The 56699-nt window shown below is 73.2% G+C and carries 52 protein-coding genes and 1 pseudogene (1 of these 53 only partly in view); 33 read left to right on the top strand and 20 right to left on the bottom strand.

Annotated elements, in window-relative coordinates; genetic code table 11:
• The 5 genes from ABD332_RS16855 to ABD332_RS16835 all read right to left on the bottom strand — a co-directional run.
• Nucleotides 1-916: the 5' end (the start) of a transglutaminase TgpA family protein gene (locus ABD332_RS16855; RefSeq protein ID WP_344502870.1), read on the bottom strand. Its footprint begins 1298 nt before the window's first position; only the first 916 of its 2214 coding nucleotides appear in the window; it begins with the start codon at nt 914-916; its stop codon lies off the left edge, out of view.
• Entirely contained in the window at nt 910-2064 is a 1155-nt protein-coding gene (locus ABD332_RS16850) for a DUF58 domain-containing protein (protein WP_344502869.1), read from the bottom strand. Before ABD332_RS16850 ends, ABD332_RS16855 begins: the two co-directional genes overlap by 7 nt.
• A gap of 2 nt (nt 2065-2066) precedes the next feature.
• Nucleotides 2067-3086: an AAA family ATPase gene (locus ABD332_RS16845; RefSeq protein ID WP_344502868.1), complete on the bottom strand. Its 1020-nt coding sequence runs from the start codon at nt 3084-3086 to the stop codon at nt 2067-2069.
• A gap of 13 nt (nt 3087-3099) precedes the next feature.
• On the bottom strand, nt 3100-5676 hold the full coding sequence (locus tag ABD332_RS16840) for a fibronectin type III domain-containing protein (protein WP_344502867.1): 2577 nt from the start codon (nt 5674-5676) through the stop codon (nt 3100-3102).
• Between the two features lie 84 nt (nt 5677-5760).
• Complete coding sequence (locus ABD332_RS16835; protein ID WP_344502866.1) at nt 5761-7101, bottom strand: fibronectin type III domain-containing protein; 1341 nt, start codon at nt 7099-7101, stop codon at nt 5761-5763.
• An 83-nt stretch (nt 7102-7184) separates the two neighbouring features.
• Between ABD332_RS16835 and ABD332_RS16830 the strand changes: the two genes are divergently transcribed.
• Nucleotides 7185-7913, top strand: coding sequence for a TetR/AcrR family transcriptional regulator (locus ABD332_RS16830; protein ID WP_344502865.1), 729 nt, complete (start codon nt 7185-7187; stop codon nt 7911-7913).
• On the opposite strand, the gene ABD332_RS16825 is transcribed toward ABD332_RS16830, so the two are convergent.
• A complete protein-coding gene (locus tag ABD332_RS16825) occupies nt 7910-8797 on the bottom strand; it encodes a helix-turn-helix domain-containing protein (RefSeq protein WP_344502864.1) in 888 nt (295 codons plus the stop codon). The two genes, ABD332_RS16830 and ABD332_RS16825, sit on opposite strands and share 4 nt — an antisense overlap.
• A gap of 110 nt (nt 8798-8907) precedes the next feature.
• Nucleotides 8908-9348: a hemerythrin domain-containing protein gene (locus ABD332_RS16820; RefSeq protein WP_344502863.1), complete on the bottom strand. Its 441-nt coding sequence runs from the start codon at nt 9346-9348 to the stop codon at nt 8908-8910.
• A 122-nt stretch (nt 9349-9470) separates the two neighbouring features.
• Here ABD332_RS16820 and ABD332_RS16815 point away from each other — a divergent pair, with 122 nt between their 5' ends.
• The 19 genes and pseudogenes from ABD332_RS16815 to ABD332_RS16725 all read left to right on the top strand — a co-directional run bounded on the left by ABD332_RS16815 (nt 9471) and on the right by ABD332_RS16725 (nt 25360).
• Nucleotides 9471-10124, top strand: coding sequence for an aldolase/citrate lyase family protein (locus tag ABD332_RS16815; protein WP_344502862.1), 654 nt, complete (start codon nt 9471-9473; stop codon nt 10122-10124).
• A gap of 338 nt (nt 10125-10462) precedes the next feature.
• Nucleotides 10463-13276: a sensor histidine kinase gene (locus ABD332_RS16810; RefSeq protein WP_344502861.1), complete on the top strand. Its 2814-nt coding sequence runs from the start codon at nt 10463-10465 to the stop codon at nt 13274-13276.
• Nucleotides 13277-13326: 50 nt separating this feature from the next.
• On the top strand, nt 13327-13722 hold the full coding sequence (locus ABD332_RS16805) for a roadblock/LC7 domain-containing protein (RefSeq protein ID WP_344502860.1): 396 nt from the start codon (nt 13327-13329) through the stop codon (nt 13720-13722).
• An 85-nt stretch (nt 13723-13807) separates the two neighbouring features.
• Nucleotides 13808-14383, top strand: coding sequence for a GTP-binding protein (locus ABD332_RS16800; RefSeq protein ID WP_344502859.1), 576 nt, complete (start codon nt 13808-13810; stop codon nt 14381-14383).
• A gap of 142 nt (nt 14384-14525) precedes the next feature.
• Nucleotides 14526-15716, top strand: a complete 1191-nt coding sequence (locus ABD332_RS16795) for an ABC transporter substrate-binding protein (protein WP_344502858.1) — start codon at nt 14526-14528, stop codon at nt 15714-15716.
• Between the two features lie 5 nt (nt 15717-15721).
• A complete protein-coding gene (locus tag ABD332_RS16790; RefSeq protein WP_344502857.1) occupies nt 15722-16597 on the top strand; it encodes a branched-chain amino acid ABC transporter permease in 876 nt (291 codons plus the stop codon).
• Entirely contained in the window at nt 16594-17559 is a 966-nt protein-coding gene (locus ABD332_RS16785; RefSeq protein WP_344502856.1) for a branched-chain amino acid ABC transporter permease, read from the top strand. Before ABD332_RS16790 ends, ABD332_RS16785 begins: the two co-directional genes overlap by 4 nt.
• Nucleotides 17552-18283, top strand: coding sequence for an ABC transporter ATP-binding protein (locus tag ABD332_RS16780; RefSeq protein WP_344502854.1), 732 nt, complete (start codon nt 17552-17554; stop codon nt 18281-18283). Before ABD332_RS16785 ends, ABD332_RS16780 begins: the two co-directional genes overlap by 8 nt.
• Entirely contained in the window at nt 18280-18966 is a 687-nt protein-coding gene (locus tag ABD332_RS16775; protein WP_344502853.1) for an ABC transporter ATP-binding protein, read from the top strand. Before ABD332_RS16780 ends, ABD332_RS16775 begins: the two co-directional genes overlap by 4 nt.
• A gap of 37 nt (nt 18967-19003) precedes the next feature.
• Entirely contained in the window at nt 19004-20212 is a 1209-nt protein-coding gene (locus ABD332_RS16770; RefSeq protein ID WP_344502852.1) for a cytochrome P450, read from the top strand.
• 70 nt (nt 20213-20282) lie between these two features.
• Entirely contained in the window at nt 20283-20462 is a 180-nt protein-coding gene (locus ABD332_RS16765; protein ID WP_344502851.1) for a hypothetical protein, read from the top strand.
• 5 nt (nt 20463-20467) lie between these two features.
• Nucleotides 20468-20659: pseudogene (locus tag ABD332_RS16760) on the top strand (GGDEF domain-containing protein); the annotation flags it as partial.
• Nucleotides 20660-20810: 151 nt separating this feature from the next.
• Nucleotides 20811-20939, top strand: a complete 129-nt coding sequence (locus tag ABD332_RS16755) for a hypothetical protein (RefSeq protein ID WP_344503256.1) — start codon at nt 20811-20813, stop codon at nt 20937-20939.
• A 64-nt stretch (nt 20940-21003) separates the two neighbouring features.
• Nucleotides 21004-21705 carry an energy-coupling factor ABC transporter permease gene (locus ABD332_RS16750; protein ID WP_344502850.1) on the top strand — a complete coding sequence of 234 codons (702 nt, stop codon included), beginning with the start codon at nt 21004-21006 and terminating at the stop codon, nt 21703-21705.
• Nucleotides 21702-22061 carry a PDGLE domain-containing protein gene (locus ABD332_RS16745; protein WP_344502849.1) on the top strand — a complete coding sequence of 120 codons (360 nt, stop codon included), beginning with the start codon at nt 21702-21704 and terminating at the stop codon, nt 22059-22061. The genes ABD332_RS16750 and ABD332_RS16745 overlap by 4 nt, the downstream gene beginning before the upstream one ends.
• 1 nt (nt 22062) lies before the next feature.
• Nucleotides 22063-22827: a cobalt ECF transporter T component CbiQ gene (gene cbiQ, locus ABD332_RS16740; RefSeq protein ID WP_344502848.1), complete on the top strand. Its 765-nt coding sequence runs from the start codon at nt 22063-22065 to the stop codon at nt 22825-22827.
• On the top strand, nt 22824-23567 hold the full coding sequence (locus ABD332_RS16735; RefSeq protein ID WP_344502847.1) for an energy-coupling factor ABC transporter ATP-binding protein: 744 nt from the start codon (nt 22824-22826) through the stop codon (nt 23565-23567). Before cbiQ ends, ABD332_RS16735 begins: the two co-directional genes overlap by 4 nt.
• A gap of 61 nt (nt 23568-23628) precedes the next feature.
• Nucleotides 23629-24465 (top strand): AraC family transcriptional regulator, encoded by an 837-nt coding sequence (locus tag ABD332_RS16730; protein ID WP_344502846.1) that lies wholly within the window; start codon nt 23629-23631, stop codon nt 24463-24465.
• A gap of 10 nt (nt 24466-24475) precedes the next feature.
• On the top strand, nt 24476-25360 hold the full coding sequence (locus ABD332_RS16725) for a DMT family transporter (RefSeq protein WP_344502845.1): 885 nt from the start codon (nt 24476-24478) through the stop codon (nt 25358-25360).
• A 950-nt stretch (nt 25361-26310) separates the two neighbouring features.
• Here ABD332_RS16725 and ABD332_RS16720 read toward each other — a convergent pair.
• Both ABD332_RS16720 and ABD332_RS16715 read right to left on the bottom strand, forming a co-directional pair.
• Nucleotides 26311-26898, bottom strand: coding sequence for a PadR family transcriptional regulator (locus ABD332_RS16720; protein WP_344502844.1), 588 nt, complete (start codon nt 26896-26898; stop codon nt 26311-26313).
• A gap of 138 nt (nt 26899-27036) precedes the next feature.
• Nucleotides 27037-28122 carry an S-(hydroxymethyl)mycothiol dehydrogenase gene (locus ABD332_RS16715; protein WP_344502843.1) on the bottom strand — a complete coding sequence of 362 codons (1086 nt, stop codon included), beginning with the start codon at nt 28120-28122 and terminating at the stop codon, nt 27037-27039.
• 29 nt (nt 28123-28151) lie between these two features.
• Between ABD332_RS16715 and ABD332_RS16710 the strand changes: the two genes are divergently transcribed.
• Complete coding sequence (locus tag ABD332_RS16710) at nt 28152-29783, top strand: RecQ family ATP-dependent DNA helicase (protein ID WP_344502842.1); 1632 nt, start codon at nt 28152-28154, stop codon at nt 29781-29783.
• Here ABD332_RS16710 and ABD332_RS16705 read toward each other — a convergent pair.
• Entirely contained in the window at nt 29739-32684 is a 2946-nt protein-coding gene (locus tag ABD332_RS16705) for an AfsR/SARP family transcriptional regulator (protein ID WP_344502841.1), read from the bottom strand. The genes ABD332_RS16710 and ABD332_RS16705 overlap by 45 nt on opposite strands.
• 64 nt (nt 32685-32748) lie before the next feature.
• On the bottom strand, nt 32749-32982 hold the full coding sequence (locus ABD332_RS16700) for a DUF2795 domain-containing protein (protein WP_363408096.1): 234 nt from the start codon (nt 32980-32982) through the stop codon (nt 32749-32751).
• Nucleotides 32983-33132: 150 nt separating this feature from the next.
• On the opposite strand from ABD332_RS16700, the gene ABD332_RS16695 reads away from it, so the two are divergent.
• Nucleotides 33133-33948, top strand: a complete 816-nt coding sequence (locus ABD332_RS16695) for a hypothetical protein (protein WP_344502840.1) — start codon at nt 33133-33135, stop codon at nt 33946-33948.
• A 95-nt stretch (nt 33949-34043) separates the two neighbouring features.
• Here ABD332_RS16695 and ABD332_RS16690 read toward each other — a convergent pair whose 3' ends face one another.
• Complete coding sequence (locus tag ABD332_RS16690) at nt 34044-36371, bottom strand: putative bifunctional diguanylate cyclase/phosphodiesterase (RefSeq protein WP_344502839.1); 2328 nt, start codon at nt 36369-36371, stop codon at nt 34044-34046.
• Nucleotides 36372-36482: 111 nt separating this feature from the next.
• Between ABD332_RS16690 and ABD332_RS16685 the strand changes: the two genes are divergently transcribed.
• The 3 genes from ABD332_RS16685 (at nt 36483) to ABD332_RS16675 (ending at nt 39830) form a co-directional block, all read left to right on the top strand.
• Nucleotides 36483-37484, top strand: a complete 1002-nt coding sequence (locus ABD332_RS16685; protein WP_344502838.1) for a glycosyltransferase family 4 protein — start codon at nt 36483-36485, stop codon at nt 37482-37484.
• Between the two features lie 220 nt (nt 37485-37704).
• On the top strand, nt 37705-39192 hold the full coding sequence (locus ABD332_RS16680) for a tetratricopeptide repeat protein (protein ID WP_344502837.1): 1488 nt from the start codon (nt 37705-37707) through the stop codon (nt 39190-39192).
• A gap of 68 nt (nt 39193-39260) precedes the next feature.
• Nucleotides 39261-39830 carry a GtrA family protein gene (locus ABD332_RS16675; protein WP_344502836.1) on the top strand — a complete coding sequence of 190 codons (570 nt, stop codon included), beginning with the start codon at nt 39261-39263 and terminating at the stop codon, nt 39828-39830.
• A gap of 57 nt (nt 39831-39887) precedes the next feature.
• Here ABD332_RS16675 and ABD332_RS16670 read toward each other — a convergent pair whose 3' ends face one another.
• Together ABD332_RS16670 and ABD332_RS16665 are read right to left on the bottom strand one after the other, a co-directional pair.
• Nucleotides 39888-40226 carry an STAS domain-containing protein gene (locus tag ABD332_RS16670; protein ID WP_344503237.1) on the bottom strand — a complete coding sequence of 113 codons (339 nt, stop codon included), beginning with the start codon at nt 40224-40226 and terminating at the stop codon, nt 39888-39890.
• 79 nt (nt 40227-40305) lie between these two features.
• A complete protein-coding gene (locus ABD332_RS16665) occupies nt 40306-40914 on the bottom strand; it encodes a hypothetical protein (RefSeq protein ID WP_344502835.1) in 609 nt (202 codons plus the stop codon).
• 385 nt (nt 40915-41299) lie between these two features.
• Here ABD332_RS16665 and ABD332_RS16660 point away from each other — a divergent pair, with 385 nt between their 5' ends.
• The gene (locus ABD332_RS16660) at nt 41300-41710 is read left to right on the top strand and encodes a subtilase-type protease inhibitor (RefSeq protein ID WP_344502834.1); all 411 of its coding nucleotides are present in this window, start codon (nt 41300-41302) and stop codon (nt 41708-41710) included.
• 3 nt (nt 41711-41713) lie between these two features.
• On the opposite strand, the gene ABD332_RS16655 is transcribed toward ABD332_RS16660, so the two are convergent.
• A complete protein-coding gene (locus tag ABD332_RS16655; RefSeq protein ID WP_344502832.1) occupies nt 41714-43072 on the bottom strand; it encodes a DUF1501 domain-containing protein in 1359 nt (452 codons plus the stop codon).
• A 7-nt stretch (nt 43073-43079) separates the two neighbouring features.
• Nucleotides 43080-44999, bottom strand: a complete 1920-nt coding sequence (locus ABD332_RS16650; RefSeq protein ID WP_344502831.1) for a DUF1800 domain-containing protein — start codon at nt 44997-44999, stop codon at nt 43080-43082.
• Nucleotides 45000-45199: 200 nt separating this feature from the next.
• Here ABD332_RS16650 and ABD332_RS16645 point away from each other — a divergent pair, with 200 nt between their 5' ends.
• Together ABD332_RS16645 and ABD332_RS16640 are read left to right on the top strand one after the other, a co-directional pair.
• Nucleotides 45200-47524: a sensor histidine kinase gene (locus tag ABD332_RS16645; RefSeq protein ID WP_344502830.1), complete on the top strand. Its 2325-nt coding sequence runs from the start codon at nt 45200-45202 to the stop codon at nt 47522-47524.
• Complete coding sequence (locus tag ABD332_RS16640) at nt 47521-47913, top strand: roadblock/LC7 domain-containing protein (protein WP_344502829.1); 393 nt, start codon at nt 47521-47523, stop codon at nt 47911-47913. The genes ABD332_RS16645 and ABD332_RS16640 overlap by 4 nt, the downstream gene beginning before the upstream one ends.
• Here ABD332_RS16640 and ABD332_RS16635 read toward each other — a convergent pair.
• The 3 genes from ABD332_RS16635 to ABD332_RS16625 form a co-directional block, all read right to left on the bottom strand.
• Nucleotides 47910-48893 (bottom strand): YihY/virulence factor BrkB family protein, encoded by a 984-nt coding sequence (locus ABD332_RS16635; RefSeq protein WP_344502828.1) that lies wholly within the window; start codon nt 48891-48893, stop codon nt 47910-47912. The two genes, ABD332_RS16640 and ABD332_RS16635, sit on opposite strands and share 4 nt — an antisense overlap.
• Nucleotides 48894-48955: 62 nt before the next feature.
• The gene (locus ABD332_RS16630) at nt 48956-49345 is read right to left on the bottom strand and encodes a response regulator (RefSeq protein ID WP_344502827.1); all 390 of its coding nucleotides are present in this window, start codon (nt 49343-49345) and stop codon (nt 48956-48958) included.
• A 36-nt stretch (nt 49346-49381) separates the two neighbouring features.
• Entirely contained in the window at nt 49382-49996 is a 615-nt protein-coding gene (locus ABD332_RS16625; protein WP_344503236.1) for a copper resistance CopC family protein, read from the bottom strand.
• Nucleotides 49997-50134: 138 nt separating this feature from the next.
• On the opposite strand from ABD332_RS16625, the gene ABD332_RS16620 reads away from it, so the two are divergent.
• On the top strand, nt 50135-50950 hold the full coding sequence (locus ABD332_RS16620) for a hypothetical protein (protein WP_344502825.1): 816 nt from the start codon (nt 50135-50137) through the stop codon (nt 50948-50950).
• Here ABD332_RS16620 and ABD332_RS16615 read toward each other — a convergent pair.
• Nucleotides 50905-51288, bottom strand: coding sequence for a MerR family transcriptional regulator (locus tag ABD332_RS16615; protein ID WP_344502824.1), 384 nt, complete (start codon nt 51286-51288; stop codon nt 50905-50907). The genes ABD332_RS16620 and ABD332_RS16615 overlap by 46 nt on opposite strands.
• Nucleotides 51289-51338: 50 nt before the next feature.
• Here ABD332_RS16615 and ABD332_RS16610 point away from each other — a divergent pair, with 50 nt between their 5' ends.
• The 4 genes from ABD332_RS16610 (at nt 51339) to ABD332_RS16595 (ending at nt 56555) form a co-directional block, all read left to right on the top strand.
• Nucleotides 51339-52313, top strand: a complete 975-nt coding sequence (locus tag ABD332_RS16610; RefSeq protein WP_344502823.1) for an aldo/keto reductase — start codon at nt 51339-51341, stop codon at nt 52311-52313.
• A gap of 236 nt (nt 52314-52549) precedes the next feature.
• Nucleotides 52550-54391 (top strand): anthranilate synthase family protein, encoded by a 1842-nt coding sequence (locus ABD332_RS16605; RefSeq protein ID WP_344502822.1) that lies wholly within the window; start codon nt 52550-52552, stop codon nt 54389-54391.
• Nucleotides 54392-54534: 143 nt separating this feature from the next.
• The gene (locus ABD332_RS16600) at nt 54535-55338 is read left to right on the top strand and encodes a YhjD/YihY/BrkB family envelope integrity protein (protein ID WP_354903132.1); all 804 of its coding nucleotides are present in this window, start codon (nt 54535-54537) and stop codon (nt 55336-55338) included.
• A gap of 38 nt (nt 55339-55376) precedes the next feature.
• The gene (locus tag ABD332_RS16595; RefSeq protein WP_344502819.1) at nt 55377-56555 is read left to right on the top strand and encodes an MFS transporter; all 1179 of its coding nucleotides are present in this window, start codon (nt 55377-55379) and stop codon (nt 56553-56555) included.
• The last annotated feature ends 144 nt before the right edge of the window (nt 56556-56699 follow it).

Below are 56699 nucleotides of genomic sequence, written 5' to 3'. Positions count from 1 at the left end.
CCCGGCCGGCATTGCGGTAGGTGGCGCCGACCCGCCAGGTGACGCCGTCGTAGTCGTTGAGGACGGCGAGGCGGATCGGCGGCGGCGCGTCGGTGCCGGTGACCTCCACGTCGAACAGGTGCTGGTCGTGGTTGAGCGCCCAGCCCGACAGCCGGACCAGCGGGCTCTCGTCGAGCGAGTCGAGCTGTGGCGGGGTCACCATGTTGCGCGGCTCGACGGGGCTGGTGCCGACCTTCGCCGCGACGCTCGGCCCGAGCAGCTGCGACAGCGCGACGATGGCGGCCAGGCCCGCGACGGCCCCGGCGCCCACCCGGAGCCTCAGCGTGCGCAGCTGGTCCGCGCTGACCCGCTGGTCCTCCGACGGCGGCCGGTTCGACACGATCAGGCCCAGCACGGCGAACCCGGAGTAGGCGAGGGGCACCCAGCCGGCTGCGGAGCCGTTCGGGCCGACGAGGTACAGCGCGCCGCCGAACAGCACCGTCGGCGGCGCGTAGGACAGCAGGACCCGGTGGTAGCGGATCCCGAGCTCACCGGCGGCCAGCCCGGCGAGCCAGGTCAGGATCACCGGCAGCAGCACCGTGTCGGGCTGCGGCTCGATCGGGATCAGGGCGAGCAGCAGCCGGGGGATGCTGTTGCGCAGCGCCTCGCGCATGGCGGGGACGCTGCCGTCGACGCCGGCCGCCGCGGCGGAGACCCGCATGGCGAGCAGGGCGGCGCCGGTCAGGCCGAGGACGCTCAGCGGCGCCGCGCTCCAGGCCGGCAGGCGCCGGGCGGCGAAGCTGATGCCGACGGAGCCCGCGGCGGCGCCGGCCATCAGCTGCAGCAGCAGCGGCCCGTGGTAGATCGGCGCCAGGGCGAACGCGGCCATGACCAGCATGCCGAGCAGCGCCACGGCGATGAGGAGGCGCCTCACCATGCGCCGACCCCGTCCCACGCGGCGGCGAAGTCGGCGCCGTCGGCCGGCGACAGCACCCGCAGGCCTTCCAGCGCCGTCGGGACCTCGCCGTCCTCGGTGCCGAACGCGCCGGCGACCAGCGACGGGTACGCGGCGCGCAACGTCCCCACCCGGCCGAGGTCGGCGACGCCGCCCGGCCCGGTCAGGTAGACGAGCGTGTCGCCGGCGCGGCGGGTCCGCAGCTGCGCGACCGTCGCCGGCAGCTCGTCGGTCTTCTGCAGGGTCGCCTCGGCGAGCAGGTCCAGGTAGGCGCGGGTGTCCTTGCCCGCCGCGAACCCGCCGCCGGCCAGGCGCAGCGCCACCGGCAGCTCCTCCCGGAACGCGGCCATCACGATCGACGCCGCAGCCTCGCACGCGGACTCGAAGAGCGCGCTCAGGTGGGCGCGGTCGGCGTCGGGGTAGGCGGACAGCCGGTCGTCGAGCAGCACGACCAGGCGCGGCAGGCTGGTGTCCAGGTGCTCGCGGACCATCAGCTCGCCGACCCGCGCGGTCGTGCGCCAGTGCACGTGCCGCAGCTCGTCGCCGACCACGTACTCGCGCAGGGTGTCGAACGTGATGCTGCCGTGCGGCACCTTGTCGACCCGCCCGTCCAGGGACCGCATGATCCCGGTCGGCACCGCGGTCAGGTGGTGCACGGTCGGGTACACCCACACCTTGCTGACCCCGCCGTAGCCGCGGGCCAGGGTGAGCAGCCCGAGCGGGTCGCGCCGCACCACCCGCAGCGGCCCGACCTCGACGACGCCGCGCCGGTCCGTCGGCACCGGGTAGGTTGCGGTGGTCGTGCCGCCCGCCTTGAGGCGCAGCAGCGGCACCGGCACGGTCGCCGGTCCGCACCGGTCGTGGGCGATCAGGGTCGCGCCGCGCAGGCGGCTGCTGTTGCCGACGGTGAGCGTCACCGTGCTCGACTCGCCGCGCATGACCCGGTCCGGGTCGACGGCGCGGGTCACGGTCAGCCGCGGCCGCCACCACACGTACGCGAAGCCGAACAGCACGGCCGCGACGGCGGCGGTGCCGACGACGGTGAGCTGCGCGTACTGGAACACGAACCCCACGGCGAGCAGCACCGGCGCGGCCACGGACAGACCGGCCCCGCGGGAGGTGAGCCGCATCGTCAGACCGTGGCGGGCGTGGCGGGCCCGGCGGCCGGCACGGGCACCGGCACCGCGTCGAGCACCTCACGGACGACGTCGCCGGGCGCGACGCCGCGGACCTGCGCGTCGGGCGACAGCAGCAGCCGGTGCGCGAACACCGCCTCCGCCAGGGCCTTGAGGTCCTCCGGTACGACGTACCCGCGGCCGTCGATGAGCGCGTACGCCGACGCGGCCCGGGTCAGCGCGATGACGCCACGCGGGCTGACGCCGACCCGCACCCGTGGGTGGCCGCGGGTCGCGTTGCCCAGGCGGACGGCATAGGCCAGCAGCGGCTCCGCGATGTGGACCCGCCGGGCCAGCCGGACCAGCTGCGCCACCACCGGCGTGTCGGTGATGGCGTCCAGAGCCTCGGGTGAGCGGGTCACGGCGCCGCGCAGCACCTCGATCTCGACCGCCTCGCTCGGGTAGCCGACGGCGAGCTTCATGAGGAACCGGTCGAGCTGCGCCTCGGGCAGCCGGTAGGTGCCGTCCATCTCGATCGGGTTCTGCGTGGCGACGACGAGGAACGGCCTCGGCACCGCGTGCCGGACGCCGTCGACGGTGACGTACCGCTCCTCCATGACCTCCAGGAGCGCCGACTGCGTCTTCGGCGAGGCCCGGTTGATCTCGTCAGCGATGACGATGTTGGCGAACACCGGGCCGGGGTGGAACTCGAAGCCGCGGGTCGCCTGGTTGAAGATCGTGACGCCGGTGACGTCGGACGGCAGCAGGTCGGGCGTGAACTGGATGCGCCGCCACTGCCCCTGCACGCTCGCCGCGACCGCCCGGGCGAGGGTGGTCTTGCCGACACCGGGCACGTCCTCGAGCAGGACGTGCCCCTCGGCGAGCAGCGCGGTCATCGTCAGCCGGATCACCTGCTGCTTGCCGAGCACGATCGACTCGACGTTGCGGGCGAGCCGGCCGACGAGGTCGGCCGCCGCCGCGACCTCCTCGGGGCTCGGTGGGCCTGCCTCAGGGGACGGTGCTTCGGGTGTGCTCACTGTGCTCCTGCGCTCAACACGGCTTCAGCGGTCCGGTGCCGTTCGGCAGGTCGAACCACGCGTACGGGATGTAGTTCTCGCCCTTGAAGTTGATTTTGATCCATACGGCGGTCTGCTTGCCGCCCCACGGCTTCGCGTTGACGCTCGCCCCGTTGGTCTGACAGATCGCGGTGTAGCTGTCGGGAGCGTAGACGTCGCCGACGGACGAGCCGTTCTGGGTCGGGGTCCTGTACACCCAGATGCCGCCGTTGGGCGCGCCGTGGCCGCAGTAGCTGGTGTCGCCGCAGACCACGGTGCCGCGGTAGACGGGCGTGGAGAGCGAGCCGGTCGCGTTGGCCGTCATGTTCGCCGCGTTGGTGACCGTGACCGTGTAGTTGTAGGCCGTGTTGGGCCACAGGCCGCCCATGGTCAGCGAGCCGGCGCACGCGTTCTCCACCGCGCCGACGCCCGCGACGTCGAGCCGGCACTTCGCGGGCGCGCCGCCGCCGTCGGTCGCGGTGAACGCCACCGTGATCGACTGCAGCGCGGCCCGGCTGTTGGCGGTGTCGACCCGCATGGTCGGCGCGGCGAGGGTGCTGGCCGCGCCGTTCGCGGCGGCGCTCTCGCCGGCCTTGTTGACCGCCTTGATCTGCAGCGTGACCCGCTCGTTGTCGCCGAACCCGCCGAACTCCTTCGACAGGGCGGTGCCCAGGTCCTGCTTCACGCCGTTGACGGTGGCCTGGTAGCCGGTGATCGGCGCGCCGTTGTCCTCCGCGGCGCGCCACGCGGCGACGATCGTGCCCCGCTTCGTGGTCACGGCGCGGACCGTCAGCCCGCCCGGCGCGCCGGGCTTGGCGAACGGCACCACCGACGGGCTCAGCGGCGACTGGCCGGAGCTCGCGCCGATGTCGTTGATCGAGGCGACGCGGAACGCGACCTGCGTGCCGTAGGGCAGCTCGCCGGCCGGCACCTTGAACGTCGGCTGCGCCGACTCGAACGTCTTGGACTCGTCGCCGGACACGGTCGTGATCGTGTACTTGACGATCTTGTGCCCCTGCCCGTTGGCGGCCGGCCACGTGACGGTGACGGTGCCGTCGGGGTTGGCGGTCGCGGCGACGCTCACCGGCGCGTCGGGCACCTGCGACGTCGGCGTGACCGGGTTGGCGGCCTTCTTCGGCCCGTTGCCCTTCGCGTTGACCGCGTAGACGGTGAACTTGTAGGACTGCCCGTTGGTCAGGCCGGTCAGGTCGAGCGCCCGCTGGCTGGCGCCGACCTCGTGCTGCTTGCCGTCGCCCTCGACCACGTACTTCGTGACCGCGCTGCCGTTGGCGGGCGCGGCGGTCCACGTGACCCGCGCCGAGGCGTTGCCGGGCGTCGCCGTGACCCGCGCCGGGGCGCCGGGCGGGCCGACCGGCGGCTTCGCCGGCGGCGGCGGGGGCGGCACCGGCGGGGCGTCGCCGCCGACCACGTCGTTGTTGTACTTGTCGACGACCTGCACGTGGTGCTTGGCGTCCACGACCCGCGCGGTCGACCCGCCGGGCGCGTTGATGAACATGCGGTCCTCACGGACCTCGATCTCCAGCGGCTTGCCGCCGGCCTTGATCTGGATCGCGTCGAGCGGCTTGCCGGTCGCGTCCAGCACGTACACGGTGCCGGTCGAGTCGTCGGCGCAGTAGAAGCGCCCCGACCAGGCCACGCACGGCTGCAGCTTCGGGCTCTCGCCGGGCACGGTGAAGTCGCTGACCGCGTCGCCGTTGACGACATAGACGTGCCGGTCGTCCACGACGGTCACGGGCACGTCGCCGCCGACGGTGCGCTGCGGCATCGCGCCGTTGCCGGTGAGGCGCAGCGGCACCTTCTTCAAGGCCTCGCCGCGCAGCGTCGTCAGCGTCGTGGCGGTCTTGTCGAGCACGGCGACGCCGGTGTCCAGGATCGACAGCGCCAGGTCGTGGTTGGGCTCGGCGACGCTGACCGTCTTGACCTTCGTGGGGTCGGCGGGGAGCCCGCCGCCTTGACCGCCGCTGCCGCCGCTCGGCTTCTTCGCCGGGGCCGGCTTGACCGCCACGACGGTGCCCTCGGACGGCACCAGCAGCCACAGCCGCCCGGTGTCGTCGAACGTGCCGCCGGAGATCCCGGGCGGGAACGTCACCGTCTCGCCGACCGGCAGCAGCGTCGCCGGGTCGAGCTGGCGCACCTGCCCCTGCACGGTGTCGACGATGAACGCGACGTCGTCGTGCACGGCGACCATGACGCCGAGGCCCGGGGTGGACTGGGTCGTCGCGCCGAGCGTCAGGCTGGTCAGGTCCAGCACGCTGATCTTGCCGGTGTTGAGGTCCCGCAGGATCACGAAGCGGTCGCTCTGGGTCACCTGCATCGTGTGGCCCTGCGCATCGGTGATCTTCGTGCGGGTGTCGACCTTGCCGGTGACGCCGTTGACCCGGGCTACCTCGCCCTTGTCGTTGCTCCACAGCCACGAGCTGACGTCATAGCTGGCCACCGCGTTGTTGGCGGCGCCGGTGCCGAAGAGCGTCAGCCCGAGGACGGCGACCAGGCCCACGACGGTGCCGAGCGTGACCAGTCCGCCGCCCTTGCGCGAACGAATGCTCACCATGCGGCCCCCTCCCCGAAACCGGCGCCCATCATATTCCTGTCGATGTGCGATGCACACCCGGCGTGTCTAGATCGGTTCGCTTCGTTATTTCCGCTGCGTGCAGGCCAGATCCGACAGTGCGACGCTGTCCGTCCCATAGACGGCGGCGACCGTGAAGCAGTAGTCGAGCTTCGGGTTGAGGCCGTTGAGCGTGTACGTGGTGGCGCCCGCGGCGAGCACCTGCAGCTGTCGCAGCGCGCCCTGCTGGCCGCCGGCGACGATGAACGGCACCGATCCCTGCGACGGATCGGTCCAGGTCAGTGTGATGGACGTCTTGTCGTCCCGCAGCTTCAGTGCGCCCGGCGCTTTGGCGCCATCTGTAGTGGCCTCGCCGGTGGCGCTGGGGGGTGCGCTCGTCGGGGCGGCCGCGCCGGTCTGCTGGTCGGGGCGGGCGGCGACGAACGAGACGACCGCCGCGGCGACCCCGCCGAGCACCGCCACGACCAGGATCACCAGCAGCGCGATCAGCGGCGAGCGGCGGCGGGGCGGCGCGGGCTCCGGCACCCACGGGTCGCGGTGCCGTTCCTCCGCCGGGGCGGGCGCCGGCCACGGCTGCGCGGCCGGGCGCTGCAGGACACCCTGGTGCACCTCCTGCCAGCCCTGCTCGCCCGGCGCCTCCCGCGGCACCGGCTCGTCCCAGTCGTCCTGCTCGTCCGGTCGCCACAGCGGCGCGTGTACGGGCTCCGGCGGCCACACGTCACCCGGTCGTGGCTCCGGATGGAAGATCGGCCGGTCGTCGGCGTCGGGGCCGCCACCGGGGGCGGGCGTCACCGGCGCGGCCGCGGCGGCCGGCATGGCCGCGCCGTCCGAGCCGCCGGCCGGGCCGGGGCGCTGGTCGACGGGCCAGGCCGGCGGGGCGGGGCTCGGCGACGTGGTCCCGGTCGGCGCGGACAGCGGCTCGAACGGCGCGGGCGCCGACGGGTGCGGGGCGTGGAAGGCCGTCGCCGGCACCGCGGGCTCCGGCAGTCCCAGGTATCGCCGCGCCGCCCGGACGCTCGGGTGGTCCTCGCCGAGCGCCGCCGGTCCCAGCCTCGCCAGCTGGCCGTAGCGCCGCTTCGCTTCGTAGACGTTGCCGAGCTCGTCGGCGATGCGGGCCAGCTCGTAGGACAGGGCGAGCATCACCGCGTGCCCGTCGCCGAGCCGGTGGTAGCCGGCCGCGAGCCCCTCCTCCAGGACCCGCCTGGCGTCGCTGAGCTCGCCCAGGTCGGTGTGGAACTTCGCGAGCACGCAGGTCGCGGCGAGCACGTCAGGGTCGTCGCCGCCGAGGCTGCCCGTGGCGGCGTCGAGCGCCTGGTCGAGCAGGGAGAACGCGCCCCGCACGTCGCCCTGCGCCGCGACCGCGCGGGCGCCCTGCATGGCGTTGGCAAGCTGGGCGGACGAGGACACGCCGATACTCTGCCCTGTTCCGTGCCCGTCCCGCCACCCCCTGCGCCGCCCCGGTGCGAGCGTGCCTGATCGATACTTGAGGTATGGCAGATCACCCGCTGAGCCCGCTGCCCGGGGCCCGTGAGGCGCGCGACCCGTCCCGCGCCATCAAACGCGGCCCGAGCAGGGTCCCGCCGGAGGTCGTCGCCGCCAACCAGCGGGAGCGCCTCTACGACGCCGTCGTGCACACCGTCGCGGAGAAGGGCTACGCCAACGCGACGGTCAGCGACATCTGCCGTGCCGCGGGCGTGACCCGGCCCGCCTTCTACGCGCTGTTCGCCGGCAAGGACGACGCGCTCATCGCCACCTACCGGCACGGCACCGACCTCCTGCTGCACCTGATGGAGTCCGCGTTCCGCGCCGAACCCGTCTGGCGCGACGGCGCCCGCGCCGCCCTGCGGGTGCTGCTGCAGGTCCTCGCCGAGCTGCCGGCCTTCGCCACCACGGCGGTGGTCGAGATCGACGCCGCCGGCCCGCTGGCCAGGGCCGAGCGCGCCGAGCTGCTGCGCCGCTTCGACCGCTTCTTCAGCGAGGCGCCGAGCGCCGGCGACCTGCCGATGCCGGAGGAGCTGGTCGAGACGGTCGTCGGCGGCATCTACGCGACGATCTACCGCCACGTCGCCGCCGGCCGCGTCGAGCAGCTCCCCGCGCTGCTGCCGATGCTCGCGTACTTCACGCTGGTGCCGTTCGTGGGCCGCGAGGAGGCGGCGAGCGAGCTGTCGATCCCCGTGCCGGAGGGCCCGTCCGGCTGCCGCCTGACGCCGGAGGTCTAGGCCGTGCGGGGCGCCAGCGGGGTGAGGCGGCCCGGCAGGGACGAGCGCTGGTGCGGCACGCGCGGCGGGGCGGGGGAGCGCAGCAGCGTCGCGCGGAAGGCGCCCGGGGTGAGGCCGGTCTCGCGGGCGAAGAACCGGCCGAAGTTGGTCGGCTCGTCGAAGCCGAGCCGCCGGCCGACCTCGGCGACGGGCAGCGTGCTCGTGGCGAGCAGGCGCTTCGCCTCCAGGGCGATCCGCTCGTCGACGATCTGCTTCGCGCTGCGGCCGGTCATCACGAGGCCGGCGCGGGTCAGCGTGCGCACGGAGCAGCCCAGCCGCTCGGCGTAGTCCTCGACCCGGCGGTGGGTGACGTCGCGCTCGATCTCGGCGCGGAGCTGGTCGATCAGGTCGGCGGCGGGGCCGGAGCGCACCGGTGGCGCCAGCGCGACGATCCGCATCAGCAGGACCGCGACCTGGTGCGCGAGGAGGGCGCGGCTCAGCTCGCTGCCGTCGCTGCGGGCCCGGTCGACGGCGATCTGCGCGATCTCAGCGACGATCGCCTCCTCGTCCTCGCCGGCCGGCTGCCAGCAGGTGGGTGCGGTCGGGTCGGTGACGAGCCGCACGGGCAGCGGCGGCAGGGCCGGCAGCGTGGCGGGCGGGAAGGCGAGGACGGTCGCGTCGAAGCCGGCCTGCCCGCCGAACTGGTGCACCTGGCCGGGACGCCCCCACAGCAGCGTGCCGGGGCGGCAGGCGTGGGTCACGAAGTCGATCGTGTGGGTGCCCTGGCCGGTGCTGGCGAGGATGACGACATGGTCGCGGACCCGCTGCGGCGCGGGGTGTGCGGGCAGGTCGCTGAGCCGCGCCGCATCGACGGCCGCGGTCGGCGAAGCCCGCAGAAGCACCATGACCTGCCCGACTGTACCCAAGCAGGGCCGAGCCGTCATCTCCACCGGATTCCGGTGCCGGCCCGGCCGGAATCGCGCTCATGACGCCTGTCCGGGCGTGCGGGCCGGGCTCAACCGACGCTGATGCCGGCGACCGCCAGCTCCTCCAGGCGGACCTGCTCGAAGGCGGCGCCGATCTCGATGAGGCGGGCCTCGTCGACGGACTCGCGCAGCGCGGGCAGCGTCGACGTCTCCTCCTCCTCGACGTGGTGGCCGACGGTGGCGATGAAGTCCTCCAGGCGGTCGTTGAACGACTCGTCCTCCGGGCCCATCCGCTGCAGGTCGTGGAGCATCCGCTCCGCCTCGTGGTGCTCGTCGGCGCCGCGGTGCGCGACCTCGTCGGGCAGCGACGGGTACACCTGCTGCTCCTCGGCGTGGCTGTGCGCGGTGAGCCGCGCGGCGATCTCGTCGAGCAGCAGCTGCCGGTCGCCCGAGCCGGCTCGGAGCCGGTCGAAGAGCTGCTCCATGAGCCGGTGGTCATTCATGATCAGCGTGACGGCGTCGGATGCCATGACTCCCCCTGTCGTCGCGGTCACCGTTCAGCGTGCATGCATACCCGGCGGCAAGAAGGGCTAAACGGTCAAAACGCACCGCACGACGTGCGCGGCGCGCACTTCCGACCGATGATCGAACTATGCGGTCGTGGCTGTATATCCCCGATATCCGAAATGTCGGAAGCATCGGTACCAGTGAGGCGGACGCCCTGGTGGTCGACCTCGGTGGCGCCGCCGACCCCGCCGCCGTAGGCGGCTGGATCGTGGACGCGGCCCGGGAGGCGGTCTGGGTCCGGCTGGACGCGACGGAGCGGGGCCGGCAGGCGCTGCGGGTCGTCGTCTCGCCCGCGCTGACCGGGGTCTGCGTCGCCGCCGAGTCGGCCAGCGAGATCGCCGCCCTCAGTGCCGTCATCGCCGAGGCCGAGGAGGCGGCCCGGCTGCCGGTCGGCCGGATCGCCGTCGTTCCCCGCCTGGCGACCGCCGCCGCCGTCCTGCAGGCCGCCGAGATCGCCCGCGCCCCGCGGGTCGCCCGGCTCCAGCTCGCCGAGGGCCCCCTGGCCCGGCAGCTGCTGGTCGAGCCGGGCGACGACGAGCGCGAGCTGCTGTGGGCCCGGTCGATGGTCGTGATGGCCGGCGCGGCGGCCCGGCTGGCGCCGCCGATCGCCGCGGCGTGCCCGCCCGGCACCGATTGCGAACCGTCCGGCGTGGTCCTGCGCCGGCTCGGCTTCCGCGGCCGGACATGCCTTGACGAGAACCAGGTCCGGACCGCCAACAAAGTATTCGCAACCCCATAGGACATTGGCACGAAATTATGTGACCTACGGCAAATACTTACCCTTTGTGCTGTCGGCGATGCGTTCGGTGAATATTTCCGTCCCGTAAAAACCTGGAAACGTCGCCGTTGCGCCCGGCGTCCCATGGCCAGCGGAAGTTGGCCCCGTGGCAGCCGTTTGGGTCCGTATGGGTTCGTGTACACCAACCCAACGGATGAGGAAAAACAAGGCGATCGGCGGCGCGCGTGCGACATCGGTATTGACACGGATCGGCCGACCTGTGATTGTGCTCAACGTCATGCGCCTGCTTGTCAGGACTGACCCGTATTGTCAATCTCGGATGCCTGCGGGGACTCTTCGTGACCCAAAGCCAGAGCACGTCGTCGCTGCCCGTCCCAAGACAGGAGCGCGACACTCGGCTGAGTCCCGATCGTCGGCCGACCCGTCACGCCGCCGCCCCGGCCGCGCCTGAGCGCGACCCACGGGCCGGGCGGCGTGAACGGCCCGGCCGGCGCATCATCGACCAGCTCCGCCTCATCGTGGGCGTGCCGCTCGTCGCCGTCGTCGTGTTCGCCGGCATCGCCCTGGTGACCACCGTCCAACAGGTGAACCGCAGCCGGCAGCTGCAGGACCTCTCGGCGCTCGCCTCCGACGCCGGCGGCCTCGCCCACGCGCTGCAGCGCGAGCGGGCCGCGGCCGTCAACGTGCTGCTCAACCCGAACCCGGCGCAGCTGGAGGCGTACTCGTCGCAGGTGATGATCACCGACGACAACGTCACGGCGTACCGCGAGAGCCGCGCCGGCATCAGCGACGTGCCGGACGTGGTCCGCCGCGTCGACTCGAACCTCGACGGCCTGGCGCAGCTGCGCGAGCAGGTCCGCAAGGACGCCCGCGCGTCGGTGTCCGGCATCGCGTTCAGCTACCGCATCCTCATCGCCGACCTGCTGTCCTACCGGGAGTCGGTGGCCCGCTCCGGCGCCCCGACCGAGCTCGCCGACCAGATCCGCGCCGCCGCCGCCCTGTCGCGCGCCGCGGAGGCCCTCGGCCAGCAGCAGGCGGCCGTGCTGCGCGCCGTCGCGGCGACCGAGCTGACCCCGGCGCTCCAGCAGGAGATCACCGCCACCCGGACGAGCTTCGTCGAGGCGACGGTCCAGTTCAACGACCTCGCCCCGGCCGAGTGGCGCAGGTGGTACGAGCAGGCCAGCACCGGCGAGCAGGTCATCGCCGCGCAGCGGCTGCAGGACCAGGTCAACCGCACCCGGCCCGGTGAGCGGTTCAGCCTGGACACGGGCGGCTGGATCAACGCGATGTCCGGCTGGTCGGGCCTGCTGTTCGGGGTCCAGCAGAAGGTCGACGACGCGATCCAGAAGAAGGTCGGCGACCTGCGCGACGAGCAGATGACCCAGGCCGGCTTCCAGATCGCCGGCGTCGCCCTGGTGCTGCTCATCGCGATCATCCTGACCGGTGTCGTGGCCCGGCGGATCACCCGCCGCCTGCGCGCCCTGCACGACTCGGCCCGCGACGTCGCCTACGACCAGCTGCCCGCGGTCGTCGCGGAGCTGCGCGCCGCCGCGCCCGGCACGGTCGACCCGGACGAGGTCGCGGACCGCGCCTCGGCGAAGCTCGTCGTCGGCGGCGCGGACGAGGTCGCCGACGTGGCGCAGGCCTTCCGCGCGGTCCACCGCGAGGCGGTCCGCATCGCCGGTGAGCAGGCCGTCATGCGGTCCAACGTCGCCGAGATCTTCGTCCACCTGTCCCGCCGCGAGCAGCGACTGGTCGACGCGGTCCTCGCCCAGGTCGACCGGGTCGAGCGCGACGAGACCGACCCCGACCGGCTGCAGCAGCTGTACCAGCTGGACCACCTCGCCACCCGGATGGCCCGGATCAACCTGAGCCTGCTCGTCCTGGGCGGTTCCGGCGCCGCCCGCGTCCGCCGCGAGGACGCCCCGATGGGCAAGGTCCTGCAGGCCGCGATCTCGCAGATCGAGCACTACACCCGGGTCCGGTTCGGCAGCGTCGACGACGACGTCGCGGTCGTCGCCGAGGCGGTCGACGAGATCGTGCACCTGCTCGCGGAGCTGCTCGACAACGCCACCGGCTATTCGCCGCCGGAGTCCGAGGTGTGGGTCACCGGCCGGGCCCTCGGCGACCGGGTCATCCTGCAGATCGTCGACGAGGGCGTGGGCCTGCCGCCGTCGCGCCGCGAGCAGCTCAACCAGCTGCTCGCCCAGCCGCCCGCGATCGACATCGCCGCGGTCCGCGCCATGGGTCTCACCGTGGTCGGGCACATCGCCGCGCGGTACCAGATCCAGGTGCAGCTGCGGCCGGGCCAGCACACCGGCACGCTCGCCGAGGTGGTCATCCCCAAGGACGTGTTCCGCCCGATCATGGCCTCGGAGCGGCAGCCGCAGCTCGCGCCGGCGGTCACCGCGAGCCTGCCCGCCGGGTACGCCCAGAGCGCCGGCGGCAACGGCAACGGCAGCGGTGGCAACGGGGGCGGTCCCGCCGCCCGCCCGGTCGCCGCGGAGCTGTTCACGCCCGCGCCGCGGACCGCGCCGCCGAGCCTGTTCGACGTGCCCACCCAGGAGTACCGGGTCGCGACGCCCACGCAGGAGTTCGCGCCGGTGCAGGACTACGCACCCGTCCAGGACTACGCACCGGTCCAGGACTACGCACCGGTCCAGGACTACGCACCGGTCCAGGAGTACGCGCCGGTGCAGGAGTACCGCGCGCCGCAGCCGATGCCGATGCCGCCCGGCCCGGGTTCGTGGCCGCCGCTGCCGGAGCCCGAGATGCCCTCGATCCTCGCCGACGCCGACGACTCGATCGAGCTGCCGATCTTCCAGTCGGTCAACGGCTGGTTCCGCACCGAGACACCCGTCGAGCTCGCCGACACGGGCGTGTACAGCGCGCCCGAGGAGCCCACGAACTGGGAGTCCAGCGCCGACGTCGGCTGGCGTGCCGCCCAGCAGGCGGCCACGCCCGAGGTCAGCAGCGTCACCGCGTCCGGCCTGCCGGTCCGCGCGCCGCAGCGACATCTGGTGCCCGGCGCGGCCGCGCCGGCGCAGGGGGAACGCTCCACCGCACCGCGCCGGGACCCCAGCAAGGTCGCCGCCGCGATGTCCGCCTACGCCCGCGGTGTGGCCGGCCGCCGGCCGGGCGGCGGCTCCTGATCCACATGGGCTCCCTGACGCACCAAGAACAGCAAGAGAGGACCATTTCTGTGACCGACCCGAGTAATCTCGGTTGGCTGCTGGACAACTTTGCGACCCGCACCCCCGATGTCAGCCACGCGCTGGCGATCTCCACCGACGGGCTGGTCCTGGCCCACACCCGCGCGCTGCCGCGCGACCGGGCCGACCAGCTGGCGGCCACCGGCAGTGGTCTCGTCGCGCTGCTCGCCGGCGCGGCGCGGTTCTTCGAGGCGGGCAGCGTCATCTCCAACGTGACCCAGCTCGACGGCGGCTTCATGTTCACCATGGCGTTCACCGACGGCGCGTCGCTGCTGGTGCTCGCCTCGCCGAACGCCGACGTCGGCAAGGTGTCCTACGAGATGACCGAACTGGCCAACCGGATCGGTGACGCGCTGGCCCCGACGGTCCGCGGGGCGCCGGCATGACCGGCCCGGAGCGCAGCGGAGTGGCCGGGCATCGGGATCGCAGTCTTCGGTCAGGCCGGCGCCGGAGCGCAGCGGAGGTGACGGCATGACCGCTCCGGGACGCGGGCGGCCGACCGCTGTCAAGATCATCATTGCGGGCGGGTTCGGCGCCGGTAAGACGACCCTCGTCGGGGCCATCTCGGAGATCCCGCCGGTGACGACCGAGGCGGTGATGACCGCGGCCAGCCTCGCTCACGACGACTCGACGCTCGTGCCAAACAAGGGCAGCACCACCGTCGCCATGGATTTCGGCCGGATCACGCTGTACCAGGACCTCGTGCTCTACCTGTTCGGCACGCCCGGGCAGAAGCGGTTCTGGTTCATGTGGGACGAGCTGTGCCGCGGCGCGATCGGGGCCGTGGTCATCGCCGACACGCGGCGTCTCGCCGACTGCTTCGGCGCCATCGACTTCTTCGACAACCGGCGGCTGCCGTACGTCATCGCGGTGAACCACTTCGAGGGCGCCGCCCGCTACCACCTCGAGGACGTCCGCGACGCCCTCGCGGTCAGCCCGGGCGTGCCCATGATCAACGCCGATGTCCGCTCCCGCGCGTCGGCCAAGGAGATCCTGGTCGCCGTCACCGAGCACGCCCTGGCGCAGCGCACCGCCGCCCGCCGCTGACCCCGACCGCGCCGGCGCCGATGACCGCGCCGACGCCAAGAACCGTGCCACCGACCAGAACCGCGTCACAGAACGAACGTCCGCGACCCCACCGCGAACCCCTCCGCGAACCAACCGCGAACGCAGAACACATAGGAGAACCATGCAACGACGATCGCTGGTCAGTGCGGTGCTCGCCGCCGGTCTGCTGGTCGCAGCCGCCGGCTGCGCCGACGGCGACGCTGACACCAAGTCCAACAGCGGCGCCGCCGCCTCCACCCTGAAGATCGGCTTCCTCGGTTCCCTCACGGGCACCTACCAGGCGGTCGGCACCGACCTGAAGAGCGGCTTCGAGCTGTACCTGTCGATGCACGACAACAAGCTCGGCGGCCACCCGATCGACCTGAAGATCGCCGACGAGGGCGACGGCGCCCCGACCGCGGTGCCCGCCGCGACGAAGCTCATCAAGGACGAGAAGGTCGTCGCGCTGACCGGCATCGTCGGCGGTGGCTCGGTCGCGGCCGTCGCGCCGCTGCTCGCCGAGGCGAAGATCCCGCTGATCGGCTCCAACGGCCGGCCGGAGCTCAAGGACCTCAGCGGCGTGTGGACGACCAGCTTCATGTCCACCGACGCGGGCCAGGCCATCGCGCAGCACATCAAGGACAAGGTCAACGGGCCGGTCTTCGCGATCGGGCCGGAGTACCAGGGCGGCTTCGACCAGGTCGGCGGCTTCACCACCGAGTTCACGAAGATCGGCGGCCAGCTGGTCAACGGCAAGGCGACGTGGACGCCGTTCCCGGCGACCACGAACTTCCTGCCGTACCTGTCGCAGATCAAGCAGAGCGGCGCCAAGGCCGTCTACACGTTCTACGCCGGTAAGGCCGCGATCGACTTCGTGAAGCAGTACGCGCAGTCCGACGCGAAGGACATCCCGCTGTACGCCGCGGGCTTCCTCACCGAGGGCTCGGTGCTGCAGGCGCAGGGCGACGCGGCGCGGAACATCCTCAACGTCTGCAACTACTCGCCGGACCTCGACAACGAGGAGAACCGCAAGTTCGTCGCCGCCTGGAAGCAGAAGCACCCGGACGCGACCCCGACCGAGTACGCGATGGCGTCCTACGACGCGGCCGCCGTCCTGGACCGCGCGATCGCCGCGGCCGGCGACAACCCGACCCCCGAGTCGATCAACGCCGCCGTGGCCAAGCTCGGCCAGATCGCGTCGCCGCGTGGCAACTGGCAGTTCGGCCCGAAGAACCACTCGCCGATCCAGAAGTGGTACCTGCGGCAGGTCCGCAACGACGGCCGGGCCCTCGCCAACGTCATGGTGCAGGACCTCGCGACGGTCGGTGCCTGACCGAGTTGGACGCGTACCTGATCCCGGCGGTCGACGGCGTGGCCTACGGCCTGCTGCTCTTCGTCGTCGCCGCCGGGCTCACCCTCGCCTTCGGCGTCGGTGACGTGCTCAACCTGGCGCACGGCACGCTGTTCGCCTTCGGCGCCTACGCGGCGGCGAAGGTCAGCGACGGGTCGTGGGCCTCGCTCGCGGCCGCGGTGCTCGTCGGCGCCGTGGCCGCGGCGGCCGGCGGCGCCGTCCTGTCGGCGCTGCTCGTGCCGCTCGCCGGGCGGGGCCACCTGGCGCAGGCGCTGCTCACGTTCGGCGTCGCGCTCGTCGCCGGCGACCTGCTCGTCGGGGTGTTCGGCCCCGACGAGCTGCCGGTGCGGATCCCCGCGAGCCTCGACCGGGCGGTGACCATCGCCGGGCACTCGTACCCCGGCTACCGGCTCGCCTTCATCGGCGTCGCCGCGCTCATCGCGGTGGCGCTCTACGTCGTCGTCGCCCGCACCCGTCTCGGCAGCCTGGTCCGCGCCACCGTGGACGACCGTGACATGGTCGCCACGCTCGGCGTCAACCCGTTCATGGTGCGCACCGGCATCCTCGCCGCGGGCGGTGCCCTCGCCGGGCTCGCCGGCGCGCTCGGCGCCCCGATCATCGGCCCCGGGCCGCGCACCGCGGACCTGGTCCTCATGCTGTCCCTGGTCGTGGTGGTGCTCGGCGGCATGGGCTCGATCGGCGGCGCGTTCGTCGCCGCGATCGCGGTCGGCGAGATCCAGACCATCGGGGTGACCTCGGAGACGACCCGGGACTACGCCCCGTTCCTGCTCTTCGGCGCGATGGCCGTCGTGCTGTCCGCGCGGGCCCGTGGCCTGCTGTCGGCCGGGAGGAGCGCCGCATGACCGCGCTCAAGCGCCCCGCGCTGCCGGCCCCGCTGCGGCGCCTCGCGCCGCTGGGGTTCCCGGCGCTGATCGCCGTGCTGCTGCCCCTCGCGTGGGTCCTCGACGACTACGCCACCAAGACCCTCACCCGGATCCTCGTCATCGGGCTGCTCGCCGTCAGCGTCGCGCTGCTCACCGGCGTCGCGGGCCTGCCGACGCTCGGGCAGACCGCGCCGTACCTCGTCGGGGCCTACACCGCCGCGACCCTGGTCCGGCACGACGTGGCGATCGGCGTCGTGCAGCTGCTCGCCGCGGCCGCGGCCGGGGCGCTGTTCGCGCTGGTCACCGCGCCGCTGGTGGTCTACGCGCGGGGCGTCGTCGTGCTCATGATCACCCTGGCGCTCGGCGAGCTCACCTCGACCATCGCCGGACGGTGGAAGTCGGTCACGAACGGCACCGACGGCATGCTCGCGTTCGCTTCCCCGGCCCCGCTGCCGGGGCTGGTCACGCTCACCACCGACCGGGCCACGTACCTCTACGTCCTCACCGTCGTGGCGGTGCTGGTCGGCGCGGTGCTGCTGGTGCTGCGCTCGCCGGCCGGCGCGATGCTGCGGGCCGCCCGCGACGGCGAGCAGCGGATGCGGGCCAGCGGGCACCCCGTCGCCGGGTACCTCACCGTCGCCTACGTGGTCGCCGGTGCCCTCGCCGGCTCGGCGGGCGCGCTGCTGGTCACCGTCGAGCGCTACGTCTCGCCCGGCGACGGCGGCTTCGACGTCTCCGCGCTCGTCCTGCTCGCGGTCGTCATCGGCGGCGCCACCTCGCTCGTCGGCGCGTTGCTCGGCGCGGGCCTGGTGGTCGCCGCCCGCGACTGGGTCTCCGGGCCGCTGCCCGGCCACGCGCCGCTGGTGCTGGGCGGGCTGTTCATCATCTGCGTGTACCTCCTGCCACGGGGGTTGCTGGGGAAGCGGTCGGCGCATGACTGACGTGCTCGAGGTGGAGGGGCTCGGTCGCCGGTACGGTGACCTCGCCGCCCTGGACGGTGTCGACCTGCGGATGGCGCCCGGCGACCGGGTCGGGCTGATCGGCCCGAACGGCGCCGGCAAGTCCACGCTGCTCAACCTGGTCGCCGGGTCGCTGCGGCCGACGGCGGGCCGCATCCGCCTCGACGGCCACGACGTCACCCGCCTCGGCCCGGCCCGCCGGGCCCGGCTCGGCGTCGGCCGGACCCACCAGCACCCGGCCGTCTGGTCGAGCCTGCCGGTGCTGGACAACGTGCTCGTCGCCGCCCGCCGGCCGTGGGGACGGCTGCGCGCCGGCCGCCGCGCCAGGGCCCACGAGCACGCCCGGGACCTGCTCGCCGGCGTCGGGCTGACCGGCGTGGACCAGACCCTCGCGGGCGCGCTGTCGCACGGGCAGCGCCGGCAGCTGGAGCTGGCGATGGCCTTGGCGGGGGAGCCGCGCCTGCTGCTGCTCGACGAGCCCGCCGCGGGTCTCGCCCCGCCGGAGGTCGAGGTCCTCGCGTCGCTGCTGGCGTCGCTGCCGCTCACCGTCGCGATCCTGCTGGTCGAGCACCACCTCGACCTGGTCTACGGCTTCGCCGACCGGATCACGGTGCTGCACTCCGGCCGTCACGTGCACACCGGCACCGTCCCGGAGACCCGCTCCTCACCCGAGGTGGCGGCCGCCTACGCCGGAGTGGCCCCATGACGCTGACCATCGAGGGGCTGCACGCCGGGTACGGCGGCGGCACCGTCCTGCACGGCGTCGACCTGACCGTGCCGGAGGGCACGGCCCTGGCGGTGCTCGGGATGAACGGCGCCGGCAAGACCACCCTCGTGCACACCATCGCCGGCCTGGTCAAGGCCCGCTCCGGCAGCGTCCAGCTGGGCGGCACCGAGCTGGCCCGGCGACCGGCGCACGCGATCGCCAGGGCGGGTGTCGCGCTGGTGCCGCAGGGGCGCCGGGTCTTCGCCAGCCTCACCGTCGCCGAGCACCTGACGCTGTCGCGCCGCAAGGGGGAGTGGACCCGGCAGCGCGTCCTGGACCTGCTGCCGCGGCTCGGTGAGCGACTCACCCACAAGGGCAACCAGCTCTCCGGCGGCGAGGCGCAGATGCTCGCGATCGCCCGGGCGCTGCTGACCCAGCCGCGGCTGCTGCTGCTCGACGAGCCGTGCGAGGGGCTCGCCGTCGACCTCGCCGCGCGGGTCCGGTCCGTCGTCGCCGAGCTGACCCGCACCGGGCTCACCGTCCTGCTGGTCGAGCAGCAGCCCGAGCACGCCAGGGCGGTCACCGGGCACCTCGTGCACCTGGAGAACGGCACGCTGGGCGCCGTCACGGAAGGCGACGAGGGGGACACCCAAGGGGCGGCAGGAATTTCCGTACTTCGATAGGTTGTCGGGCAGTCACCCTCCGGAGCAGGGAGCTGCCATGACGACACTGCCCTTCCCGCTGCCCGACGCGCCCACGCTGTACGCGCCGCTGCCGGCCCTGTCCGAGGTCCAGCGCGACGAGGACCTCGGCGGCGTGGCGCGGATCGACACCCCCGACGGCGGGGTCGCCTACGTGGTGACCCGCTACGCCGACGTGCGCACCGTCCTCGTCGACCCGCGGTTCAGCCGCGCCCAGGCGGCGGCCTCCACCACCGCCGCCGCCGACTTCGGGCTCGGCGCGCTCGCCACCGGCTCGATCGCCGGCATGGACCCGCCGGAGCACACCCGGCTGCGCAAGCTCGTCGCCCGCGCGTTCACCGCCCGCCGGGTCGAGCAGCTGCGGCCCGGCGCCGCCGGGATCGTCGACGAGCTCATCGACGCCATGCTGGAGCTGCCGCAGCCCGCCGACCTGGTCGAGCACTTCTCCCTCGCGCTGCCGGTCCGGGTGATCTGCGAGATGCTCGGCGTGCCCGCCGGCGACCGGGCGAAGTTCCACGGCTGGTCCGACACGCTGCTCGGCGGGCCCGGCTCCGACCCGCGGGTCATGGGCGCCGCGCTGCGGGCGATGGGGGAGTACTTCGCCGGCCTGATCGCGCTCAAGCGGGCCAGCCCGCAGGACGACCTGATGACGGCGCTGATCGCGGCCCGCGACGAGCAGGACAAGCTCTCCGAGGAGGAGCTGGTCCGGCTCAGCCTCGGCATCCTCATCGGCGGGCACGAGACGACCGCCAACCAGATCACGATGATCCTGCTGACCCTGCGGCACCACCCCGAGCAGGACGCCCGGCTGCGCGCCGACCCGTCGCTGATCCCGGGCGCGGTGGAGGAGCTGATGCGCTTCGTCCAGCTCGGCGACGCCGCCACCTCGCTGCCCCGCGTCGCCACCGAGGACGTCGAGCTCGGCGGCGTGACGATCCCGAAGGGGGCGGTCGTGCTGCCCGCGCTCGCCGTCGCGAACCGGGATCCCGAGGTGTACGACGAGCCCGACGGCCTCGACGTGACCCGCGCGGAGCTGTCGCACCTGTCGTTCGGCGCGGGCGTGCACCACTGCCTCGGCGCGCAGCTGGCCCGCATGGAGCTGCAGGAGGCGCTGCGCGGACTGTTCACGCGGATGCCCGCGGTCCGGGTGGCCGTGCCCGACGAGGAGCTGCGCTTCAAGCAGGGCATGATCGTGCGCAGCGTCGAGACGCTACCGGTGACCTGGTAACACCTGTCGGCGCCGCACCTGCACCCGCCGGCGCTTCACGTACACCCGCCGCCTGACGAACCAGGTGGGCATGGCAACGATCGGACGCCCCGCACCCTGGCAGGTCTGGACCGTGTGCGGGGCGCTCGTCATCGTCGCGTACTACCTGCTGCCGGCCGGTGGCATCGAGCGCGGCCTGCTCTACCCGGCCCTGTCCGCGTCCTGCACGCTGGCGATCCTGGCCGGCATCCGGCGCACAACGACGGCCTGACCGGGGTGCCCAACCGCCGCGCCTGGGACCTGGAGCTGCAGCGGGAGATGACGAAGGCCCGCCGCAGCGGCGCCGATGTCTGCGTGGCGCTGCTGGACCTCGACCACTTCAAGCGCTTCAACGACACCTTCGGCCACCAGGCCGGCGACCGGCTGCTGAAGGAGGCGTCGGCCGCGTGGCGGTCGCTGCTGCGCCCCGGCGACACCCTGGCCCGCTACGGCGGCGAGGAGTTCGGCGTGCTCCTCGTCGGCGCCGCCCCCGCCGGAGGCGGCACGGATCCTGGACCGGCTGCGCGAGGTCACCCCGCACGGCCAGTCGTTCTCCGCCGGGCTGGTCCGGTGGGACGGCGTGGAGGCCGCGGACGAGGTCCTCGGGCGCGCCGACGAGGCCCTCTACCACGCGAAACACAACGGCCGGAACCGCGTTCACCTGGTGGACGCCACCCCGACGACCAGGAACACCAGGATCCTCGCCTGAGGTTCGCGCGGGCGTTGTTGCAAACTCTTGGCAACAACGTGGCGTCGGCAATAGGCTGCATGGCATGCCTGCGGTAGCCATGCACATCTCCAACGGGATCATCGACAACCAGATCGCGGTGCTGTTCGCCGGTGTCGCCCTCGCCGGGCTCGCCCTGTGCTTCATCCAGGGCCGGCGCGAGCTCGACGACCGGCTCGTGCCCATGGCGGGCCTGGTCGCGGCGTTCATCTTCGCCGTGCAGATGCTCAACTTCCAGGTGCTGCCCGGGGTCAGCGGCCACCTGCTCGGCGGCACCCTCGCCGCGATCCTCGTCGGGCCCTACCTCGGCGCGATCTGCGTCACGATCGTCCTCGTCGTGCAGGCACTGATCTTCAGCGACGGCGGCGTCACCGCCCTCGGGCTCAACATCACCAACATGGCGCTGCTCGGCACCGCCGCCGGCTACCTGGTCGTCGCCACCCTGCTGCGGGTGCTGCCCCGGCGCACCTGGACACTGACCGCGACCGCCGTGATCGCCTGCGTCGTGTCGGTGACGGTCGCCGCGCAGGGCTTCGTCCTGCAGTACGCCCTCGGCGGCGCCACCGACATCGGGAAGTCCCTCGGCGCGATCGCCGCCGCCATGGCCGGCACGCACCTGCTGATCGGGCTCGGCGAGGGCGTCATCACCGCGCTCACCGTCACCTACGTGGCGAAGGTCCGCCCCGACCTCGTCTACGCGGTCCGCAACCGCCGGCGCCCCGTCGTCAGCGAGGCGGTGACGGTATGAGGAAGTCGACCTGGTTCATCCTCAGCGGCCTGATCGCCGCGCTGCTGCTCGCCGGCGTGGTCAGCAACTACGCCTCCGGCCACCCCGACGGCCTCGACTCCGTCGCCCGGGAGGGCTGCACCTTCGACGCCGACGACCACATCACCGGCGGCACCTGCATGGCGCAGTCGGAGACGGACAACGCCACCAAGGACAGCCCCCTCGCCGGGTACGGGCTGCGCGGCATCGGCAACGACTTCCTCTCCACCGGCCTGTCCGGGGTGATCGGGGTCGTCGCCACGTTCGCGATCGGCGGCGGCGTCTTCTGGCTGCTGCGCGCCGGTCGTTCCTCGCGCTCCTCGCATCAGGCGGGCTGACATGGGGGCTGGGCACAGCCACGCGCTGTTCGTGGACCGGCGCTCGCCAGTACACGACCTGGCGCCCGAGGTGAAGATCGCCGCCAGCGTCCTGTTCACCGTCGCCGTCGTCGCCACGCCGCGTGAGGCGCTGTGGGCGTTCGGCGGCTACCTCGCCGTCATCGTGGCCGTCGCGCTCACCGCCCGGATCGGCCTGCGCTGGCTCGCCCTGCGCTCCCTCATCGAGCTGCCGTTCATCCTGTTCGCGTTCGCGCTGCCGTTCCTCGGCCACGGCGAGCGGGTGCACTGGCTCGGCATGAGCCTGTCCGTCGACGGGGTCTACGGCATGTGGAACATCATCGCCAAGGGCACCCTCGGCGTGCTCTCGTCGCTGCTGCTCGCCGGCACCACCACCCCACGCGACCTGCTGCTCGGCCTCGACCGGCTGCGCTGCCCGGCGATGATCACCGTCATCGCCACGTTCATGCTGCGCTACCTCGACGTCCTGGCCGGCGAGGGCCGCCGGATGCGGGTCGCGCAGCGCTCCCGCGGCTACGACCCGCGCTTCCTGTGGCAGATCAAGGGCTTCGCCACCGGCATCGGCGCGCTGTTCCTGCGCGCCTTCGAGCGCGGCGAACGCGTCTACCTGGCGATGATCTCCCGTGGCTACGAGGGGCGCATCCCACTGGCGCTCGCCGGCGGCGGCGCGACCGCCCGGCAGTGGGCGGCGGCCGCCACGGTGCCCGTCGTCGCCGGCGCGATCGCGACGGTAGCGTTGCTCGGGTGACGCCATCCCTGCGGGTGACCGGCCTGCACTTCGCATACCCCGACGGGCACGTGGCGCTGCGCGGCGTCGACCTCACCGTCCCGCAGGGGGAGCGGGTCGCCCTGCTGGGCCCCAACGGCGCCGGCAAGACCACGTTCGTGCTGCACCTCAACGGCATCCACACGGCGACCGCCGGCGGCGTCGAGGTCGGCGGCCTGGCCGTCGAGCCGCGCGACCGGGCCGGGCTGAAGGAGGTCCGCCGCCGCGTCGGGATCGTCTTCCAGGACCCCGACGACCAGCTCTTCATGCCGACCGTCGCCGAGGACGTCGCCTTCGGCCCGGCCAACCTCGGCCTGCGCGGCGCCGAGCTGGCCGCGCGCGTCGACGAGGCCCTCGACGCGGTCGGGATGGCCTTTGCCCGCGACCGCGCCCCGCACCACCTGTCCTTCGGGCAGCGCCGCCGGGTCGCCGTCGCCACCGTCCTCGCGATGCGGCCGGAGATCCTCGTGCTCGACGAGCCGTCGTCCAACCTCGACCCCGCGTCGCGCCGGGAGCTCGCCGCCATCCTCCGGTCGCTGCCGGTCACGCTGCTGATGGTGACCCACGACCTGCCGTACGCCCTGGAGCTCTGCCCACGCTCCGTCATCCTCGACGACGGCCGGATCGCCGCCGACGGCCCGACCCGGGAGCTGCTCGCCGACGCGGACCTGCTCGAACGGCACCGGTTGGAGCTGCCGTTCGGCTATACGGTGACCGCATGACCTCCCCGCCTTTCTCGGCCATCTCGGCTTTCTGGGCTTTCGCGGCTTTTTCGGCTTTCGCATGACCGACTCGGCTCGCTGGACCCGGGTGGACGACGGCCGGTTCCAGGTCGATCTGCTCACCGCCGACTACCGGCGGCACGCGTTCACCCGGCACAGCCACTCGACCTTCGCCATCGGCGTCGTGGTCTGCGGCGCCGAACAGTTCCACTACCGGGGCGCGTTGCACCGGGCGGGCGTCGGCAGCCTGGCGATCCTGGAGCCCGGCGAGCCGCACGACGGCCAGGCCGCCGACCCTTCCGGCTGGGCCTACCGCGTCTTCTACCCGCCCGCCGACCTGCTCTTCGAGGGCTTCGCGGCGCCGGCACACTTCGCCGACGCGGTGGTCCACGACCCGCACACCGTGCACCTGATCCGCTCGGCCCACGAGGCGCTGACCTCCGGTACCGACACCTTCGCCGCCCACTCGAAGCTCACCTGGGCGCTCGCCTCGGTGGTCCGCCGGCACGGCTCGCACGCCCCCTCCGGCATGCCGGCCCTGCCCGCCCAGGACGCCGCGGCGGGACGGAAGGTCACCGAGATCCGCGACCGGCTCATGGCGGACCTCCGCAGCGCCCCCAACCTCCGCGAGCTCGCCGACGGCGTCGAACTGTCCCCGTTCCACATGCTGCGCGTCTTCCGCGCCGCGACCGGCTTCCCGCCGCACGCCTGGCTCGTCCTCGAACGCGTCTGCCGCGCCCGCCACCTCCTCGCCGCCGGCCACACCCCCGCCGAGGTCGCCGGCGCCGTCGGCTTCGCCGACCAGGCCCACCTCACCCGGTGGTTCAAGCGCGTGACGGGCGTCACCCCGGCCGCGTTCCGCAACTCCGTTCAAGACCCCGTGCGCACCGTCGCGTGATGCTGTCGGCATGAGTCGTCGTGGCTGGTTGCTCTTCATCGCCATGTCCGTCGTGTGGGGCGTCCCGTACCTGCTGATCAAGGTCGCGGTCCGCGACATCGGCCCCGCCGAGCTGGTCTTCGTCCGCACCGCCCTCGGCGCGCTCCTGCTGCTGCCGATCGCCCTGTACCGCAAGGAGGTCCGGGCCTCACTGCGCCCGTGGCTGCCGCTGCTCGCCTACACGGTCGTCGAGGTCGGCATCCCCTGGCTGCTGCTGTCCCACGCCGAACAGGAGGTCGACAGCGCCTTCACCGGTCTCGTCATCGCCGGTGTACCCCTGGCCGCCGCCCTCATCGCCCGCGAACGCCTCTCCGGCACCCGCATCGCGGGCCTGGTCACCGGCCTCGCCGGCGTCGGCCTGCTGGTCGGCTTCCACGGCACCACCGGCGGCCCCGTCCCGCTCCTGGAGCTCCTCGGCGTCGTGATCTGCTACGCGTCCGGCCCGCTGATCATCGAACGCTGGCTCTCCGACGTGCCCCGCTACGGCGTGTCCGCCGTGTCCCTGGCCGCCGGCGCACTGCTCTTCGCCCCGTTCGTCGCCCCCGGCCTGCCGTCCCTGGCCCGCACGGTGACCCTCCGCCCCGCCCTCGCCGCCGTCACCCTGGCCGTCGTGTGCACCGCGCTCGCGTTCGTGCTGTTCTTCGCCCTCGTCGCCGAGGTCGGCGGCGTCCGCGCCACGGTCATCACCTTCGTCAACCCCGCCGTCGCCGTCATCCTCGGCGCCGCCGTCCTGCACGAGAAGATCACCCCACTGACCGTCGGCGCCTTCGTGCTGATTCTCGCCGGCTCGTTTCTCGCCACCCGCAAAAAGATCTCCGAAGAACCTGCCGAGAAGCGCGAACCGGCCGCCGTCTGACCCCGCCCGGCCACCGTGCCGGGCGCGCGGGGCAGCGTAGACTACGGAGGGTCACGCCGCCTCGGGTCGACTGTTCCGGCGGAAGATCGATTTCTCCGGCGGGGGTATCGTGCTTGTGAACGGCCCGGCAGCACCCGAGCTGCTCACCTGATCCACCGCAAGAGATGCCACGCCCACCGCCGACTCCCGCAGGCTTCAGGGATGACGTGCGCCCCCGCGAGCCCCGGGGATGGATGACGCACGGCCCTCGCGAGTCCAGGGGATGACGTGGTCGCCGTCAGCTCCCGCGGGCTCGATGCGGCCTCGTGTCACCTGCCCGCCGCGCAGCCGCCTCGTGTCGCCTGCCGCGCAGACCCAGGAGGCTTCCGTTGCCGCCCGGGCCGAGACGTGGCCATCCAGGGCGAAGACGTGGCGGTCCCGCCGTCCGGGCAGAGGCGTGGCGACCCCCGGCCGGGTCCCGGCGAACCCGCGCTGAGACGGGACGTGGCAATCCTCGGCTCAGAGATGGCGATCCCGTGCCGAGGCGTGGCGGCTCCGGGCCGAGATGCGGCGGCCCCGGGCGAAGATGTGGCGGTCCTGCCGCCCGGGCAGAGGCCTGGCGACCCCCGGCCGGGTCCCGGCGAACCCGCGCTGAGACGGGACGTGGCGATCCCCGGCTCAGAGATGGCGATCCCGAGCCGAGGCGTGGCGGTTCCGGGCCGAGATGCGGCGGCCCCGGGCGAAGATGTGGCGGTCCTGCCGCCCGGGCAGAGGCCTGGCGACCCCCGGCCGGGTCCCGGCGAACCCGGGCTGAGACGAGACGTGGCGATCCCCGGCTCAGAGATGGCGATCCCGAGCCGAGATGTGGCGCCCCCGGGCGGAGACGGCGCGGCGGTCCCGGGTGGAGATGCGGCGATCCACCCGCCTGGTCGGGTGGGTGGATCGCTGGTGGGTCGTCCGGCGCGCCGGCATCAGTCGGCGAGGATGGCGTACAGCTTGCGGCGCGTCTCGGTCAGGACCTCGAGGGCCTGGGTGCGCTGCTCGGCGGTGCCGTTGAAGCCGACCTGCCGCAGGGCGTCCATGATGCCGATCGCGGCGTCGCGGAACTCCTGTGCCTGGGAGACGTTCTCGTCGCCGTACTCCTGCCACGGCGCGTTCTGTGCGGCGGCCTCGGCCTCGGGGCGGCCGGTGTCGGTCAGGACGAAGCGCTTGCGGCCGCCCTGCTCCTCGGCCGTGATGAGGCCCTCGTCCTCGAGCAGCTGGAGCGTCGGGTAGATCGAGCCGGGGCTCGGCCGCCAGATGCCGCCGGTGCGGCTCTCCAGCTCCTGGATCATCTCGTAGCCGTGCATGGGGCGCTCGTGCAGCAGCGCCAGGACGGCGAGGCGCACGTTGGGGCGGCCGCCCCGGCCCGTGCCCTTGCCGCCCCAGCCGCCGCGTCCAGCGCCCCGGCCGTGCCCGTGGCCCCAGCCGCGCCCGCCCGGACCGCCCGGGCCACCGGGAGGGAAGGGCGGGATGAAGCCGCCGAAGCCACGGTGCCAGGCACCCGCGTCGAAGAGCATTGCTCCGTGTCGTGATCGCATGATCGTTTCCAATCGTCGAACGGTCGCCGACCTGTTGTCGACTGTCGTTGATAGTTCGACGATATATCGGGAACCTATCGGCAACAAGGGCGCGACCGGTACATCCCGAAAAGAGCGTTACAGCACGATCACCGTCCGCAGGACCGTGCCCGCCTCCATCTCGTGGAACGCCGCCTCCACGTCCGACAGGCCGCCGGTGGCGCTGACGAACTTGTCGAGGGGGAGCCGTCCCTGCAGGTACAGGTCGACGAGCATCGGGAAGTCCCGCGACGGCAGGCAGTCGCCGTACCAGCTGGACTTCAGCGCGCCGCCCCGGCCGAAGACCTCCAGGAACGGCAGGGTCAGCTGCATGTCGGGCCGCGGCACGCCGACGAGCACCACCGTGCCGGCCAGGTCGCGGGCGTTGAAGGCCTGCTCGTACACCTGCGGCGACCCCACCGCCTCGATGACGACGTCCGCGCCGAACCCGCCGGTCAGCGCCCGCACCGCCTCGACCGGGTCGGTCTCGCGCGAGTTGATGACGTGCGTCGCCCCGAACTCCTGCGCCCAGGCGAGCTTGCGCACGTCCACGTCGATGCCGATGATCGTGCGCGCGCCGGCGAGGACCGCGCCGACGATCGCCGCGTCGCCGACGCCGCCGCAGCCGAACACCGCGACCGAGTCGCCGCGGCCCACGTTGCCGGTGTTGATCGCGGCGCCGATGCCGGCCATCACGCCGCAGCCGAGCAGCCCGGCGACGCTCGCCGACGCGCGGGGGTCGACCTTCGTGCACTGACCGGCGGCGACCAGGGTGTACTTGAGGAACGCGCCGATCCCGAGGGCCGGCGACAGCGGGGTGCCGTCGGCGAGGGTCATCTTCTGCTTCGCGTTGTGGGTGTTGAAGCAGTACCAGGGACGCCCGCGCAGGCACGCCCGGCACTGCCCGCAGACGGCCCGCCAGTTGAGCACGACGAAGTCGCCGGGCGCGACATCGGTGACGTCCGGGCCGACGGCGGAGACGATCCCGGCGGCCTCATGGCCGAGCAGGTAGGGGAAGTCGTCGCCGATGCCGCCCTCGCGGTAGTGCAGGTCGGTGTGGCAGACCCCGCACGCCTGCACCTCCACCACCGCCTCGCCGGGGCCTGGGTCGGGGACGATGACGGTCTCGAGGCTGACGGGCCGTCCCTTGCCGAGGGCGACGACGCCCTGTGTTTCGATAGGCATACCTCCCGTCCTACCAGAGGAATCCAGAGATGACGGACGACCTGCGGCGCATCGCGAAGGAACACTTCGGCTGGGACCGGCTGCGAGACGAGCAGGTGCAGGCCATGCAGGCCCTGATGGAGGGACGCGACGCCCTGGCGGTGCTGCCGACGGGCGCCGGGAAGTCCGCCATCTACCAGGTGCCGGCGCCGCTGCTGCCCGGCCCGACGATCGTCATCTCGCCGCTGCTGGCGCTGCAGCAGGACCAGATCGCGTCGCTGACCGCCCGCAACCAGGCGTCGCTGCAGGCCGTGCGGCTGTCCTCGGCCGAAGGCAAGGCCGAGCGCGAGGAGGCCCTGGAGGCGCTGCGCGCCGGCGACGCCGAGTTCGTGTTCCTGACCCCGGAGCAGTTCGCCGACCCGGCCCGCGTCGCCCAGATCAAGGCGCTGAAGCCGAGCCTCGTCGCCGTCGACGAGGCGCACTGCGTCTCCGCGTGGGGCCACGACTTCCGCCCCGACTACCTGCAGCTCGGGCAGTTCATCCGCGAGCTGGGCCGCCCGCCGATCGTCGCGCTCACCGCGACCGCCTCGCCGCCGGTCCGTGAGGACATCGTCGAGCGGCTCGGGATGCGCGACCCGGAGATCGTCGTGACCGGCCTCGACCGGCCCAACCTGTTCCTGGAGTCGGTGCACTGCCCCGACGAGCAGACCCGCTACCGGCGGCTGCTCACCCGGCTGAAGGAGTCCACGCCGCCCGGGATCATCTACGCGCCGACCCGCCGCGCCACCGAGGAGCTCGCCGAGCGGCTCGTCGAGGAGGGCATGCCGGCCGTCGCGTACCACGGCGGCATGAGCGCCGGCGACCGCGAGCGCGCGCACGAGGCGTTCCTCGCCGACGAGGTCGAGATCATGGTCGCGACGACCGCGTTCGGCATGGGCATCGACAAGCCCAACATCCGCTGGGTCAACCACATCGCGCTGCCGGACTCGCCCGACTCCTACCTGCAGGAGATCGGCCGGGCCGGGCGCGACGGGAAGCCGGCGCAGGTGCTGCTGCTGCACCGCACCGAGGACACCGGGCTGCGGAAGTTCTTCACGAACGTCTCCGTCGACCGCGAGGAGGTCAGCTCCCTCGCGGCGCTGCTGCGCTCCGTCGCGCCCGAGGCGATCACCCGCGACGAGCTGGAGGAGCGCACCGGCCTCGGCGCGCGCAAGCTCGGGCAGCTGCTGAGCCTCCTGGAGGAGGTCGGCGGCGCGCAGCTCCTGCACGGCAGCAAGGTCAAGGCACCCCGGTGGGCGCCGACCCCCGCGAAGGCGGCGGAGCTCGCGGAGGAGCAGGCCGAGCGGCAGCAGACGCTGTCGCGGTCGCGCCTGGACATGATGCGCACCTTCGCCGAGACGGAGCTTTGCCGCGGCCGGACGCTGCTGGCGTACTTCGGTGAGCACCTCGAGGGCACCTGCGGCCACTGCGACAACTGCCACGACGGCAGCGCGCAGGCCGGGCTCGCCGCCACGGCCGACGTGCCGTTCCCGGTCCACAGCGAGGTCCGCCACGGCGAGTGGGGCAAGGGCGTCGTCATGTCGTACGCCGGTGAGCACATGACGGTCCTGTTCGACGAGGTCGGCTACAAGACGCTGTCAGTGCCGGTCGTTGAGGAGCACAAGCTGCTGCGCCGGCTCTGAGGCCCGCGCCACCGCCGCGGCGTCCAGGCCGCACGTCTCGAACAACGCCCGCGCCGCGGCCCGCTCGGCCGTGTCGTCCCGCTCCTCGCGCCGCAGCGCGTCGGCGATCCCGGCGTGCGCGCGGGCCCGCTCGTAGCGTCGTTCGGTCAGCTCGGCGAGGCGCAGCGCCAGCTCGTGCGCGGCGATCGCGTCGCCGGTCCGCCCGAGCAGGGTCAGCGTGGTGCCGAGGTCGTTGCGGGCGCTGGCCTCGAAGAACGGCGCCAGGTCGCGGACCTGCTCGGATGCCTCGTGATGGCAGCGCAGTGCCGCGTCGGGGTCGCCGAGCACCGCGTGCGTGCGGCCCATCCCGCACAGCGCCTCGACGACGCCGGCCCTGCTGCCGGCCTCCCGGTTCATCCGATGGCCGCGGGTGAACAGCAGCAGCGCCAGCCGTGGGTGGCCGAGCGCGAGGTGCGCCCCGGCGAACTCGTTGCACAGGTTGGCGAGCTGCATGGTCGCGCCGATGCGGTGCATGTGCAGCGCCGCGTCGCGCAACGTCACGCGGGCCTGGGCGGGCCGCCCCAGCAGGAGCTCGGTCGCGCCGGTCTCGAAGAGGGCCAACGGCGTGCTGGCGTGCTCCTTGTTCAGCTCGCGGAACGTGCGCAGGTGCTCCATGCCTTCGGCGAGCCATCCGGCGGCGCGGCACACGATGCCGAGGTTGACCTGGACCCGGCTGACCTCCTGCGGCATGCCGGCCGTGGCGTAGTGCGCCGCGGCTCGCTCCAGGTGCCTGATGCTCTCCGTGCTGCGCCCCAGCCGCATCGTCGTGCCGGCGTGCCAGTTGCTGGCGAGCGCGATCAGCCCGTCGTCGCCGAGCGCGGACGCGGACGCGATGGCCTGCAGGCCGAGCCGTTCGGCGATCTCGGCCCGCCCCTCGTTGTTGGCGAACCGCCACAGCACCCGGTGCAGCATGACCGCGTGCCGGTGCGCGCCGGTGCGGTGCGCCTCATCGGCGAGGGCGACGACGGCGGGCCACGTCGCCCGCAACCAGAGCAGGCGCTCGTGCTCGTCGGAGAAGGACCGCTGGAACGCGTCCGGCCGCACGTCCGGTGCGATCGCCTGGATCAGCTCCAGGGGACGGTTCACGGCGGCGACCGTGTGCAGGTAGTAGTCGAGCAGCCGGGTGGTCGCGGCCGCCCGTTCCTCCTCGATCACCAGGGTGGCGGCGAACTCGCGCAGCAGGTCGTGCAGCCGGTACCGGCCGGGCTGGTCCTCCTCCAGCAGGTGCACCTCCACCAGCCGGTCCAGCAGCTCCCGGGCCTGCCCGACCGGCACGTCGGCCAGCGCGGCCGCCGGCCACGCCTCGAACTCACCCGCCGGATGCAGTCCGAGCAGCCGGAAGCACCGCTGCTCGGCCCCGCTCAACTGCCGATACGACACGTCGAACGCCGCCGCCACGCTGTGGCCCTCCGCCGACACCGCGATCGGTGGCGGATCCGCGGCCCGTAACCGCTCCACCATCGCCGCCAGACTCCACCGCGGCCGGTGCTGCAACCGGTGCGCGATCAGCCGCACCGCCAACGGCAGCCGCCCGCACAGCTCGACCACCATGACCGCCGCTTCCGGCTCGGCGTCCACCCGCTCACCCACCGCGTCCCGCAGCACCGCCACCGCGGCACCGACAGGAAGGGGCTCCAGCTTCAGCAGGAACGCGTCATCGACCGGCCCGATCCTGGTCCGGCTGGTCACGAGCACCACGCACGGCGCGTCGGCCTGGGGTAGCAGCGGCCGCACCTGCTCGGCGCCGGCGGCGTTGTCCAGCACCACGACGGACCCGCGGCCGGCGAGGGCCCGTCGCCATAGCCCCTGCCGGCCCGGCAGGTCGCCGGGGATACGCTGCGGTGCCTCGCCGAGCTGGGCGAGGAGCAGGCCGAGGGCGTCGACCGGCGACACCGGGCCGCCCTCGCTGTGCCCCTGAAGGTCGACGAAGAGCTGAGCGGCCGGATACCCGGGCCGCAGTGCCTCGGCGGCGGCCACCGCGAACGCGGACTTCCCGACGCCGGCCATCCCGTCGACGACGATCAGGCGGTGGGGGCCGTGGGCCGCCCTCAGCAGCCGCGCGGTCTCCTCCTCCCGCCCCCGCAGCCGGGCGACCGTCCGGGGCAGGGCGCTGGGCCCCGATCCCTGCGGCGACGTCTCCGCGGTGCCGCGGAGCACCTCCATGTGCAGGTCGCGCAGCCGCGGGCCGGGGTCGACGCCGAGCTCGTCGCGCAGGGCCTCGACGGTGCGCCGGTAGAGGTGCAGCGCCTCGGCCTGGCGGCCGTCGCGGTGCAGGGCGGTCATGACGGCACCGGCGAGGCGCTCGCGCAGCGGGTTGCCGGCGACGAGCGGCGCCGCGTGCTCGACCACCTCGCGGGGCCGGCGCAGGACCAGCAGGGTCTCCGCCCACTCCTCGGTCGCGGCCCAGCGCAGCTCGATGAGCGAGTTGCGCCACCGGGCGATCACCGAGCCGGGCAGCCCGGCGAACGGGGTGCCGCGCCACTCGTCGAGGGCGGTGCGGTACAGCCGCGCGGCGACCTCCGGGTCCGGTTCGGTGCGGGCCCGGCGCAGTGCCGCGCGGAAGCGGGACAGGTCGAGCCGGTCCTCCGGCAGCGTGATCCGGTAGCCGGCCGGGTCGGTCCGCAGGGCCTCGCCGTCGGCGCCGAGGAGGCGGCGGATGCGGTACACCACGGTCTGCAGCTGGTTGCGGGCGGTCACCGGCGGGTCGTCGTCCCACACCAGCTCCACCAGGTCCGGCACGGCGACCACCCGGCCGGAGTGGAACAGCAGCCCAGCCACGATCAGTTGCTGGCGGGAGCCGCCCAGGTCGACGGGCCTTCCGCCGGCCACCACCTCGACCGGACCCAGCACGGAACACTCCACGCAGCGTGACGGTAGTGCGTCGCGGCAAGGTCGTACACCGGTATCCCGGCCCGCTGGATCTCCGTCAGTGGTGGGCGTCCTCGTTGCGATGGCCGAGCGCGGCCCAGATCTCGCTCACCGTCTCGAACATCTCGTCCTCCGGCAGCCGCTCCAGCGCGCTGAGGACGTCGTCGGGCGCGTTGAGGTCCGTGGCGCCGGCGAGGAGGTCGTCGCGGTCGCCGGGCAGGCTCGCCATCGGGATGAAACGGCCGAGCCGGCTGCGGGCTTCGATCTCGTCATGGGTGAGTTCAGGCTCCATGTCTCCGGCGATACCCGGGCATACCCCCACCAAACGAACGACACCCGATTGAGGTGAGACGCCGCTGGGTACGGCATCGACATCCGCCCGATCCGCCGCACTCCCACCCCCCGGGCCTGCGGCCGGGCGCTTCACAGGAGGTGAACACGCGTGGCACGCATCGGGCAGCTGTTCGGCGGGCGCAACGCCCAGGTCGACCGGGACCACGACGGGGTCGACGACCGCACCCTCGACCAGAAGGCCGGCGACACCGCCGACCGCAAGGTCGACCCTAAGGTCGACCGCGACCATGACGGGGTGGACGACCGCGTCGAGGGCGGCACCCTGTACGGCAAGGCCGACCGCGACCACGACGGGGTCGCCGACCGTACGCTCGACCCGAAGGCCGGCCCCACCGTCGACCTGGACCATGACGGCATCGACGACCGCGTCGAGTCGAAGCGGCTGCGGACCTCGGACCGCACCCACCGCATCCCCGCCGTCGGCCCGCTCCCCGGTGACACCGACACCGACCGGGACGGCATCGCCGACCGCCGCGAGTCGCACACGACGACCATGAAGCCGGTCATCGACCGCGAGCCCGTCACGGACCGCGAGATCGTCACCGACCCGGAGGTCGTCGCCGAGCCGGGCCGCCCGGCCCGCGCGAGCATGCTGTCGACGCTCGGCCTCATCGCCGGCGTCGTCGCGGTCGCGGCCGCCCTCACCGGCCTGCTCGCCGTGTGGGCGCTGCCGCTCGGCGCCCTCGGCCTGCTGCTGTCCTTCGGCGGCATCATCGCCGGCGCCCGCCGCCACGTCGCCGGCCGCGGCCTCGGCACCCTCGGCGTGCTGTTCAGCGGCACCGCCGTCGTCTTCGCGATCCTCGCCATCACCGGGCAGGTCAGCTGGCTCGACACCGACGTCGACCAGGTCGCCCGCCTCAACGAGTGGCTCGACACCAAGGTCACCTGGATCAAGGACTGGTAAACCGCAGACCGCCAGTCACACCTGAGGAGGACCCGGGCCCACCCCGGGTCCTCCTTCCGTCCCGGCGGCCCGCAAGCCCCGTGCGGATGCCGGGCTCAGGTCGTGGCGGGGGCGGAGGCGCCGTGCAGGACGCCGTCGCCCGCGGTGAGGACCTCGTCGAGGGCGTCGGCCGGCAGCGGCCGGGAGAAGTGGTAGCCCTGGGCCTGCGGGCAGTCCAGCTCGCGCAGCCGGTCCGCCTGCTCCGGTGTCTCGACCGCCTCGGCGATCGCCGACAGGCGCAGGCTGTTGCCCAGCTCGACGATCGCCCGCGTGAACGCCATCTCCTCCGCCATCCCACCCTCCGGCGTGAACGCCCGGTCGATCTTCAGGATGTCGACCGGCAGGTGGCGCAGGTAGGCCAGCGACGAGTACCCGGTGCCGAAGTCGTCGACGGCGACCCGCACGCCCTCCTCGCGCAGCGCCGACAGCAGCGCCGTCACGTCGTCGCTCTCCGTCGACGACGCGACCAGCACCGTCTCGGTGATCTCCAGGATCAGCGCGCCGCCGGGCAGGTCCGCTTCCCGCAGCGCCGAGAGGACCGTCCGCGCGAAGTCCGGCTCGCGCAGCTGGCGGCCGGACACGTTGACGGTGACGGAGATGCCGAACCTGTCGTGCCAGGAGCGGACGTCGCGGCACGCCTGCCGCAACACCCATGCACCGATCGGGACGATCAGGCCGTACTGCTCGGCGATGGGGATGAACTCCATCGGCGGCACCGGCCGCCCGTCGGGGCTCCAGCGCAGCAGCGCCTCGACCGCGGTGACCCGGCCGGTCGACAGGTCCACCACCGGCTGGTAGTTGACCGTGAACTCGTCGTTCGCCACGGCCCGCCGCAGCTCCGCCGACAGGCGCATGTGCTCGTGCCGTTCGCTGGCCAGCCGCGGCTCGTAGGCGGCGAGCCGGTTCTTGCCCGCCGCCTTCGCCGCGTACAGGGCGAGGTCCGCGAGCTGCAGCGCCTCCGCGGGTGTCGTCGGGGCGCGCACCAGCAGGGTCCCCACGCTGGTGGTGACGTTCAGCTCCCGGCCGCCGATGCCGTACGGCTGGGCGAGGGCGTCGACGATCGCCTGACCGACCGCGTTCACCCGCAGCACCGGCACGTCCTCCAGGAGGATGGCGAACTCGTCGCCGCCGAGCCGGACCAGGGTGTCGGCGGTGTCGACCTCGCCGAGCAGCCGCGCCGCGACCTCCATCAGCAGCGCGTCGCCGACCGGGTGGCCGAACGAGTCGTTGACGTCCTTGAAGCCGTCCAGGTCCAGCAGCAGCAGGCCGTGGGCCGCGTTCGTGCGGGTCAGGGCGTGCTCGAGGCGCTCCTGCAGCAGCGCGCGGTTGCCGAGGCCGGTGAGCGCGTCGTGCAGCGCCCGGTGCGTCAGCTGCTGCCGCAGCGCCTCCTGCTCGCGCAGCGCCGCGCCGAGGGCGAGCGCGTGCGCGTCGAGCTCCTCCACCCGCCGGTGCGCGAACTGGACGAGCTGGCTCAACCGGGCGATGAGCAGCACCGACGTGACAATCGACGTGGCGAGGGGCACGACCGCCCACGACCGCGACGGCAGCGGCGACGCGACCAGCAGCATCGTGATCGCGGTGACCGGACCGATCAGCGACAGCACGGAGTACAGGTAGATCCGCCGCCGCGGGATCACCTGCTGCGGGCGCTCCGGGCGGCCCGCGGCCTGCGCCATCGACGGGTGCAGCGCGCCGGTGCCCATCAGCGCGTACGCGCACAGGTACAGCGCCGCGGAGACACGGTCGCCCTTCGGGTCGCCGGTCCAGGCGATCGCGACGTAGTACACGATGTCGCCGGTGATGAGCGTCGCCGCCGCCACGCACACGAGCCGGTGGGCGGCGTTGCGCACGCTGCTGGTGAAGGCCATCCGGGTCGTCGCCACGACCAGCAGGAGGTCGATCCCCGCGTACAGCACATGACTGATCCGGTGCGGGACGTCGAAGTGCGCGCCGGCCAGCACCGGATGCACGATGAACGTCCAGCTCAGCGCCGCCACCCCGGACGCGACGATGCCGGAGTCGATGAGCCGCTCCCAGCGCGGCCGGCGCGGGTCGCGGCGCACCCAGCTGACCAGGCCGCCGCCGAGGAACGGGTACGCGGCGAGGAACAGCGCGTCCTTCGCCGACGGGAAGCCGACCTCACCGGTCAGCGTGTAGTCGACCGCCCACGCCACCGCGCCCAGCACCGAGCAGGCCAGGCCGGCGGTGAACAGCCACCACGCGCGCGGGTGCGCCGGACGGTGGCGCCGCACCCCGACGACCACCGCGACCACGGTCGAGGCGCCGACCAGCGAGTACAGCGCCTGGCGCGGGATGACCGGCAGGAACGCGCCGACGACCACCGCGCCGAGCCCCAGCCCCGCATACCAGCGCCATGCGGTCATCGGTCTCCTTGTCGCTGATTCGGCTGACCTGCCTATCGGCAGCCGGGTGGCGTAACTGAGCAGGGCGAAGATGGACGGGTTCGAGTGCCACATGACGGGTAGGGAGCGCGGATGAAGGTCGCACTGCTGGGACCGATCGCCTGGCGGACCCCGCCCCGCGCGTACGGGCCGTGGGAACAGGTCGTCTCCCTGCTCGCCGAGGGGCTCGTCGCGCGCGGCGTCGACGTCACCCTCTTCGCCAGCCTCGACTCGGTCACCGCCGCCCGACTCGACGGGGTCGTCGAGCGCCCGTACAACGAGGACACCTCCTACGACGGGAGGATCTGGGAGGCGCTGCACGTGGCGCACTGTTTCGAACGCAGCGCCGGGTTCGACCTCGTGCACAACAACCTGGACTGGCTGCCCCTCGCGATGAGCGGGTTCTGCCGGGCGCCGCTCGTCACGACCGTGCACGGCTTCTGCTCGCCGTCGATCCTCCCCGCGTACCAGCGGGCCCGTTCGGCGTTCGTGTCCATCTCCGACGCCGACCGCGGCCCCGGCCTCGACTACGCCGCCACGATCTACCACGGCATCGACGTCGCGCAGTTCCCGTTCCGGGCCGCGCCGGGCGACTCGCTCGTCGCGTTCGGCCGCATCCACCCCGACAAGGGCACCGCCGAGGCGATCCGGATCGCCCGTGCGGCCGGCCGGCGGCTGCTCATCGCCGGCCCCGTCCACGACGAGCGGTACCACGCCGAGGAGGTCCTGCCCCAGATCGACGGCGAGCAGATCGTGTACCTCGGCAACATCGGCCCCACCGACCGCGCCGACGTCCTCGGCGCCGCCGCCGCGCTGCTGCACCCGATCGGCTTCGCGGAGCCGTTCGGCCTGTCGGTCGTCGAGGCGATGATGTGCGGCACGCCCGTCGTGGCGTATCCGCTCGGTTCGATGCCGGAGGTGGTGGACCAGGGGGTCACCGGATACCTCGCGGGGTCCGCCGCCGAGGCGGTGGAGGTGCTCGACGACGCGCTCAAGCTCGACCGCCACCAGGTCCGCGGGCACGCGGTGAGCCGTTTCTCCGCCGACAGGATGGTCGAGGACTATCTGCGCCTGTACCGCCGGCTGCTCGGCTGAATTCTCAGGGCCCGCACCCTGTTTCTTCTTAAGGCTCCGGCCGCGCGGCCGAACGTTCACAGTGTGCGGCGCCCGCGGGCTTACGACGCGGTAACGCGGGACGGCTCGGCTCCGGCAGCGACGTGGCAGGCTGCCGGAGCCGACGCCATCTACGCGCATCGTGATCGAAGGCTGGCGTTGCGTCACCGTTCCCTCTAGGCTCTCGGGCGGAGGGAAGGCTGTGAGTAGCGTCGATACCACCGCGGGTCCCGTCCCGCTGCCGAAGCGGGGCTTCGGCGCCCGTCTCGCCGCCGTCGAGGAGCTCGTCGCCACCTGGGACCTGCACGGCGCCCAGGAGGCCGCGCGGGCCCTGCTGGACGAGCCCGGGCTGCCGGACGGCGACCGGCTCACCGCCCGCCGGCTGCTCGCCGAGGCGCTGCGCGAGCTCGGTGACCTCGCCGCCGCCTACGACCTCGCGGACGCCGTCGCCACGCAGGCCGAGCAGGCCTACGGGCCGTCGGACGTGTCCACGGTGCACGCCTGGGCCGTGCTCGCCGCCGTCCGGCACGACTACGACGAGTGGGACGCCGCCGAGGCGCTCTACCACCGCGTCCTGGACAGCGGCGTCGACGAGACCGACCCCGTCACCGGCGCGGAGGCGGCCCGGGTCATCCGTCTCGCCCGCGTCAACCTCGCGCTCCTGCAGCGCGACCGCGGCCAGCGCCCGCTCGCCCTCGCCATGCTCAACGCCGCCTACGCCGTGCACCGCCGGGAGTACGGCGCCGACGACCTGGACACCATCCGGATCGCCGCCGAGCTCGCCGCCCTGCACCGCGACGACGGCAACGTCCCCGCGTCGCGCCGCCTGTTCACCGTCGCGCACGCGGCGGCGCGGTCCCGGCTCGGCAACCGCCATCCGTTCACGAAGGCGATGGAGTGGGAGCTCGCCGCCGTCGAGCCCCCGATGCCCGCCGCCCTGCTGCATCCCGCGCCCGTGCTCCGGGAGGCGGCGGTGGCCGGCGATGCCCCGGAGGCCGCTGATGCGCGGGCCTTCGCCGTGGACGTCGCGGCGGAGGACGTCGATGATCCGGAGCCACTGCCGGAGCCACTGCCGGACCCACTGCCGGACCCGGCGGAGCAGCGCGTCCAGGAGCCGGCCGTGGTGCCCGAGGTCGTGGCGCTGGAGCGCGTCGTGCGTCCTCCCGCGGTCGTGGACGCACCCGCCGTGACGCACGAGGCTTCCGGTCCCGGCGGCAGGGGTCGTGCCGCGGGGGAGCGGCGGGTCGTGGTGCCGTTGAAGGCGGTGGTCGCGGTCGCGGCCGGCGCGCTGGTCATCGCCGCGGTCTCGATCCCGTGGGGCCAGGGCGGCGCCCCGGACCGGACCACCGCGAAGCCGCCGGCCGGACCGACCGGCACGGCCGCTCCCCGGGCCGGGGAGGAGGCGGCGGCCGGGCAGGGAGAGGGCGGGCCGGCGAGGGTGCGGGACCTCCGGCTGCGGGACGACGGGACGGCCCTCGCGGTCACCTGGACGGGGTTGGAGGGCACGGCGGTCGTGGCGCTTTCACGCGACGGCGGGCCCGCGGTGGTGCTGGCGCAGGTGCCGCCGGGCACGACGTCGTATGTGGTGAAGGGCGTCGATCCGATGGTCGCGTATTGCGTGGTCGTGGGGCCGGTGGACGCTGCCGCCGCGGTCACGCCGGGGGCGTCGGTGTGCACGGGTGAGCGGTGACGGACGGGGGTGGGAACCGGAGCCAGACAACGGGCGTGTCGCAAGGTTCGCCGGGTATAGTCCGGCCGATGCGGCTCACTGACCGGACCCTCAACTGGCTCCCCGGCCCCGTGGCGCAGCGGATGCGGCGGCACCGTGAGACGGTCAAGTTCGTGATCGTCGGCGGGTTCTGCTACGTGGTCACGCTGCTGGTCAACTACGGGCTCCGGTTGACCGTGCTGGAGCACAAGCCGGTCACCGCGCTCACGATCGCGAACGTGGTCGCGTCGGTGGTGTCGTACTTCCTGAACCGCGAATGGTCCTTCCGGACCCGGGGCGGCCGGCGCCGCCATCATGAGATGGCGCTCTACCTGGTCATCAACGGCATCGGCGTCGCGGTCAACGCGGCGCCGTTGTTCGTTGCGAGGTACATCTTCGGGCTGCAGGAGCCGGCGGTCAGCGCCCTGGTCGAGGAGATCTCCGACTTCGGCTTCGGCATGGTGCTCGGCACGGCCCTCGCGATGCTGTTCCGGCTGTGGGCATACCGGGCCTGGGTCTTCCCGCACGACGACGTGCGCCCCGCCCCCGACCGCTGGGACCACACCGTGCCGGCCCAGGTCGCCCCCGCCCCGGTCCAGGCGGACAGCGCGGGCTCGTAGCGCCCCGGCGGCCTCGGGCGGGGGCCCGGCCCGCGGCGCGCCGGCCCTTCGCCCGGCTCAGAAGGTGATCTGGTCCGGGTCGGCTTCGGGCGGCGCGCCGAGGAGCTCGTGGACGCCGGCCACCTTCAACTGGCGGATCACGAACGGGCTGGCGCGGTGGATGACCAGGCGGACGCCCTCGACGCCCGCCTCGCGCTGTGCGCCCACGAGCGCGCCGACCGCGGCCGAGTCGAGGAACGTGACGAGCCCCAGGTCGACCCGCAGCACGCTCGGCCGGCGCTGGGTCGCGGCGGCCACCAGGTCCTGACGGAGTGTCGTCGCGGTCCCGTGGTCGATCTCGCCCCGGACGGAGACCACCGTGGACCCGTCCATCAACACATTGACGGTCACCGACATTGACATGACTCACCCCGCGCGTTCATCAGGCACAGCATATGAGCACCCGGGGGTGAGTGCAGCGCGTGAGGGGGGTCGTTCACCCGGACCGTGGTGAGCTTCCGCCCGGAATGTGGTCAGGGCAGTGCAGCCGTAGCTCTCGGTAACCGAACGGGGCGTCGACGAACCAGCAGTGATGCGGCGCGTCGGTGCCGGGGTGGCGGTAGCCGTCGAAGAACCGGCACGACAGGCACATCCGGCTCACCGGGATGCGGCCCTCCCGCTGCAGCTCGGTGATCCTGGTCGTGACGATCCGCAGCAGCCGCGCCTGGGCGTGCTCGTCGAGGTCCTCGACGCTGCCGAGGGCGTGCTCCGCCCAGTTGGACGGCGCGGGGGTCAGCGCCAGGCCGCGGTCGGTCGCCGCGATCCGCATGTCGTGCGCGGCGTAGGACGGCGCCGGCCGCATCTCGACCAGGCCCTCGGCGATGAGCGGCGACACGATCGCCATCGTCGCCGCGACCGACGAGCCGAGCTCCGCGGCCAGGTCGGACAGGCGGAACTCGCGGTCCCGCCGGCCGAGCAGCAGCAGGACCTGCCGGTGCGGCGGGGGGAGCTGGGACTGCTCGGGCGGGGGCGTGTCGGTGGGCGCCATGACGGCGACCCGCACCAGGCCGGCGACGAGCTTCTGTGCCTGTGCCTCCAGGGTCACGGCAGTCTCCTCCCGAGCGTCGGTGGTAGCACACCCTAGTCCGGGACGTCGATCAACAGGGGGCATCGCGCGCCGCAATTTGTCAGATCGCCAGGAAGCCGCCCCGGTGCCTGGGGCGGTGCCGGTGGCCTCGGGCGTCCGGGCCCTCATGATCCCGGACGGTGCGGCCCCCGGGGCTACCGGCACCGCCCGGGATCGTGCGGCGCGGACCGGGCGCCTTCGACTGGGTGACTGGTCCCGCCGGCGGTCAGGTGGGGACGGAGGCGGGAGGGGAGCCGAGCTTGCGAGGCCAGATGGCCGTGCGCCAGTCGTACATTAGCCAAAATGCGAAATGTCCGGAAAAAGGTGTGTAAGCTCGCCCCACCAAGGTGCGACGGGGGTTGGAATGGGTGCAGGACGGTTGGTCGCGACGGCCACGATGCTGGTGGCGGCGATCGCGACCGTGGAGACGATGACGGCCGCGGCGGCGACGGCAGCGCCCGCCAGGCCGACGAAGCTGGTGCTGACGGTCGCCAAGGGCGAGAGCTCGAAGCCGGCGCAGCGCCGCGCGTCGCTGACGTGCCGGCCCGCCGGCGGGTCGCACAAGCAGGCCAAGGACGCGTGCTCCGCGCTGGCCAAGGTCGGCGGCGACTTCGCCCGGCTGCAGGCCACGACCGGCATGGCGTGCACGATGCAGTACGACCCGGTGACGGTCACGGCCGTCGGCCGGTGGAAGGGCAAGCGGGTCGACTACAAGAAGACGTACGGCAACGCCTGCTCGCTGTCGACCACCACGGGGCCAGTCTTCAGCCTCTAGGGTTCAGCCTTTGAAGACGCCCAGTGTCTTGAACTGGTGGTTGGGGAAGATGGCCGCCGAGTCCTGGACGTTGAAGCGCTTCTTGAGCATCTCGGCGAGGATGTCGCGGTAGTCGTTGGCTCCCGCGACATCGCCCTGGTCGAGGGCGCCGGGGGCGAGGCCGGGCCAGTTGCCGTGCACCTTGCCGCCGTTGAGGCCGCCGCCGAGCAGCAGCATCGCGTTGCCGTGGCCGTGGTCGACGCCGACGTTGCCGTTCTCCTGGACGCGCCGGCCGAACTCGCTCATCGTGATGATGGTCGTGTTGTCCAGCAGCGGGCCGAGGTCGGTGGCGAAGGCGCCGATCGCCTCGGACAGGTTGGTCAGCGAGTTGCGCATGTCGCCGCCGTCGACCCGGCCGAGGTTGGTGTGCATGTCCCAGCCGCCGACGTCGAGGGCCGCGACGCGCAGGCCGACGCCGCCCTTCATGAGCTGGGCGATGTCCTTCAGCCGGTCCGCCAGGCCGCCGCCGGGGTACTGGACGCCTTCCAGCGGCCGGTACTGCGAGCTCGCGATCTTCTGCGCGGTGTTGATCGCCTGGATGGTGCCGGCGGCGGTGCCGGCCAGGGAGTGGTCGAGGCCCGTGTAGAGGGTCTTCAGCGCCTCCATCGTCTGGCTGCGCATGGCGTCGTTGTCGATGCGGAAGTCGCGGATGCCGTTGAGGACGATCGCCTGCTCGCCGCCGACGAGGGAGCGCGGCAGCGCGTTGCCCTGCGCGACGGCGCGGAACGTGGTGCCCGGGCCCATCTGGGCGAGGACCCGGTCGAGCCAGCCGGTGCGCACCGCGACCGACGCCGCGCCGCGCTCCAGGGCGTCCTGCGCCTGGAAGTGGCTGCGGCTGGCGTCGGGGGAGGCGACCGCGTGCACCGCGGCCATCTTGCCGGCCTGCCAGAAGGGGTACAGCGCGGTCATCGCCGGGTTGAGCCCGAAGCCGCGCCCGGCGGGCAGCAGCGCCGCCATGGGGATCGCGATGTTGGGCCGCATCGAGCGGTAGTTGGGGTCGTCGCCGGGCGCGACCACGGACAGCCCGTCCATGCCGCCGCGCAGGAAGATGACGACGAGCGTGCCCTTGGCGTCCTCGGGCGCGGCGAACGCGACCCGGCTCGTCACCAGCTGCGCGCCGAGCGCGGCCACGCCGACGAACCCGGCGCCCTGCACGAGGCGGCGGCGGGTGAAGCCCTTGCTCCACCGCTCGCGCTCGGCGGCCAGCTCGTCCTGGACCTGGTCGGCCTGCACCCGGATCGCGGCCTCGCACAGGTTCGGGCCGTGCCGGCGCAGCTCCTCCAGTGAGGTGGGGCGGCGCTCGCCTTCTGGAAGGTCAGTCACGGAAACCTCACCGCAGCGCGTGGTAGACGGAGTCGAGGACGAGCGGCGCCAGGTTGGGCAGCTTGCCGCCGAGGTTGGCGTCGGTGACCCGGGTGTCGGGCTTCGCGCCGAGGAACTTGATCAGCGCGTCCCGCTCGGCGGGCTTCATCGGCTGGAAGATGAGCCGGTTGCACAGCACGTCCAGGTAGGTGGCCAGGGTCGCGGCCGGCTGGGTGACGAGCGAGTCGGCGCGCGGGTTGTTGAGGCCCTTGAACGACTGCTGCAGGAACGCGCGGTGCGAGTTCCACGTCTCCAGCATGCCGGCGGCGGAGCTCCACGCGTTGGCGACGTCGGGGTAGCCGTCCGGCGGCTCCCAGCCCAGCGGCGCCTGGCCGAGCTTGCGGGTGAAGTTGTACAGGTCTTCGAGGGCCTTGCCGGTGTCCGTGCCGGGCTTGGTGCCGACGACGCGGGCGGTCGCGACGAAGTTCTCCAGGGGGCGGCGGGTCTTCAGCCCGGCCGCGATCCAGAACTCCAGGGACCGGAACAGCACCTTGAGCACCGGCGCGATCGCCGAGCCGCTCTGCTGGTACGCGGTGGCGAGCCGGTCGACGAGGGACTGCGGCGGCGTGTCGCACACGAACCGGACCGCGAGCTTGCGGGCGATGTACTTCGCCGTCGACGGGTGCGTGGCCAGGTACAGCAGGTAGGCGTCGCCGACGGCCAGGCCGTCCTTCGCCGACTTGTTCGCGTGCTGGAAGCCCAGCACCTTGACCGCGCCGGTCCAGTGCCGGTTCTGCTCATACCTGAAGGTGCCCTCGCGGGTCGCGGTGCGGCCCGTCATCAGGTACGCGGAGTTGCGGACGTCCTTCTCGTTGTAGCCGCCGTCGATCCCGACGGTGTGCAGTTCGAGCAGCTCACGGCCGTAGTTCTCGTTGACGTTGCGCTTGTCGGAGGACGTGTTGTCCAGGTAGCGCATCATCGCCGGGTCCCGCGCCGACGCGATGAGCATGTCGGAGAACTTGCCCAGCGCGTGCTTGCGGATGACGTTCACGTCGTAGGGGACCCGGGTGTCCCAGCCGCCGTCGAACGGGCTGGTGATGTTGAGGTGGTTGTTCCAGAAGTCGACCATCACCTCGAACAGCTGCCGGGTGCTCCACACCTGCCGGGCGATGACGGCGCGGGTCAGCTCGTACATCGCCTTGTTGTCGCCGTCCTTGACCGCCGCGCGGATCTCCGCGGTGGTCATCGTGACGGTCGGCGTGGTCTTCAGCGCCGCGTCGGCGACCGGGTCGGGGATCTTCTCGGGGTCGAGCTGCTGGTCGAGCCAGCCGTCGATGCCGAGCTCCTTGACCGCGGCGACGTCGGCCTGCGTGGGCCCGAACGTGCAGCGCCGCAGCAGGTGCAGCACCGGGTCGCGGTTCAGCGGCGTCGGGAAGCGGGGCGTGGCGCGCATCGCGGCGACCGCGGCCGCGGAGGCCGAGTCGGCGGTGCCGGCGGCGCCGAGGTCGTTGAGGTCGCCGAGGCCGCTGGTGTAGCTGGAGTCGCGGTTGGAGAACGAGCCGGCGTCGCGCGGGGAGACGTTGCCGCCGCCCTGGCCGGTCCGGACCATCTCGTCGGCGTCCTCGGGGCGGCCGAGCATCGCGGCGGCGCCGGATCCGAGCCCGCCGATCGCGACGGCGCCGCCGCCGAGGGCCATGAGGGCCTGCCGGCGGTTGCGCATCAGCTCGTGCAGGGCGGGCCGTCCCGTCCTGAGCCATGCCGGCGCGGGTCCCTTTGAGGTCTTCGCGGCAGGTGTACGGGGCTGCTCCTGCTCGTCGTCGGCCGGCGACGGCTCGTTGAGGACGCGCGGCATCGGGAACTCGCCCGTGTAGTCGGCGAAGAAGGCGCCCTTGACGCGTCTGTGCGAGTCGGATGAGGGGTCGTCATCCGCGAAGAGCCGCTCAGGCATCCCTGAACCCTAATGAGCGCGCGTTCGGGCGTTCAAGCGGACGGGTGCGGCTCCGGTTCAACTTTGTCTTTGTTCTTGCTTAAGCGAGGTGCATTCCGCGTCAATGTGTGAAATTCGGGCGGCTACTCAAAGTTATCTCTTCCGCACGTACCGCAAAAGCGGTACGCATAAAGGGCCGACAAGGGGAGGCGGTGGGGGTCTTGCGTGACGCTGCGCCGGTTCGACGGCGGCACCGCTTCTTCGTCCGTGGGGTGGCGTTCGCCGACATCCCCGTCGCCGCGAAGCTCGTCCTCGTCCTGCTCCTGCCCCTGCTGGCCCTGATCGGCCTCGCCGGGGTCACCGTCGCCGTCTACGCGGACCGCTCCGGCGACGTGAAGGGCGCCGTCGCCTCGGCCGTCTCGGCGTCGGCGGAGGCCGGCCGCGTCGTCGACGGCCTGCAGCGCGAGCGGCTCGCCCTCGCCGGCACCGCCCGGCCCACGCCGGCCGGCGACCCCGCCCGCACGGACGCCGCCGCCGCCCGCTTCCGTGCCGTCTCGGCCGGTGTGCCCGGCGCCGCCGGTGCGCTGGACGGTCTCGACGCGCTGCGGGCCCGCGCGCCGGAGCCGTCCGGTCCGGTGCCTCTGCTCGGGTACCGGCAGCTGATCGCCGGCCTGATCGCCTTCCAGCAGGGCGTCGCCGACCGGCCCGCGCCGCCGGCGGTCCTCGCCGGGAGCCGGGCCGCGGGGTGGCTCGCCGTGGGCAAGGAGGAGCTCGCCCTCGTGCAGGTGACGGCGGTGCGCGCGCTCGCCGCGGGGGAGCTGACCGCCGCCGACCGTGACGCGATCGCCGCCCACCGCGCCGCGGCGGCGAGCGCGTTCGCCCGGTTCACCGCCGCCGCGACCCCCGCCTGGCGGGCCGTGTTCGAGGGCCTGGACGTCACCGCCGACGTGGACCCGCTGCTGCTGGCCCCGCCGTCCGCCCCCGCCGACACCGCCGCCCTGGTGCTGGCGTCGCTCGCCCAGCTCGACGGCCTCCAGGGCCTCGCCGACCGCGTTGCCGCCGACACCGCCGCCGCCGTCGGCGACGCCCGCGACCGGCAGAACCGCACGGTCGTCCTCGGCCTCGCCGCCGTCCTCGCCGTCGTGGTCGCCGCGATCGCCCTGGCCGTCGCCGCCGCCCGCGCCCTGCGCCGCCGCCTCCGCGCCCTGCTGACCCTGGCTCTGCGCCTCGCCAACACCGCAGCCAACACCGCAGCCAACACCGCAGCCAGCACCGCGGCCCACCCAGCCGCCCCGCCCGTCGCAGGCGCCCTTCCGGTCACCGGTCCGCGCGCCGCCGGTCCGCCCGGCGACGATCCGCGGGCCGCGGGACTGTCCGGGGTCGAGCCGCACGCGGCGGGGGTGGCCGCCGGGGAGGTGGCGGCGGGGCGGGACGAGATCGGGCGGGTCGCCGAGGCGCTGGACGCCGTGCAGCGGGCCGTGGCCCGGGCCGCCGCCGACGCCGCCGAGGCGGCCGCCGGGCAGGCCGCGCTCAGGGCCGGTGAGGCCGGCATGTACGGCGACCTCGGGCGCCGCGCGGCCCGGCTCGCCGACGGGCTCCTCGAACGCCTCGACGAGGCCGAACGCGACGAGGCGGACCCGGACCGGCTGGCGCTGCTGTTCGCGCTCGACCACCTCGCGACCCGCATCCGGCACGACACCCACAGCCTGCTCGTCCTCGCCGGGGCCGACGCCGCCAGGGTGCACCCCGCGCCGGTGCCGCTGCTCGACGTGCTCCGTGCCGCGCAGTCGCAGATCCACGCCTACGAGCGCGTCGAGTACGGCCGCGTCGACGACGACACGGCGGTGGAGCCCGCCGCGGTCGACGGCGTCGTGCACCTGCTGGCCGAGCTGCTCGACAACGCCGCCCGGCACGCCGGCGGCGAGCACCCCGTCGTCGTCGACGCCCGGCGGGCCGGCGACGGCGCCGTCGTCCACGTCACCGACCACGGCGCCGCCGTGGACCCGGACCTGCTCGCCGAGCTCAACGAGCGGCTCGCGGACCCGGCGGCCGGCCCGCGGCTCGGGCTGACCGTCGTCGCCCGGCTCGCCGCCCGTCACGGGATCGGTGTCGCCCTGCACCCGGCGCAGTCCGGCGGGCTGGTCGCGACCGTGCGGTTGCCGCAGGGCATGGTCGTACACCGGCCGCGGTCGCCACTGGTCCTGCCGGAGCCCGCCGCGCACCGGCTGCCGCCGCGCCCCCTGGAGCGCAGCCCGGCGCTGCCCGGCGCGGAGCCGATGGACATCCCCGTGCCGCGCAAGGGCGGCCTGCTCGTCCCGGTGGTGCCCAGCGGCGTCGTCGCGGAGGGGCCCACGGTCGAGGCCCGGGCGTTCGACGACGGGCTGCCACGGCGTACTGTCAATGCGTCACCGCAGAGCGGCACCACGGGCACATCCCAATCCGCGGACCCCGGCGACGCCGGCGAGACGCTGCCGGCACACGGGCATCCGATCGGCCGTCTCGGCACCGTCACCACGGTGCGTCAGGAAGGACATGCCACGTCATGACAGCCATCACGGGGCTCGACTGGGTGCTCAGCGGCTTCACCGATCGGGTGGCCGGCGTCCGGCACGCCGTCGCGGTCTCCGGGGACGGCCTGCTGGTCGCGGCCTCCAACGAGCTGCCGCCGGAGCGCGCCGACCAGCTCGCCGCGATGGTCGCCGGCGTGGTCTCCCTCGCGCAGGGCGTGTCCGCGGCCACCGACGCCGGCCCGGTCCTGCGCACGATCGTGCAGATGGGTCGCAGCCTGCTGTTCGTCATGGCCCTCGGCGACGGCCACACCCTCGCCAGCATCGCCGCCATGGTGCAGCCGGGCTGCGACGTCGGCGAGGTCGCGTTCGAGATGTCGGGCCTCGTCGACCAGGTCGGCGCCGCCCTGACCCCGTCGTCCCGCTAGAGATCGGGGTCGTCGCCCTCCTTCACCTTGCTCGCGTCGCGCAGCGGCATGAACGGCTCCTGGTCAGCGGGCAGCCCACCCTGGATGGCGCGGCCGCGCTCGAGCTCGGCGTCGAACTCCGCGCCCAGCAGGATCGCGATGTTGGAGATCCACAGCCACACCAGGAACGCGATGATGCCGCCGAGGGTGCCGTACGTCTTGTTGTACGAGCTGAAGTTGCCCACGTAGATCGCGAAGCCGGCGGAGGCGATCAGCCAGATCAGCACCGCGAGCCCGCCGCCGGGCGTGACCCAACGGAAGCCGGTCTGCCGGGCGTTCGGGGACGCGTAGTACAGCACGGCGAGGATCACCATGACGACGAGCAGCAGCACCGGCCACTTGGCGATGTCCCAGATCTGCACGGCCTGTTTCGACAGGCCGATCCAGCTGCCGGCCTGCTCGGCGAACCGACCGGTGAAGACGATGCTCAGCGCGGCGAGGGAGATGAGGACGCCGACGACGACGGTGACGCCGAGGCGGATCGGCAGCACCTTCCAGATCGGCCTGCCCTCGGGCACGTCGTAGATCGAGTTGGCGGCCCGGATGAACGCGCCGACGTAGCCGGAGGCGGTCCAGACGGCGCCGAGCAGACCGATGATCGCGAGCACGCCGGCGGAGCCGGAGCCCTGCTTGAGCTCGTCGATGGCGCTGTTGACCGGCCCCGCGATCGGCGCGGGGAACAGCTCCTGGGTGTTCTTCAGGACCGCGTTCTGGGTCGTGTCGGTGAGCAGCATGCCGGACACCGCGAGGAGCACCAGGATGCCGGGGAAGATCGACAGCACGCCGTAGTAGGTCAGGGCGGCGGCCCAGTCGGTCAGGTTGTCCTCGTTGAACTCTTTGACCGTCCGCTTCAGGACGTTGATCCATGACCCCTTGGTCAGCTGCGTGGGCCGGCTCGGCGGGTTCTCGAGCCGCGGTCCGGTGGGTTCGTCCTGCTCCATGCCGTTCATATGCCCTACCGGCGCATGGTGATAACGCTGGTGATAACGCTTGGGGGATGTCGCTACGGAGCGACCCGTCCCGCCCGGATCAGGGCGACCTGCACCATGTCGACCAGTTCGGTGGCGCGGAAGGGCTTGGCGATCACCGAGGCGTCGGGCCCGAGCTCCACGACGGAGGCGTCGAAGTAGGGCAGGCCGGACATGTACATGATCAACGCGTCGGGGCAGTGCTCCCGTACCACCTCCGCCACCTGCACGCCGGAGCCGTCGTTGAGCTTCAGGTCGGTGATCGCCAGGTCGATCGCGGCCGGGTGCTCGACGCAGGCCCGCTCCGCCCCGGCGAGCCCCGACGCCGTGAGGACATCGGCGCCGGCGCGGCTGAGCACCCGTTTGACGATCTCGCACAGGTCCGGCTCGTCGTCGACGACGAGGACGCGAAGGTGCTCCAGCATGCCTTCACGATAAGGCGTGGTTGTGCCTGATCTGCCTTACTTCGCCGGGATGCCGGGCCGGATCCGGCGGCGGCTGAACCCGAGGAACACCACCAGCACACATGCCACCACCAGCAGCACCGCCGCGTAGGTCCACCATGCGGGACGTCCGGCGGCCGGCGGCGCCGCGGCGGCCGGCGGCTGCGCCTTGGACGTCAGGAAGTCGGCGGGCGCGGCCGCGGCGCTGGTGCCGACCGGCAGGACGGTCGGCGCCGCCGTCGGCGACGGCGTGCGGGTCGGCTTCGCGGAGGTGCCGGTCTTCGCGCCGGTGGTCACGGTGAACGAGAAGCTGCCGTTGCCGGCCGCGCCGTTGCTCCCGGTGGCCGTGTAGGACACGGTGTAGCTGCCGGGCGCGCCGTCCGGGACGCCGAGCGCGATGCGGGCCGTCTCGTTGCGCACGGTGACGGCGCCGAGGCTGACGGCCGCGCTGTCCGGGCCGGTCAGGATCACCTGGGCGTCCACGATCTTGTCGTTGAACACGAGCTGCAGCACCTGCGGCAGGTGGCCCACTCGGGTCTCCGCGCCCGGCGTGCTGCTCGCGAGCGTGAGACGGGGTGCATATGCGGTGGCAATTGACGGAAACGGCAGGATGCCAAGAATTCCGACAATCATCGCGACGAACACTGTGCTGCGCCTGACCACACCAAGGAATCGCCCGGTCATGGGCGGAAACATTAGTGCATTGGCGTCAGCAATGTGCGGGCGACGGTGTTAGCGTGCCGTTTCATGCAGGGCAGTTGGCGTGAACTGGTGCAAATCAAACGACCTCCGGCGCCGACTCCGGCGAGCCGGCGGCTGCGCCGGATCGTGCTGCTCACCGCGGTGGTGACGCTCGCCGCGGACCTCGTCAACCTCAAATACTCCAGCGAGGGCGGATTCGGGCTCGGGGTGCGGACGTTCTGGGCGATGCTGCGCGCACTCGGATTCCTGTTCCTGATGCGGGAGATCCGCTGGGGCCGGCTCACCGCCCGGCCGTTCGGGCTGATCCTCGCGGTCACCACCGTGTTCGCCTCGGCCCGGCTCGCCCAGCCCCGCGAGGGCGGCTACCTGCCGCCGTGGCAGGTGCTCGCCGCGCTCGCCGTCATCCTGACGCTGTGCACGACCGTGGTCTGGCAGCTGTTCCGCTCGCCGGCGATCGCCGCGCACCTCACCCGCAGGCCGTCGAAGCGGCCGATCCCGGCGTGGGCGCTGACCGCCCGGGTCGCCGCGCTGTCCTACTCGGCGCTGCTGAGCGTGCCGTGCCTGGTCGCCGCCGGGACGCTGTGGGGCGAGCCGCGGCTGCCGCGCTCGACGGCCGTGCCGCTGGTCATCTCGTGGTTCGTGCTCGGCATCGTCGTCGCGTTCGTGGCGTCGCTGATCAGCTTCGCGATGATGTTCGGGCACGCCTGGGCGCGGGTGCTGCTCGCCATGATCAGCGTCTTCGTGCTGCTCGTGCAGCCGGCGCTGTGCTGGCTGCTGCTCGGCGTCGACGGCGTCATCCGCGACGGCGTCCCGCTCGTGCTGGCCGCGCTGGTGTGCCTCTACGGGCTGGCGAGATCGGGCACGGGGGCCGCCACGCCGCCGTAGACGCTGATCTTGTGTTCGATGAGGGTCAGGTCGCTCTGCAGGTCGGCGATCCGCTGCAGCACCTCCCGGCGGTGCTGCTCCAGCAGCTCGCGGCGCTCGTCGAACGTCTCCGGGCCGACCCGGCACAGCTCCGCGTACCGGCGCATCCCGGCGATCGGCATGCCGGTGGCCCGCAGGCGGGTCAGGATCCCCAGCATCCCGACGTCGCGCTCGGAGTAGCGGCGGTGGCCGTTCCAGTCCCGCTCCGGCGGGTCGAGGAGACCGGCCCGCTCGTAATACCGCAGCGTGTGCGCGGTCAGGCCGGTCTGCTGCGCCACTTCCGCGATGGTGAGATCCATCGTTTCAGCCTATTTGACTTCGAGCGCGCTCGAAGGGGGAGTGTTGGGGCATGCGACAGCGAACCCTTGGCACTCTGACCACGTCGGCGCTCGGCCTCGGCTGCATGGGGATGAGCGAGTTCTACGGCCCGGGTGACGACGCCGAGTCCATCGCCACCATCCACCGCGCCCTCGACCTCGGCGTGACGTTCCTGGACACCGCCGACATGTACGGCCCGTTCACCAACGAGCAGCTGGTCGGCCGCGCCATCGCCGGGCGCCGCGACGAGGCGACCCTCGCGACCAAGTTCGGCATCCAGCGCGACGGCGACGGCCGCAGCATCAACGGCCACCCCGACTACGTGCGGGCCGCCCTCGACGCGTCGCTCACCCGCCTCGGCGTCGACCACATCGACCTGTACTACCAGCACCGCGTCGACGACCGGGTGCCGATCGAGGACACCTGGGGCGCGCTCAGCGAGGCCGTCGCCGCCGGCAAGGTCCGCCACCTCGGCATCTCCGAGGCGTCGGTCGCCACCGTACGGCGGGCGCACGCCGTGCACCCCGTGACCGCCGGGCAGTACGAGTACTCCCTGTGGAGCCGCGAGCCGGAGGACGGCATCCTCGGCGCGTTCCGCGAGCTGGGCATCGGGCTGGTCGCCTACAGCCCGCTCGGCCGCGGCTTCCTGACCGGCGAGATCACCGACCCGTCGCAGTTCGACCCGTCGGACTTCCGCCGGGTCAACCCCCGCTTTCAGGGTGAGAACTTCCAGCGCAACCTCGACCTGGTCGCCGAGGTCCGCGCCCTGGCCGCCGCGAAGGGCGTCACCCCCGCGCAGCTCGCGCTCGCCTGGGTCCTCGCGCAGGGCGACGACGTCGTGCCGATCCCCGGCACCAAGCGGCGCCCGTACCTCGAACAGAACGTGGCCGCGCTCGACGTCCCGCTGACCGCGGACGATCTCGCCGCGATCGAGAAGCTCTCCATCGCGCAGGATGTGGCCGGCACGAGGTATCCAGCGGCGACGATGGGGTCGCTGAACCGCTGACGATTTCTTCCTGGGTGGCGTTTTGCGGGGAGGTGCTGGCGCCGCCCGGGAGTTCGTCGTATGGTCTTCTGCGTGTCCGCGAACCTGAACCGATGCTGGTGGCCCGCCTGACGAGGCGGCCCACTCCCGCGTGACACCCACATCCGCGGCCGCCGATCCGGCGGTCGCTTTTTCGTTCCCTTCTCGAAGGGGCCGGCCGCCCGGACCGCCGGCCAGACCTGAGAGGGACGACCCGCATGCTGCCCGACCTGAACCGCCCGTTCGCCCTGCTGCGCCGCGAAGGCCGCGACGTCGTCGAGGTGCTCGCCGGCACCGTCGAGACCGTCGAGTCGCTCGCCGACATCCCGTCCGAGTCCCTCTCGCTCGTGCCGTTCCGGCAGGTCCGTGAGCGGGGCTTCGAGTGCGTCGACGACGGCACGCCCCTGTCCGTGCTGCGCATCTCCGCCCGCTCGTCGTGCCCCGTGTCCGACTTCCTCGCTGTACTGCCGGCCGGGCCGGTGTCGCTGCGCGACGGCGCGTTCGACGTGTCCGACGACGAGTACGCCTCCATCGTCTCCGAGGTGCTCCGCGACGAGATCGGCCGCGGCGAGGGCTCCAACTTCGTCATCCACCGCGTCTTCACCGCCGACGTCGACGGTGACCCGGTCGCCGCCGCCCTCGCCGTGTACCGGCGGCTGCTGGAGCGCGAGCGCGGCGCGTACTGGACGTTCCTCGTGCACACCGGCGAGCGCACGCTCGTCGGCGCCACCCCGGAGCGGCACGTCAGCGTCGAGGACGGCCTGGTCATGATGAACCCGATCAGCGGCACGTTCCGGCACCCGGGCGGCGTGCCCGACAAGGAGGCGGTGCTGCGGTTCCTCGCCGACCGCAAGGAGATCGACGAGCTGTCCATGGTCCTGGACGAGGAGCTCAAGATGATGGCGACCGTCGCGACCGAGGGCGGGCAGGTCATCGGCCCGTACCTGAAGGAGATGGCGCACCTCGTCCACACGGAGTACCTCCTCGCCGGTCGCAGCGCCCTGGACGTGCGGGACGTGCTGCGGGAGACGATGTTCGCGCCGACCGTCGTCGGCAGCCCGATCGAGAACGCGTGCCGGGTCGTCGCCCGCCACGAGCGCCGCGGCCGCGGCTACTACGGCGCCGTGCTCGCCCTCATCGGCACCGACGAGGCCGGCCGGCAGACCCTGGACGCGCCGATCCTCATCCGCACCGCCGAGATCTCCTCGGCCGGGCGCCTGCGGGTGCCGGTCGGCGCCACCCTCGTGCGGCACTCGACCCCCGAAGGGGAGGTGCGCGAGACCCACACGAAGGCCGCCGGCGTGCTGACCGCGCTCGGCCTGGGCGCCGCCGCGGCCTCCGGTCCCGTCCCGGCCGCGCCGCTGCTCGCCGCGGACCCCGCCGTGCAGGGCGCCCTCGTCGCCCGCAACGCCACCCTCGCGCCGTTCTGGCTCCAGGACCACCACACGCGGTCGCTCGCGACACCCGCGCTCGCCGGCCGGCGGGTCCTCATCGTCGACGCGGAGGACACCTTCACCGGCATGCTGCACCACCAGTTGCGGATCCTCGGCCTGGACGTCGTCCTGCAGAAGTACACGGCGGTCACCACGCTGGACGGCTACGACCTCGTCGTGCTCGGCCCCGGCCCGGGCGACCCGCGGCGCGTCGAGGAGCCGAAGATGGCCGCGATGCGGGCCGTCGCCGAGCAGCTGCTCGACTCCGGCACGCCGACGCTGGCCGTGTGCCTCGGCCACCAGCTGCTGTCGGGGCTGCTGGGCCTGCCCCTGCGCCGCAAGGCCAACCCGTACCAGGGCATGCAGCGCGACATCGTGTTCTTCGGCCGCCCCACGACCGTCGGCTTCTACTCCACCTTCACCGCCACGCACCCGGACGACCGTTTCAGCAGCGCCTATGGTGAGGTGGAGCTGTCCCGCGACCCGGCCAACGGCGACGTCCACGCGCTGCGCGGCCCCACCTTCGCCGGCGTCCAGTTCCACCCCGAGTCGGTCCTGAGCTACGACGGCATCGACCTGCTGCGCGGCCTGCTCACGACCCTCCTGCCGGCGCCCGCCGTGTCGTAGCCGCGCCATGTCCCGTGCCGGCGGCCCCGGGCCTGCTCCCGGACGCCGCCGGCACGCGGCCCGCCGTCCTTCCTCCGGCGCTGTCCCGGTGCGTCTTGCCGGGGTGTGTCGCGGGGGGCCGCGGTGGGTACCGGGCGGTCGTGATGCGTGCGGTGCGGGTGGTACTGCGGTTCTTCCGCGGCCGGGACCTCAACCTGCACGCGGGCGCCGTCACGTTCTACGGCGCCGTCGCCGTCGTGCCCGTCGCGCTGCTCACCATCAAGCTCGCCGGGCTCATCGCCGGCACCGGCCGGGTCCGCGAGCTGGCCGGGCCGGTCATCGCCGCCATGCCCGACCGTCTCGGCGCCGGCCACGCCACCGCCGTGCTCGTCGACGCCGGGCTCGGCATGTCGTGGCCGCTGACCCTGATCGCGCTCGTCCCCGCCACCTGGTACGGCGAAGGCCTCCGCCGCGCGTTCGTCTCGCTCACCGAGTCCGGCTCGCCCGCGGGCTGGCGCGGGCGGCTGCTCATCCTGCCGGTCCTCGCCGCCGCGCCGGCGCTGCTGCTCGGCCTCCTCCTCGTGCTGCCCGGCGCCGCACGTCGCTTGCAGGAAGGCGGGTGGTCGAGTGTGACGGCGGTCGTCGTGTCGTTCCTCGCCACCTGGCTCGCGCTCAGCCCGGCGTTCGTCATGGTGTACCGCTGGTGCGCCCCACCGAGCCCCGCCTGGGTGCCGACGGTCGTGGTCGGCTCGTTCACCGCGGCGAACGTCTCGGGCTTCGCGCACGGGTTCGTGCTGTTCTGGTCGCTGCCCCTCGACCTCGGCGCACCCTTCGGCGGCCTGGACGCGGTCGGCGCGACCGTCGCCGTGCTGCTGTGGCTGTACCTGTTCCACCTGCTGACACTCATCGGATACGGCGCGACCCTCCAGGCCGCCCGCTGGTGGGCCTTGCGCTCCGCCGCCCCGTGAACGATGCTTCCGAGGAATTCTCACCATTGGGGGCCGGAATGCGGGACCGCCGGGCAAGACTCAGCGTCGCGGTGGCGTACCTGGTCCAGGGCTTCTGCTTCGCCGCCCTGCTGACCCAGGTCGGCGTGCTGCAGGAGAAGTTCGGCTTCTCCGACGGCGAGCTCTCCCTGGTCCTGCTCGCCGTCCCGGTCGTCGCCGGCGTCGGCAGCGTCCTCGCCGGCCTGCTGTCCGCCCGCTTCGGCAGCTCGCCCGTGCTGCGCGCCGGCGGCCCCGGCGTCGCCCTCGCCATCACCGCCGTCGGCCTCGCCGGCCAGGCCTGGCAGCTGTACGTCGCGCTCGCCTTCGTCGGCCTCATGCTCGGGTTCGTCGACGCCACGATGAACATGCAGGGCGTCAGCGTCGAGCGCCGCTACGGCCGCCCCGTCCTCAACTCGTTCCACGCCGTCTGGAGCGTCGGCGCCATCCTCGGCGCGCTCGCCACCGCCGGCACGTCCCGCCTCGGCTGGTCGATCGGCGCGTCCCTCGCCGCCGTCGCGGCCGTCGGCGCGCTGCTGGCCCTCGCCGCGGGCCCCTGGCAGCTGCGCCGCGCGGAGGAGGTCGCGGACGTGCCACCGGGTGCCGACACCGCCGTCCCGTGGCGCCCCGTCATCCTCGTCGGCATCGCGATGATGCTCATGTTCATCGCCGACTCCGCCGTCTCCAACTGGAGCACGGTCTTCCTCGACCACGCGTTCTCGGCCAGCACCAGCGTCGCCGCCCTCGGCCTCGCCGCCTACCAGGCCACCATGCTCGTCGGCCGCACCGCCGGCGACCTCGTCGTGCGCCGCTTCGGCCCCGTCGGCGTCGTCGCCGTCGGGGGCGTGGTCGGCGGCCTGGGCCTGGGCCTCGTCGCCGCGTCCCAGTCGGCGGCGATGGGCATCGCCGGCTTCGCCGTCGTCGGCATCGGCCTGTCGCTCGTCGTCCCGCAGTCCTTCTCCGCCGCCGGCCGCCTCGACCCGGCCGGGACCGGCGTCGCCATCGCCCGCGTCAACCTCTTCAACTACGTCGGCTTCGTCGTCGGCGCCGGCCTGATCGGCGCGGTCGCGGAGAGCGCGTCCCTGCGCCTGGCCTTCGTCGTGCCGGCGGTCCTCGCCGCGGGCATCGTCGCCCTGGCCCCGGCCTTCCGCACGAAGGCAGCTGTCTCCGCCGCCGAGGTCCCGGCCCCCGTCGCCAACTGACCGGGCTCCCGCTTCCGGGCTCCCGCTTCCGGGCTCCCGCTTCCGGGCTCCCGCTTCCGGGCTCCCGCTTCCGGGCTCCCGCTTCCGGGCTCCCGCTTCCGGGCTCCCGCTTCCGGGCTCCCGCTTCCGGGCTCCCGCTTCCGG

This window comes from Dactylosporangium maewongense (genome assembly GCF_039531485.1).
GTDB lineage: Bacteria > Actinomycetota > Actinomycetes > Mycobacteriales > Micromonosporaceae > Dactylosporangium > Dactylosporangium maewongense.
The sequence above is the reverse complement of the archived record's forward strand: the minus strand, read 5'-3'. Positions and strand labels throughout refer to the sequence as shown.

Excerpts from the sequence above, each read along its gene's own strand:
- ABD332_RS16850 (WP_344502869.1), bottom strand. The coding sequence starts at position 2,064 with ATGCGGCTCACCTCCCGCGGGGCCGGTCTGTCCGTGGCCGCGCCGGTG.
- ABD332_RS16840 (WP_344502867.1), bottom strand. The coding sequence starts at position 5,676 with ATGGTGAGCATTCGTTCGCGCAAGGGCGGCGGACTGGTCACGCTCGGC.
- ABD332_RS16830 (WP_344502865.1), top strand. The coding sequence starts at position 7,185 with ATGGCAGATCACCCGCTGAGCCCGCTGCCCGGGGCCCGTGAGGCGCGC.
- ABD332_RS16825 (WP_344502864.1), bottom strand. The coding sequence starts at position 8,797 with ATGGTGCTTCTGCGGGCTTCGCCGACCGCGGCCGTCGATGCGGCGCGG.
- ABD332_RS16820 (WP_344502863.1), bottom strand. The coding sequence starts at position 9,348 with ATGGCATCCGACGCCGTCACGCTGATCATGAATGACCACCGGCTCATG.
- ABD332_RS16815 (WP_344502862.1), top strand. The coding sequence starts at position 9,471 with ATGCGGTCGTGGCTGTATATCCCCGATATCCGAAATGTCGGAAGCATC.
- ABD332_RS16800 (WP_344502859.1), top strand. The coding sequence starts at position 13,808 with ATGACCGCTCCGGGACGCGGGCGGCCGACCGCTGTCAAGATCATCATT.
- ABD332_RS16795 (WP_344502858.1), top strand. The coding sequence starts at position 14,526 with ATGCAACGACGATCGCTGGTCAGTGCGGTGCTCGCCGCCGGTCTGCTG.
- ABD332_RS16785 (WP_344502856.1), top strand. The coding sequence starts at position 16,594 with ATGACCGCGCTCAAGCGCCCCGCGCTGCCGGCCCCGCTGCGGCGCCTC.
- ABD332_RS16780 (WP_344502854.1), top strand. The coding sequence starts at position 17,552 with ATGACTGACGTGCTCGAGGTGGAGGGGCTCGGTCGCCGGTACGGTGAC.
- ABD332_RS16775 (WP_344502853.1), top strand. The coding sequence starts at position 18,280 with ATGACGCTGACCATCGAGGGGCTGCACGCCGGGTACGGCGGCGGCACC.
- ABD332_RS16770 (WP_344502852.1), top strand. The coding sequence starts at position 19,004 with ATGACGACACTGCCCTTCCCGCTGCCCGACGCGCCCACGCTGTACGCG.
- ABD332_RS16765 (WP_344502851.1), top strand. The coding sequence starts at position 20,283 with ATGGCAACGATCGGACGCCCCGCACCCTGGCAGGTCTGGACCGTGTGC.
- ABD332_RS16750 (WP_344502850.1), top strand. The coding sequence starts at position 21,004 with ATGCCTGCGGTAGCCATGCACATCTCCAACGGGATCATCGACAACCAG.
- ABD332_RS16745 (WP_344502849.1), top strand. The coding sequence starts at position 21,702 with ATGAGGAAGTCGACCTGGTTCATCCTCAGCGGCCTGATCGCCGCGCTG.
- cbiQ (WP_344502848.1), top strand. The coding sequence starts at position 22,063 with ATGGGGGCTGGGCACAGCCACGCGCTGTTCGTGGACCGGCGCTCGCCA.
- ABD332_RS16730 (WP_344502846.1), top strand. The coding sequence starts at position 23,629 with ATGACCGACTCGGCTCGCTGGACCCGGGTGGACGACGGCCGGTTCCAG.
- ABD332_RS16725 (WP_344502845.1), top strand. The coding sequence starts at position 24,476 with ATGAGTCGTCGTGGCTGGTTGCTCTTCATCGCCATGTCCGTCGTGTGG.
- ABD332_RS16720 (WP_344502844.1), bottom strand. The coding sequence starts at position 26,898 with ATGCTCTTCGACGCGGGTGCCTGGCACCGTGGCTTCGGCGGCTTCATC.
- ABD332_RS16715 (WP_344502843.1), bottom strand. The coding sequence starts at position 28,122 with ATGCCTATCGAAACACAGGGCGTCGTCGCCCTCGGCAAGGGACGGCCC.
- ABD332_RS16710 (WP_344502842.1), top strand. The coding sequence starts at position 28,152 with ATGACGGACGACCTGCGGCGCATCGCGAAGGAACACTTCGGCTGGGAC.
- ABD332_RS16700 (WP_363408096.1), bottom strand. The coding sequence starts at position 32,982 with ATGGAGCCTGAACTCACCCATGACGAGATCGAAGCCCGCAGCCGGCTC.
- ABD332_RS16690 (WP_344502839.1), bottom strand. The coding sequence starts at position 36,371 with ATGACCGCATGGCGCTGGTATGCGGGGCTGGGGCTCGGCGCGGTGGTC.
- ABD332_RS16685 (WP_344502838.1), top strand. The coding sequence starts at position 36,483 with ATGAAGGTCGCACTGCTGGGACCGATCGCCTGGCGGACCCCGCCCCGC.
- ABD332_RS16675 (WP_344502836.1), top strand. The coding sequence starts at position 39,261 with ATGCGGCTCACTGACCGGACCCTCAACTGGCTCCCCGGCCCCGTGGCG.
- ABD332_RS16670 (WP_344503237.1), bottom strand. The coding sequence starts at position 40,226 with ATGTCGGTGACCGTCAATGTGTTGATGGACGGGTCCACGGTGGTCTCC.
- ABD332_RS16660 (WP_344502834.1), top strand. The coding sequence starts at position 41,300 with ATGGGTGCAGGACGGTTGGTCGCGACGGCCACGATGCTGGTGGCGGCG.
- ABD332_RS16650 (WP_344502831.1), bottom strand. The coding sequence starts at position 44,999 with ATGCCTGAGCGGCTCTTCGCGGATGACGACCCCTCATCCGACTCGCAC.
- ABD332_RS16640 (WP_344502829.1), top strand. The coding sequence starts at position 47,521 with ATGACAGCCATCACGGGGCTCGACTGGGTGCTCAGCGGCTTCACCGAT.
- ABD332_RS16635 (WP_344502828.1), bottom strand. The coding sequence starts at position 48,893 with ATGGAGCAGGACGAACCCACCGGACCGCGGCTCGAGAACCCGCCGAGC.
- ABD332_RS16630 (WP_344502827.1), bottom strand. The coding sequence starts at position 49,345 with ATGCTGGAGCACCTTCGCGTCCTCGTCGTCGACGACGAGCCGGACCTG.
- ABD332_RS16625 (WP_344503236.1), bottom strand. The coding sequence starts at position 49,996 with ATGATTGTCGGAATTCTTGGCATCCTGCCGTTTCCGTCAATTGCCACC.
- ABD332_RS16615 (WP_344502824.1), bottom strand. The coding sequence starts at position 51,288 with ATGGATCTCACCATCGCGGAAGTGGCGCAGCAGACCGGCCTGACCGCG.
- ABD332_RS16610 (WP_344502823.1), top strand. The coding sequence starts at position 51,339 with ATGCGACAGCGAACCCTTGGCACTCTGACCACGTCGGCGCTCGGCCTC.
- ABD332_RS16605 (WP_344502822.1), top strand. The coding sequence starts at position 52,550 with ATGCTGCCCGACCTGAACCGCCCGTTCGCCCTGCTGCGCCGCGAAGGC.
- ABD332_RS16600 (WP_354903132.1), top strand. The coding sequence starts at position 54,535 with ATGCGTGCGGTGCGGGTGGTACTGCGGTTCTTCCGCGGCCGGGACCTC.
- ABD332_RS16595 (WP_344502819.1), top strand. The coding sequence starts at position 55,377 with ATGCGGGACCGCCGGGCAAGACTCAGCGTCGCGGTGGCGTACCTGGTC.